At 35.4% G+C, this 56,017-nt stretch carries 68 protein-coding genes, 2 pseudogenes and 2 riboswitches (2 of these 72 only partly in view); of the genes and pseudogenes, 46 read left to right on the top strand and 24 right to left on the bottom strand.

From position 1 onward, the window contains the following. The 4 genes in view from JFU20_RS22040 to JFU20_RS22055 are tightly spaced (at most 12 nt apart) and all read right to left on the bottom strand, a layout consistent with a single transcriptional unit that may run on beyond the window. Positions 1-103: the beginning of an ABC transporter permease subunit gene (locus JFU20_RS22040; RefSeq protein ID WP_201038903.1), read on the bottom strand. 962 nt of this gene lie to the left of the window's left edge; the window shows 103 of its 1,065 coding nt (coding positions 1-103); it begins with the start codon at positions 101-103; its stop codon lies beyond the left edge, outside the window. Between the two features lie 12 nt (positions 104-115). Beyond that, complete coding sequence (locus JFU20_RS22045) at positions 116-1,177, bottom strand: ABC transporter permease (RefSeq protein WP_002165112.1); 1,062 nt, start codon at positions 1,175-1,177, stop codon at positions 116-118. Further along, positions 1,167-2,048: an ABC transporter ATP-binding protein gene (locus JFU20_RS22050; protein WP_002128958.1), complete on the bottom strand. Its 882-nt coding sequence runs from the start codon at positions 2,046-2,048 to the stop codon at positions 1,167-1,169. Before JFU20_RS22050 ends, JFU20_RS22045 begins: the two co-directional genes overlap by 11 nt. Then, the gene (locus JFU20_RS22055; RefSeq protein ID WP_002033900.1) at positions 2,014-2,433 is read right to left on the bottom strand and encodes a GntR family transcriptional regulator; all 420 of its coding nucleotides are present in this window, start codon (positions 2,431-2,433) and stop codon (positions 2,014-2,016) included. Before JFU20_RS22055 ends, JFU20_RS22050 begins: the two co-directional genes overlap by 35 nt. Positions 2,434-2,599: 166 nt before the next feature. Between JFU20_RS22055 and dacF the strand changes: the two genes are divergently transcribed. From dacF to JFU20_RS22125, 14 genes are all read left to right on the top strand, one after another. Beyond that, a complete protein-coding gene (dacF, locus tag JFU20_RS22060) occupies positions 2,600-3,790 on the top strand; it encodes a serine-type D-Ala-D-Ala carboxypeptidase DacF (RefSeq protein ID WP_002165113.1) in 1,191 nt (396 codons plus the stop codon). Positions 3,791-3,955: 165 nt separating this feature from the next. After that, positions 3,956-4,306 carry an anti-sigma F factor antagonist gene (spoIIAA, locus tag JFU20_RS22065; RefSeq protein WP_002128957.1) on the top strand — a complete coding sequence of 117 codons (351 nt, stop codon included), beginning with the start codon at positions 3,956-3,958 and terminating at the stop codon, positions 4,304-4,306. Then, positions 4,307-4,747: an anti-sigma F factor gene (gene spoIIAB / locus JFU20_RS22070; RefSeq protein ID WP_001243400.1), complete on the top strand. Its 441-nt coding sequence runs from the start codon at positions 4,307-4,309 to the stop codon at positions 4,745-4,747. 12 nt (positions 4,748-4,759) lie between these two features. Further along, complete coding sequence (sigF, locus tag JFU20_RS22075) at positions 4,760-5,518, top strand: RNA polymerase sporulation sigma factor SigF (protein ID WP_002014922.1); 759 nt, start codon at positions 4,760-4,762, stop codon at positions 5,516-5,518. Between the two features lie 138 nt (positions 5,519-5,656). Then, on the top strand, positions 5,657-7,183 hold the full coding sequence (locus JFU20_RS22080; RefSeq protein ID WP_002014921.1) for a sodium-dependent transporter: 1,527 nt from the start codon (positions 5,657-5,659) through the stop codon (positions 7,181-7,183). Continuing rightward, the gene (locus JFU20_RS22085) at positions 7,180-7,281 is read left to right on the top strand and encodes a methionine/alanine import family NSS transporter small subunit (protein WP_002094424.1); all 102 of its coding nucleotides are present in this window, start codon (positions 7,180-7,182) and stop codon (positions 7,279-7,281) included. Before JFU20_RS22080 ends, JFU20_RS22085 begins: the two co-directional genes overlap by 4 nt. A gap of 116 nt (positions 7,282-7,397) precedes the next feature. Beyond that, positions 7,398-8,018: a stage V sporulation protein AA gene (locus JFU20_RS22090; protein WP_002014920.1), complete on the top strand. Its 621-nt coding sequence runs from the start codon at positions 7,398-7,400 to the stop codon at positions 8,016-8,018. Then, positions 8,011-8,427 carry a stage V sporulation protein SpoVAB gene (spoVAB, locus tag JFU20_RS22095; protein ID WP_033709411.1) on the top strand — a complete coding sequence of 139 codons (417 nt, stop codon included), beginning with the start codon at positions 8,011-8,013 and terminating at the stop codon, positions 8,425-8,427. The genes JFU20_RS22090 and spoVAB overlap by 8 nt, the downstream gene beginning before the upstream one ends. 12 nt (positions 8,428-8,439) lie before the next feature. Beyond that, entirely contained in the window at positions 8,440-8,898 is a 459-nt protein-coding gene (gene spoVAC / locus JFU20_RS22100; protein ID WP_002014918.1) for a stage V sporulation protein AC, read from the top strand. Between the two features lie 13 nt (positions 8,899-8,911). Beyond that, positions 8,912-9,928, top strand: coding sequence for a stage V sporulation protein AD (gene spoVAD / locus JFU20_RS22105; RefSeq protein ID WP_002165116.1), 1,017 nt, complete (start codon positions 8,912-8,914; stop codon positions 9,926-9,928). Positions 9,929-9,931: 3 nt separating this feature from the next. Beyond that, the gene (spoVAE, locus tag JFU20_RS22110) at positions 9,932-10,282 is read left to right on the top strand and encodes a stage V sporulation protein AE (RefSeq protein ID WP_002014916.1); all 351 of its coding nucleotides are present in this window, start codon (positions 9,932-9,934) and stop codon (positions 10,280-10,282) included. Between the two features lie 5 nt (positions 10,283-10,287). Beyond that, on the top strand, positions 10,288-10,857 hold the full coding sequence (spoVAEA, locus tag JFU20_RS22115; protein WP_002088445.1) for a stage V sporulation protein SpoVABEA: 570 nt from the start codon (positions 10,288-10,290) through the stop codon (positions 10,855-10,857). Then, positions 10,844-12,316, top strand: a complete 1,473-nt coding sequence (gene spoVAF / locus JFU20_RS22120; RefSeq protein WP_002165117.1) for a spore germination protein SpoVAF — start codon at positions 10,844-10,846, stop codon at positions 12,314-12,316. Before spoVAEA ends, spoVAF begins: the two co-directional genes overlap by 14 nt. Before the next feature lie 94 nt (positions 12,317-12,410). After that, complete coding sequence (locus JFU20_RS22125; protein ID WP_002067045.1) at positions 12,411-13,214, top strand: Cof-type HAD-IIB family hydrolase; 804 nt, start codon at positions 12,411-12,413, stop codon at positions 13,212-13,214. A 31-nt stretch (positions 13,215-13,245) separates the two neighbouring features. Here the strand turns inward: JFU20_RS22125 and JFU20_RS22130 are convergent, their stop codons facing one another. After that, a complete protein-coding gene (locus JFU20_RS22130) occupies positions 13,246-14,112 on the bottom strand; it encodes a DUF1002 domain-containing protein (protein ID WP_002014912.1) in 867 nt (288 codons plus the stop codon). A gap of 187 nt (positions 14,113-14,299) precedes the next feature. Here JFU20_RS22130 and JFU20_RS22135 point away from each other — a divergent pair, with 187 nt between their 5' ends. Then, positions 14,300-14,737, top strand: coding sequence for a peptidylprolyl isomerase (locus tag JFU20_RS22135; RefSeq protein WP_000853785.1), 438 nt, complete (start codon positions 14,300-14,302; stop codon positions 14,735-14,737). 485 nt (positions 14,738-15,222) lie between these two features. Beyond that, on the top strand, positions 15,223-15,591 hold the full coding sequence (gene ribT / locus JFU20_RS22140) for a GNAT family N-acetyltransferase RibT (protein ID WP_000908403.1): 369 nt from the start codon (positions 15,223-15,225) through the stop codon (positions 15,589-15,591). 20 nt (positions 15,592-15,611) lie between these two features. Here ribT and JFU20_RS22145 read toward each other — a convergent pair whose 3' ends face one another. Together JFU20_RS22145 and JFU20_RS22150 are read right to left on the bottom strand one after the other, a co-directional pair. Continuing rightward, positions 15,612-16,130 carry a DUF309 domain-containing protein gene (locus tag JFU20_RS22145; RefSeq protein ID WP_002014910.1) on the bottom strand — a complete coding sequence of 173 codons (519 nt, stop codon included), beginning with the start codon at positions 16,128-16,130 and terminating at the stop codon, positions 15,612-15,614. Between the two features lie 99 nt (positions 16,131-16,229). Next, the gene (locus JFU20_RS22150) at positions 16,230-16,325 is read right to left on the bottom strand and encodes a YjcZ family sporulation protein (protein ID WP_000510194.1); all 96 of its coding nucleotides are present in this window, start codon (positions 16,323-16,325) and stop codon (positions 16,230-16,232) included. 169 nt (positions 16,326-16,494) lie between these two features. Between JFU20_RS22150 and JFU20_RS22155 the strand changes: the two genes are divergently transcribed. The 6 genes from JFU20_RS22155 (at position 16,495) to phnF (ending at position 21,752) form a co-directional block, all read left to right on the top strand. Then, positions 16,495-17,238 carry a segregation/condensation protein A gene (locus tag JFU20_RS22155; protein WP_002143025.1) on the top strand — a complete coding sequence of 248 codons (744 nt, stop codon included), beginning with the start codon at positions 16,495-16,497 and terminating at the stop codon, positions 17,236-17,238. Between the two features lie 156 nt (positions 17,239-17,394). Further along, positions 17,395-17,967, top strand: coding sequence for an SMC-Scp complex subunit ScpB (gene scpB / locus JFU20_RS22160; protein ID WP_002014908.1), 573 nt, complete (start codon positions 17,395-17,397; stop codon positions 17,965-17,967). Positions 17,968-18,045: 78 nt separating this feature from the next. Next, positions 18,046-18,948: a ComEC/Rec2 family competence protein gene (locus JFU20_RS22165; protein ID WP_002165118.1), complete on the top strand. Its 903-nt coding sequence runs from the start codon at positions 18,046-18,048 to the stop codon at positions 18,946-18,948. 207 nt (positions 18,949-19,155) lie between these two features. Further along, on the top strand, positions 19,156-20,298 hold the full coding sequence (nagA, locus tag JFU20_RS22170) for an N-acetylglucosamine-6-phosphate deacetylase (protein WP_002165119.1): 1,143 nt from the start codon (positions 19,156-19,158) through the stop codon (positions 20,296-20,298). Positions 20,299-20,302: 4 nt separating this feature from the next. Continuing rightward, complete coding sequence (gene nagB, locus JFU20_RS22175) at positions 20,303-21,091, top strand: glucosamine-6-phosphate deaminase (protein WP_002014905.1); 789 nt, start codon at positions 20,303-20,305, stop codon at positions 21,089-21,091. Continuing rightward, entirely contained in the window at positions 21,021-21,752 is a 732-nt protein-coding gene (gene phnF / locus JFU20_RS22180; RefSeq protein WP_078172874.1) for a phosphonate metabolism transcriptional regulator PhnF, read from the top strand. The genes nagB and phnF overlap by 71 nt, the downstream gene beginning before the upstream one ends. A gap of 73 nt (positions 21,753-21,825) precedes the next feature. Here the strand turns inward: phnF and JFU20_RS22185 are convergent, their stop codons facing one another. After that, complete coding sequence (locus tag JFU20_RS22185; RefSeq protein WP_201038904.1) at positions 21,826-22,644, bottom strand: HAD family hydrolase; 819 nt, start codon at positions 22,642-22,644, stop codon at positions 21,826-21,828. Between the two features lie 165 nt (positions 22,645-22,809). Here JFU20_RS22185 and glcT point away from each other — a divergent pair, with 165 nt between their 5' ends. From glcT to ptsP, 4 genes are all read left to right on the top strand, one after another. Further along, on the top strand, positions 22,810-23,658 hold the full coding sequence (gene glcT / locus JFU20_RS22190; RefSeq protein ID WP_002014902.1) for a glucose PTS transporter transcription antiterminator GlcT: 849 nt from the start codon (positions 22,810-22,812) through the stop codon (positions 23,656-23,658). 340 nt (positions 23,659-23,998) lie between these two features. After that, positions 23,999-26,062 carry a PTS glucose transporter subunit IIABC gene (ptsG, locus tag JFU20_RS22195; RefSeq protein WP_002014901.1) on the top strand — a complete coding sequence of 688 codons (2,064 nt, stop codon included), beginning with the start codon at positions 23,999-24,001 and terminating at the stop codon, positions 26,060-26,062. A 135-nt stretch (positions 26,063-26,197) separates the two neighbouring features. Continuing rightward, a complete protein-coding gene (ptsH, locus tag JFU20_RS22200) occupies positions 26,198-26,461 on the top strand; it encodes a phosphocarrier protein HPr (RefSeq protein ID WP_002014900.1) in 264 nt (87 codons plus the stop codon). Further along, positions 26,461-28,173, top strand: a complete 1,713-nt coding sequence (ptsP, locus tag JFU20_RS22205; protein WP_201038905.1) for a phosphoenolpyruvate--protein phosphotransferase — start codon at positions 26,461-26,463, stop codon at positions 28,171-28,173. Before ptsH ends, ptsP begins: the two co-directional genes overlap by 1 nt. Positions 28,174-28,269: 96 nt before the next feature. Here the strand turns inward: ptsP and JFU20_RS22210 are convergent, their stop codons facing one another. The 3 genes from JFU20_RS22210 to JFU20_RS22220 form a co-directional block, all read right to left on the bottom strand. Continuing rightward, positions 28,270-28,650: a DUF3915 domain-containing protein gene (locus tag JFU20_RS22210; protein ID WP_002014898.1), complete on the bottom strand. Its 381-nt coding sequence runs from the start codon at positions 28,648-28,650 to the stop codon at positions 28,270-28,272. Between the two features lie 196 nt (positions 28,651-28,846). Continuing rightward, entirely contained in the window at positions 28,847-29,065 is a 219-nt protein-coding gene (locus tag JFU20_RS22215) for a hypothetical protein (protein ID WP_002088422.1), read from the bottom strand. A 234-nt stretch (positions 29,066-29,299) separates the two neighbouring features. After that, positions 29,300-29,917 (bottom strand): nitroreductase family protein, encoded by a 618-nt coding sequence (locus JFU20_RS22220; protein ID WP_002014896.1) that lies wholly within the window; start codon positions 29,915-29,917, stop codon positions 29,300-29,302. A gap of 330 nt (positions 29,918-30,247) precedes the next feature. On the opposite strand from JFU20_RS22220, the gene JFU20_RS22225 reads away from it, so the two are divergent. The 4 genes from JFU20_RS22225 to JFU20_RS22240 all read left to right on the top strand — a co-directional run bounded on the left by JFU20_RS22225 (position 30,248) and on the right by JFU20_RS22240 (position 34,041). Continuing rightward, a complete protein-coding gene (locus tag JFU20_RS22225) occupies positions 30,248-31,540 on the top strand; it encodes a GGDEF domain-containing protein (protein ID WP_201038906.1) in 1,293 nt (430 codons plus the stop codon). Between the two features lie 149 nt (positions 31,541-31,689). Beyond that, positions 31,690-32,820, top strand: a complete 1,131-nt coding sequence (locus JFU20_RS22230) for a serine hydrolase domain-containing protein (RefSeq protein WP_002165121.1) — start codon at positions 31,690-31,692, stop codon at positions 32,818-32,820. Positions 32,821-32,824: 4 nt separating this feature from the next. Further along, positions 32,825-33,703 carry an NAD(P)-dependent oxidoreductase gene (locus tag JFU20_RS22235; protein WP_002014893.1) on the top strand — a complete coding sequence of 293 codons (879 nt, stop codon included), beginning with the start codon at positions 32,825-32,827 and terminating at the stop codon, positions 33,701-33,703. A gap of 5 nt (positions 33,704-33,708) precedes the next feature. After that, entirely contained in the window at positions 33,709-34,041 is a 333-nt protein-coding gene (locus JFU20_RS22240) for a DUF3909 family protein (protein ID WP_002014892.1), read from the top strand. A 111-nt stretch (positions 34,042-34,152) separates the two neighbouring features. Here the strand turns inward: JFU20_RS22240 and JFU20_RS22245 are convergent, their stop codons facing one another. From JFU20_RS22245 to JFU20_RS22270, 6 genes and pseudogenes are all read right to left on the bottom strand, one after another. Beyond that, entirely contained in the window at positions 34,153-34,428 is a 276-nt protein-coding gene (locus JFU20_RS22245) for a hypothetical protein (RefSeq protein ID WP_002014891.1), read from the bottom strand. A 318-nt stretch (positions 34,429-34,746) separates the two neighbouring features. After that, a complete protein-coding gene (locus JFU20_RS22250) occupies positions 34,747-35,259 on the bottom strand; it encodes a 1,2-dihydroxy-3-keto-5-methylthiopentene dioxygenase (RefSeq protein ID WP_002111583.1) in 513 nt (170 codons plus the stop codon). Then, positions 35,237-35,874: pseudogene (locus tag JFU20_RS22255) on the bottom strand (methylthioribulose 1-phosphate dehydratase). Before JFU20_RS22255 ends, JFU20_RS22250 begins: the two are co-directional and overlap by 23 nt. Continuing rightward, entirely contained in the window at positions 35,871-36,530 is a 660-nt protein-coding gene (locus tag JFU20_RS22260) for a 2-hydroxy-3-keto-5-methylthiopentenyl-1-phosphate phosphatase (RefSeq protein ID WP_033715908.1), read from the bottom strand. The pseudogene JFU20_RS22255 and the gene JFU20_RS22260 overlap by 4 nt, the downstream one beginning before the upstream one ends. Further along, the gene (mtnW, locus tag JFU20_RS22265; protein WP_002014886.1) at positions 36,527-37,771 is read right to left on the bottom strand and encodes a 2,3-diketo-5-methylthiopentyl-1-phosphate enolase; all 1,245 of its coding nucleotides are present in this window, start codon (positions 37,769-37,771) and stop codon (positions 36,527-36,529) included. The genes JFU20_RS22260 and mtnW overlap by 4 nt, the downstream gene beginning before the upstream one ends. A gap of 64 nt (positions 37,772-37,835) precedes the next feature. Then, positions 37,836-37,943, bottom strand: a riboswitch (SAM riboswitch). 52 nt (positions 37,944-37,995) lie between these two features. Next, a complete protein-coding gene (locus JFU20_RS22270) occupies positions 37,996-39,186 on the bottom strand; it encodes a pyridoxal phosphate-dependent aminotransferase (protein WP_002165127.1) in 1,191 nt (396 codons plus the stop codon). A 14-nt stretch (positions 39,187-39,200) separates the two neighbouring features. Between JFU20_RS22270 and JFU20_RS22275 the strand changes: the two genes are divergently transcribed. The 4 genes from JFU20_RS22275 (at position 39,201) to JFU20_RS22290 (ending at position 43,023) form a co-directional block, all read left to right on the top strand. Beyond that, positions 39,201-40,064 (top strand): carbon-nitrogen family hydrolase, encoded by an 864-nt coding sequence (locus tag JFU20_RS22275; RefSeq protein WP_002131202.1) that lies wholly within the window; start codon positions 39,201-39,203, stop codon positions 40,062-40,064. A gap of 71 nt (positions 40,065-40,135) precedes the next feature. Beyond that, positions 40,136-40,276, top strand: a riboswitch (SAM riboswitch). Between the two features lie 88 nt (positions 40,277-40,364). Further along, positions 40,365-41,543, top strand: coding sequence for an S-methyl-5-thioribose kinase (mtnK, locus tag JFU20_RS22280; RefSeq protein WP_002165128.1), 1,179 nt, complete (start codon positions 40,365-40,367; stop codon positions 41,541-41,543). Continuing rightward, positions 41,540-42,595, top strand: coding sequence for an S-methyl-5-thioribose-1-phosphate isomerase (mtnA, locus tag JFU20_RS22285; RefSeq protein WP_002165129.1), 1,056 nt, complete (start codon positions 41,540-41,542; stop codon positions 42,593-42,595). The genes mtnK and mtnA overlap by 4 nt, the downstream gene beginning before the upstream one ends. Positions 42,596-42,885: 290 nt before the next feature. Next, the gene (locus tag JFU20_RS22290) at positions 42,886-43,023 is read left to right on the top strand and encodes a YvrJ family protein (protein WP_002014881.1); all 138 of its coding nucleotides are present in this window, start codon (positions 42,886-42,888) and stop codon (positions 43,021-43,023) included. Between the two features lie 150 nt (positions 43,024-43,173). Here JFU20_RS22290 and JFU20_RS22295 read toward each other — a convergent pair whose 3' ends face one another. Beyond that, on the bottom strand, positions 43,174-43,950 hold the full coding sequence (locus JFU20_RS22295) for a 3-hydroxybutyrate dehydrogenase (protein ID WP_002014880.1): 777 nt from the start codon (positions 43,948-43,950) through the stop codon (positions 43,174-43,176). Positions 43,951-44,114: 164 nt separating this feature from the next. On the opposite strand from JFU20_RS22295, the gene JFU20_RS22300 reads away from it, so the two are divergent. Genes JFU20_RS22300 through JFU20_RS22315 form a run of 4 tightly spaced genes read left to right on the top strand, consistent with a single transcriptional unit; the run spans position 44,115 to position 46,252 of the window. Continuing rightward, the gene (locus tag JFU20_RS22300; RefSeq protein WP_002014879.1) at positions 44,115-44,447 is read left to right on the top strand and encodes a PadR family transcriptional regulator; all 333 of its coding nucleotides are present in this window, start codon (positions 44,115-44,117) and stop codon (positions 44,445-44,447) included. Further along, the gene (locus JFU20_RS22305) at positions 44,447-45,214 is read left to right on the top strand and encodes a DUF1129 domain-containing protein (RefSeq protein WP_002014878.1); all 768 of its coding nucleotides are present in this window, start codon (positions 44,447-44,449) and stop codon (positions 45,212-45,214) included. Before JFU20_RS22300 ends, JFU20_RS22305 begins: the two co-directional genes overlap by 1 nt. 13 nt (positions 45,215-45,227) lie before the next feature. Further along, positions 45,228-45,986, top strand: a complete 759-nt coding sequence (locus tag JFU20_RS22310) for a DUF1129 domain-containing protein (RefSeq protein WP_002014877.1) — start codon at positions 45,228-45,230, stop codon at positions 45,984-45,986. Between the two features lie 20 nt (positions 45,987-46,006). Then, positions 46,007-46,252 carry a DNA-binding protein gene (locus JFU20_RS22315; protein WP_079998972.1) on the top strand — a complete coding sequence of 82 codons (246 nt, stop codon included), beginning with the start codon at positions 46,007-46,009 and terminating at the stop codon, positions 46,250-46,252. Positions 46,253-46,446: 194 nt separating this feature from the next. On the opposite strand, the gene JFU20_RS22320 is transcribed toward JFU20_RS22315, so the two are convergent. Continuing rightward, positions 46,447-47,064, bottom strand: coding sequence for a hypothetical protein (locus tag JFU20_RS22320; RefSeq protein WP_002165130.1), 618 nt, complete (start codon positions 47,062-47,064; stop codon positions 46,447-46,449). A gap of 180 nt (positions 47,065-47,244) precedes the next feature. Between JFU20_RS22320 and JFU20_RS22325 the strand changes: the two genes are divergently transcribed. The 3 genes from JFU20_RS22325 (at position 47,245) to JFU20_RS22335 (ending at position 49,410) form a co-directional block, all read left to right on the top strand. After that, the gene (locus JFU20_RS22325; RefSeq protein ID WP_000288333.1) at positions 47,245-47,538 is read left to right on the top strand and encodes a DUF3928 family protein; all 294 of its coding nucleotides are present in this window, start codon (positions 47,245-47,247) and stop codon (positions 47,536-47,538) included. Positions 47,539-47,645: 107 nt separating this feature from the next. Continuing rightward, positions 47,646-48,095, top strand: a complete 450-nt coding sequence (locus JFU20_RS22330) for an NUDIX hydrolase (RefSeq protein ID WP_002145954.1) — start codon at positions 47,646-47,648, stop codon at positions 48,093-48,095. Between the two features lie 139 nt (positions 48,096-48,234). Continuing rightward, positions 48,235-49,410 carry an acetyl-CoA C-acetyltransferase gene (locus tag JFU20_RS22335; RefSeq protein WP_201038907.1) on the top strand — a complete coding sequence of 392 codons (1,176 nt, stop codon included), beginning with the start codon at positions 48,235-48,237 and terminating at the stop codon, positions 49,408-49,410. Between the two features lie 53 nt (positions 49,411-49,463). Here JFU20_RS22335 and JFU20_RS22340 read toward each other — a convergent pair. From JFU20_RS22340 to JFU20_RS30600, 3 genes and pseudogenes are all read right to left on the bottom strand, one after another. Beyond that, positions 49,464-50,794 (bottom strand): IS3 family transposase gene (locus tag JFU20_RS22340; RefSeq protein WP_201038429.1). Its coding sequence is split into 2 segments (ribosomal slippage): positions 49,464-50,410 and positions 50,410-50,794, totalling 1,332 coding nucleotides; the frame shifts between segments, so codons are not numbered across the junction. Positions 50,795-50,907: 113 nt separating this feature from the next. After that, complete coding sequence (locus JFU20_RS22345; RefSeq protein WP_002165131.1) at positions 50,908-51,633, bottom strand: AAA family ATPase; 726 nt, start codon at positions 51,631-51,633, stop codon at positions 50,908-50,910. A gap of 10 nt (positions 51,634-51,643) precedes the next feature. Next, positions 51,644-51,902: pseudogene (locus JFU20_RS30600) on the bottom strand (hypothetical protein). 148 nt (positions 51,903-52,050) lie between these two features. Between JFU20_RS30600 and JFU20_RS22350 the strand changes: the two are divergent. Next, a complete protein-coding gene (locus JFU20_RS22350; RefSeq protein WP_002014875.1) occupies positions 52,051-52,779 on the top strand; it encodes a DUF4184 family protein in 729 nt (242 codons plus the stop codon). A 188-nt stretch (positions 52,780-52,967) separates the two neighbouring features. Beyond that, positions 52,968-53,726 (top strand): hypothetical protein, encoded by a 759-nt coding sequence (locus JFU20_RS22355; protein ID WP_002014797.1) that lies wholly within the window; start codon positions 52,968-52,970, stop codon positions 53,724-53,726. 45 nt (positions 53,727-53,771) lie between these two features. On the opposite strand, the gene JFU20_RS22360 is transcribed toward JFU20_RS22355, so the two are convergent. Next, positions 53,772-54,203 (bottom strand): DUF3997 domain-containing protein, encoded by a 432-nt coding sequence (locus JFU20_RS22360; RefSeq protein WP_002165132.1) that lies wholly within the window; start codon positions 54,201-54,203, stop codon positions 53,772-53,774. 131 nt (positions 54,204-54,334) lie between these two features. Here JFU20_RS22360 and JFU20_RS22365 point away from each other — a divergent pair, with 131 nt between their 5' ends. From JFU20_RS22365 to JFU20_RS22375, 3 genes are all read left to right on the top strand, one after another. Further along, positions 54,335-54,790 (top strand): RDD family protein, encoded by a 456-nt coding sequence (locus tag JFU20_RS22365; RefSeq protein ID WP_002014800.1) that lies wholly within the window; start codon positions 54,335-54,337, stop codon positions 54,788-54,790. A gap of 260 nt (positions 54,791-55,050) precedes the next feature. Further along, the gene (locus JFU20_RS22370) at positions 55,051-55,149 is read left to right on the top strand and encodes a hypothetical protein (protein WP_002145961.1); all 99 of its coding nucleotides are present in this window, start codon (positions 55,051-55,053) and stop codon (positions 55,147-55,149) included. Between the two features lie 65 nt (positions 55,150-55,214). Continuing rightward, positions 55,215-55,724, top strand: a complete 510-nt coding sequence (locus JFU20_RS22375) for an SDR family NAD(P)-dependent oxidoreductase (protein ID WP_002014801.1) — start codon at positions 55,215-55,217, stop codon at positions 55,722-55,724. 229 nt (positions 55,725-55,953) lie between these two features. Here the strand turns inward: JFU20_RS22375 and JFU20_RS22380 are convergent, their stop codons facing one another. Further along, positions 55,954-56,017: the end of an ABC transporter ATP-binding protein gene (locus tag JFU20_RS22380; protein ID WP_002014802.1), read on the bottom strand. The gene runs 1,037 nt beyond the window's last position; 64 of the gene's 1,101 nt are visible here — the last part of the coding sequence; its start codon lies off the right edge, out of view; its stop codon occupies positions 55,954-55,956.

The following is a 56,017-nucleotide window of genomic DNA, read 5'->3' on the forward strand; positions in this document are numbered from 1 at the left end:
TATAGTATTTATATGATAAAGTATAGAAGCTAACGAACCAAAACAACCACACAACATATTTACTTTGTTGATATGTTCTTAGCCATAGTGCTTTTTGAAACATAGGCCCCCTCCTTTAAAAAACTTTATAATTTGTTAGACGTGATAGTACAACATAAGTAATGATTCCAGCGAGAAGCAAACTGATATAGTAGTTAAGTAAGAAATTAAATTGATTTATTTTATAGCCACCTAGTAATGCAAAATAAATGGTTGTCCCCCATATCCATATTCGTAAATGTTTTTGGAAAATAAATATTTTTTGAGCGTTTTCATTTGGCGATCGTGTATATAAATATGTGCCAAATAGTAAATAGAACATCGTATAGAAAATAGGAACTAGCACTGACTTAGCTGAATAATACGTATGATTTGCCGGATCTCTTAAAGTGGTTGGATCGTTTTCTTTCTTACGTGATTTTGGATCATAGTGGTAACGAATCGTATAATTATATATTGGTGCAACTATATTTGTTTTTTGATTGATTTCATGAAGTTGTTCATATAAGTTGTTATTTCTAGTATCTGTAGCATGTAAATGGTTTATTGTAAAAGTGTACACTAATGGAATAAATGTAAGCCCCATTAGAAGCCACGGAATACAAAAAACGACTTGCGAAACAACGCTTCCAGTAAAAGTACCGATACATAATGCAGCTGTATATACTGCAACATAAGAGACAATTGCATAAAGAAAGTATCGATGAAATGGTCCAAATGATTGATAATCAAAATGAATTGTCGTTCTATAAATAACATACATAAGGATCCAATTTATAAGTAATGAGCCTACAATACAAAATGAACCAAAAGCCCATTTAGATAAAAAAACATCTTTTCTTTTAAATGGCATCGTCATAAGTAAAGTATTAGACTGGTTACTACGTTCCCATCCCATCAATAAACAAGCTAAAGCAATGATAAGAACAGTTAACCAAAAGCTATTACTTTCCCCAAATCCAAAATAATAGAAATAATAGTACGTTCCCTTTTCTTGCAAATCGTGATATTCAGCAAGTTGTCGCTCGGCTGCTCTATAGTATCCGAAAGAGAAAAGATAAAGTGAACTAAAGAAAAAGAGTAAAACAGCATATTTCCCGCGTTTCCAATTCCACATCCACAACGCCTTATGAAACATACCCATCCTCCTCAAGTGTCGTAACAAAGACATCTTCAAGTGACATTGATAATTCTTCAATGAGTATTGGTTGCTCTTTATAAAACTTCTCCAGTGTTGTAGCCACATTTTCCTCAATTAAGATTGTATATACTTTTCCTGTTTGGTTTAATATTTTAATATTGCTTAAGTTTTCTAGTTTTTGAGGTAATGAACGTTCATAAGCAACTTGTATTTTGGCAAATCGTGATTTTGCATCATCTAGTGATGTAATAGAATCTACTGTATGTCCTTTTAAAATAATGATTGTATCGGCAATTTTTTCAACTTCATCTAAATGGTGAGTGGAGATGAAAATTGTAATTTCTTTTTCTGCTACTTCTTCAACGAGAAATTGTAGAATCTGTCTTTTAACGATAGGATCAAGTCCGTTTGTTGGTTCATCTAAAATGACATATTCTGCTTTTGCAGCGAAAGCTAAAATGATCGCAAGCAGTGCTTTCATTCCTTTTGAGTAACTACGAATACGTTTGTTTGGTAAATTAAAACGTTCTAATATTTCATAAAAATATTGTTCATCAAATGCTGTATAAACCGCTTTATAAAACTTTACGATTTCTTTTACTGTATATCCGTTCAGTATGTTAGTAGAGTCTGGAACGTATACAACTTTTTGTTTAATTTCAGGATGCATATGAACATCTGTATTCTCATATGTAACAGTTCCTTCATCGGGGTCTAAAATGCCGACCATCGTTCGTAATAAAGTTGTTTTCCCCGCACCGTTTCTTCCGAGCAATCCGACGATACTACCTTTTTGTAATGTGAAAGAAACATCGTCTAAAATCGTTTGGTTATCAATTGTTTTCTTCAAGTTTGTCACTTTCAACATCTGTATTTCCTCCAATCTCTTTATAGTATGAATCTATCCAATCGTGAATTTTATCTTTCGTAATCCCAAGATAAGAGGCTTCTAGTAATAATTGATGAAATTGCTTTTCAACCATAGCGATTTTCCTTTCGTCTAATGTTGGGGTAATCGATTGGGCTACAAATGTTCCTTTTCCTCGTAATGTTTCAATAATCCCTTGTCGCTCTAATTCTTGATAAGCTTTACTGACTGTATTTGGATTTATAACGAGCAAAGAAGCAAGCTCGCGTACAGAAGGAAGTTTATCACTTGGAGCTAACATATTTTTTAGTACGAGCTCTTTTATATTTTGAACAATTTGTTCCCATATCGGAGTGTTGCTTCTTGGATCAAGTTGAATATGCAAGAGCAATGTCTCCTTCCTAATGAGTATTAAGTGTACTACTGCGTGTAATACACTTAATACAATATAGGCAATGAATTTATTTGTCAACTGAAAATAATAGAAAAATATGGTATTAAAAATGTATAAATTGGAAAAAATAAGTTTGATATAGAATGGAGGGTTAGTCATGAAGCGAGTTTTTGGAATACTTGTTTGTTTCATGTTATTGCTTTCTGGTACTTCAGTTAGTTTCGCACAATCTGAGAAAACGAAGCAGGAAAAAACAGAAGAAACCACGCCGAAGTTAGCGGAACAAGCGTCGTCAGCGATCGTAATTGAGCAAGATACAGGTAAAGTTTTGTTTGATAAAAATCCGAATGAAAAGTTACCACCTGCTAGTATGACAAAGATTATGACAATGCTATTAATTATGGAACAAGTTGAAAAAGGAAAATTAAAACTGACAGATAAAGTGAGAGCGAGTGAACACGCAGCTTCAATGGGCGGATCACAAATTTTTCTAGAACCTGGGGAAGAGATGACTGTAAATGAAATGTTAAAGGGCATTGCAATTGCATCTGGAAATGATGCATCTGTTGCAGTAGCTGAGCATATCGCTGGTTCAGAAGAAGGTTTCGTAAATATGATGAACAAAAAAGCGAAAGATCTAGGATTGAAAAATACACATTTTCAAAATCCGACAGGTCTCCCGGCGAAAGATCATTATTCCACAGCAAATGATATGGCTATAATGGCGAGAGAATTGATGAAGTATCCACTTATTCGCAAATACACAGGTAAATATGAAGACTATTTACGTGAAGATACGGATAAGAAGTTTTGGCTCGTTAATACGAATAAGTTAGTACGTTTTTATCCTGGAGTAGATGGTGTGAAAACGGGCTTCACGACAGAAGCGAAATATTGTTTAACGGCATCGGCTGAGAAAAATGGTATGCGTGTTATTTCAGTTGTAATGGGAGCACCTACATCAAAAGAGCGGAACAATCAAGTAACGAAGCTTCTTGATTATGCATTTGGACAATACATGACAAAGAAATTATATACACGTGGTGAGAAAATTAAGACTGTACAAGTAGGAAAAGGTAAGGAAGAAAAAGTAGATTTAGTTGCGTCAGATAATGTGTCTCTTCTTATGAAGAAGGGCGAAAATATGGACAAAGTTAAACAAGAAGTGATTGCTGAAAAGAAAGTGAAGGCACCGATTAAAAAAGGTGATGCACTTGGTACACTTGTTATTAAAAGAGATAAAGATGTTTTATTAAAACAAACAATTGTAGCGAAAGAAGATGTTGAGGCAGCGAGTTGGTGGGAGTTATTTAAAAGAAGTTTTGGGATGTTTTCAACATCAAAATAGCGGCGGAAATTTTGATGTTTTTCTGTTCGTATTTACTGAAATAATTGCTGAAAGGTTTCACTTTATGACGAAATAGTTCTTCTTTTGTCAGTAGGAAGGATTCTGATTTTATATCACGAAAATCTTATGTTAATGAGTAAAGTTTGAGCATAAGGAGGAAATCGTGTGAGTCTTTCCATGCATTTAGAAGTAAAACGTGACGTCTTATGTGTGAGGCTAGAGGGCGAGTTAGATCATCATACTGCTGAAGAGTTGCGAACGAAAGTCACAGATATGATTGAGACACATGGTGTTCATCATATTATTTTGAGCCTAGAGAACTTAACATTTATGGATAGTTCTGGTTTAGGCGTTATATTAGGCCGATATAAACATGTAAAGGGATTAGGTGGAGAGATGGTTGTCTGTGCAATTTCACCGCCCGTTAAACGTTTATTTGAAATGTCAGGTCTATTCAAAATTGTTCGTTTAGAAGAAAGTGAAGCGCATGCGCTCGCGACGTTGGGGGTGGCGTAGATGAGAAATGAAATGAACCTTCAATTTTCAGCGTTAAGTCAGAATGAATCATTCGCTCGTGTTACGGTAGCTGCTTTTATTGCGCAATTAGACCCGACGATGGAAGAACTAACAGAGATTAAAACAGTTGTGTCAGAAGCGGTTACAAATGCAATTATTCATGGGTATGAAGGAAATGCAGAAGGTGTTGTTTATATTTCAGTGATTTTGGAAGAAGCGATGGTGAAACTCACGATTCGAGATGAAGGGATTGGTATCTTTAACTTAGATGAAGCAAGACAACCCCTTTTTACAACTAAACCTGAATTAGAGCGTTCCGGAATGGGATTTACTATCATGGAAAATTTTATGGATGAAGTAGAAGTTATTTCAAACGAATCTTTCGGGACAACAATCCATTTGACAAAATACTTATCAAATAGTAACGCTCTATGCAATTAAGGAGAATAGCCAATGGACATAGAGGTCAGAAATGAGAAGAAGAAACCTCAGTTAAAGGACCACGAGCTAAAAGCGTTAATTCAAAAAAGTCAAGATGGAGATCAACAAGCGAGAGATACAATCGTTCAAAGTAATATGCGTCTCGTATGGTCGGTTGTACAGCGATTTCTTAATCGAGGATACGAACCAGACGATTTATTTCAAATTGGATGTATTGGGCTCTTAAAATCGGTAGATAAATTTGATTTATCTTTCGACGTGAAATTTTCAACATATGCAGTTCCAATGATTATCGGTGAAATACAACGATTTTTACGTGACGATGGATCAGTGAAAGTAAGTAGATCTTTAAAAGAAACAGGAAACAAAGTCCGAAAGATGAGAGACGAGCTTTCGAAAGAATTTGGAAGGGCTCCAACGATTAATGAGGTAGCACAGGCTCTTGAACTAACGCCGGAAGAAGTTGTTCTGGCGCAAGAAGCGAGTCGTGCTCCTTCGTCGATACATGAAACTGTGTATGAAAACGATGGAGATCCAATTACTATTTTAGATCAAATTGCAGATCAATCGGAAACGAAATGGTTTGATAAAATTGCTTTAAAAGAAGCAATTAGAGAATTGGATGAACGAGAAAGGCTAATTGTGTATTTGCGCTATTATAAAGACCAAACCCAATCAGAAGTAGCGGAGCGCATAGGCATTTCGCAAGTACAAGTTTCAAGACTTGAAAAGAAAATATTAAAACAGATGAAAGATCGAATAGATGAATAGCTATCTATTCGATTTTTTTTATTGTCACGAAAAGGAGAAGATTATAACTATCGCTAAAAAATTTACAGAATTTATTGATAATTTAGTTAATTTAAACTATAATCCAAGTATGAACTTGTCACAAAGGGGGAAGGAAACATGGAAACGAGGCAACAATGGGGAACTAGGGCTGGATTTATTTTTGCAGCAATCGGTTCCGCTGTTGGACTAGGGAATATATGGCGTTTTCCTTATACAGCGTATGAAAACGGGGGAGGCGCATTCTTTTTACCGTACTTATTTGCATTATTAACGACTGGTATTTCATTGTTAGCTTTCGAGTTTGCTCTTGGGCATCGTCATCGTGGTTCGGCGCCACTTACATTCTTCCGTATTCATCGACGTGCTGAATTTATTGGATGGTGGCAAATGTGTGTGACATTTATTGTTTCAACATATTACGCTGTAATCATTGCTTGGTCTATTTCGTATACGTACTTTGCAATTACTGGAGCATGGGGGAAAGACACGCAATCATTTTTATTTAAAGAATATTTACATGTTGCAGATAAGCCAGGACAATTCGGGGGGCTCGTACCAGAAGTATTAATTCCGTTAGCTCTCGTTTGGATTATTGTGCTTGGTGTTGCGTTTAAAGGAGTTAAAAAAGGAATCGAAGTTGTTAACCGTATTTTTATTCCTTTACTAGTTGTTATGTTCCTTATTATCGTTGTTCGTGCAGTGACGATGGAAGGTGCGATGCAGGGGCTAGATGCATTTTTTAAACCAGATTGGAGTCGTATTTTTGATGGGAAAGTATGGCTTGCTGCTTACGGTCAAATTTTCTTTAGTTTATCTTTAGCATTCGGAATTATGATTACGTATTCTAGTTATTTACCGAAAAACTCAGATACAACAAATAATGCTTTTATTACAGGATTTGCAAATTCAGGATTTGAATTATTGGCAGGTATTGGTGTCTTTGCAGCTCTTGGATTTATGGCGAATAACATGGGGGTACCGGTTGATAAAGTAGCTAGTGCTGGTGTAGGACTTGCATTTGTAGTATTCCCGCAAATTATTAATGAGTTACCGATGTCGCCGTTATTTGGTGTATTATTCTTCTTATCTCTAACTGTTGCTGGAATTACATCACTCATTTCACTTGCAGAAGTATGCTTTGCCGCTGTATCTGAAAAATTCAGCTTGAGTCGTCAAAAGACGATTGGAATTATGGGAACGCTATTAGTATTAGTTTCTCTTGTTTTTGCAACACGTGGTGGACTTATGTTCCTAGATGTTGTTGATTACTTCGCTAACAATTTTGGATTGATTACAATTGCACTCGTTGAAGTAGTTACAATAGGACTAATCTTGCGCCGTTTACCAGTTTATCAAAATCATGCAAACTTTGTATCTGATATAAAGTTAGGAACGTTTTGGAGAGTGAGTTTACTCGTTATTACTCCACTTATGTTAGGGTATATGTTAATTGATGGTACAATCCAAAACATTAAAAAGAACTACGGAGGTTATCCAACAGAGTTTGTTGTAACGTATGGTTGGTCGATAGCGGCAGCGTTTCTTATAGTTGCACTAGTCATTAGTCTGAAGAAATGGAATGCACAAATACATTCAGACTCTGTCCAGCTTGAAAAAGAATGGAAGGACCGAGGTGTTTCATGATGAGTGGATCAGCGATTATGATGATGGTTATAGGTATGGTAGTCATTTGGGGAGGACTTGCATTAAGTATTGCAAATTTATTTAAGAAAAAGGCATAAGCTAAAAAACATCTGTACCGAAACGGTACAGATGTTTTTTTATGAAAAAATTGTATTAGAAAAAAATTCAATAACCATACTACAACTACGAGGAAGAGTGAAGGGGTGAATGGAAATTGGAAGGAACAATTTATATTAAAATGCGCAATCGCTTAAAAGTGTCTCCTACGTATGAAGTAAAGCTGAGCGATGTTGCTCAACTTGCCGGAGATTCTTTTGTAGTTGAGTCGTTACAAAATGAAATAGTCTACAACATAACAGCACATGATAAGACGCATGTTGTAATTGATGTTATGAAAGTAATTGAGATTATTCAACAAAAAGCGGCTCACATACAAATTAATTTACTTGGTTCTGGACAAACTCTTGTTGAAATTATATACGAAAAAAAGAAAGTGCATCCGGTTTTCTTCGGACTTGTATGGTTGTTGCTTTTCATTGGAGCGGCCCTTGCGATCATTTATTTCCATGAGGATGTAAGTATGCAACAAGTACATCAACGGTTATATTACATGATTACTGGAGAGTTTAAGGAGCAACCACTATTATTTCAAGTTCCATATTCAGTAGGTCTTGGATTAGGTATGGTTTTATTTTTTAATCATGTATTTCAAAAGCGAATTAATGAAGAGCCTAGTCCGTTAGAAGTTGAGATGTTTCAATATCAGCAGTCGCTTGATCAATATGTAATTGTTAATGAAAACAAGGATAACACGAAACAGCTTGCCGATGATTGAATGTGGGTTTGTTGTATTAATTGGTTTAGCTGGCGGGATTGCAGTAGGTAGCGGATATGTTGCCTTTTTAGCTGTTCTCGGTATTATCCCGCGCTTAGCTCAATTAACGAGAAGTGGAAAGCATATTCAATATTTTGAGTGGGCTGTCATTGCGGGTACTTTAACTGGGGCTTGGTGTAGTTTGAAAAACATTACATTTCAAACATCGCAATATTGGCTTGTAATATTAGGGTTATTTTGTGGCACATTCATTGGAATGCTTGCTGCGGCATTAACAGAAGTATTAAATGTTTTACCTATTTTAGCGAAACGAGTCGGGGTAGAGGGGAAAATTGTTGTTTTACTCGTTGCTCTTGTACTTGGAAAAGTAATAGGCTCATTGTTTCACTGGATTTATTTCGTAAAGTAGGAGGCAATATATATGACAAGGCGAAAACTGAAAGATGATTACATAAATAAAGTGAAGGAGTACCATCCAAAGCCAAACTATTTGCTAAATTGTGTGAAGGCATTTCTTGTAGGTGGGCTCATTTGTACAGTCGGAGAAATATTGATGAAATTTTATATACATTATTTTCACTTTAGTGAACAAGAGGCAGGAAATCCGACAGTTGCAACGCTTGTTTTATTGTCGGCGATTTTAACAGGGTGTGGTGTATATGATAAAATCGGGCAGTTTTCTGGAGCGGGATCAGCAGTACCAGTTACTGGATTTGCGAATTCTATGGCGAGTGCCGCACTAGAGCATAGGAGTGAAGGGATTGTTCTAGGAATCGCTACTAACATGTTTAAGCTTGCAGGAAGTGTCATTGTATTTGGAGTCGTCGGTGCATACATTATCGGGTTAATAAGATATACATTTCAAATTTTAATGTCTTAAAGGAGGGGTGGGTATGAGATTGACAGGAAAACAAACGTGGGTATTTCAAAATGATATCTTCGTGAATGCAACTGGTACTGCTGTCGGTCCGAAAGAAGCTGAAGGCCCTCTTGGAAAGGATTTTGATATTTCATATTCTGACTTACATTGCGGAGAGGAAAACTGGGAACTTGCTGAACGAAGGTTAATGTCAGACTCAATTCAACAAGCGATGCAAAAAGGGAATATAAAAAAATCGCAAATTGATTTCTTTTTAGCGGGAGATTTATTAAACCAAACAGTGACAGCAAATTATGTTGCTCGTGAGTATGGTATTCCTTTTTTAGGGATGTTCAGCGCTTGTGCGACGTCAATGGAAACTTTGGCGATTGGATCAGCTTTTATAGATGGTGGATTTGCGAATCGTATTTTAGCTACAGTAAGTAGTCATAATGCGACGGCTGAAAGACAATTTCGTTCCCCAACAGAATACGGAGGACAAAAGCCAGGGACAGCAAACTCAACTGTTACCGGAGCAGGGTCAATATTAATTAGCAATGAGGAGAGTGCAATTAAAATAACAGCAGCAACAATTGGTAAAGTGCAAGATTTAGGAATTGCTAATCCTTTAGATATGGGATCAGCGATGGCACCAGCTGCTGCTCATACAATTCAACAACATTTTGAAGATTTGAGAAGAAGTGCAGCTGATTATGATCTTATTGTTACTGGTGATTTATCGGCTGTTGGGACACCAATTGCGAAACAACTTTTACTTGAGGAAGGGTATGATTTGGGGAATGTATACAACGATTGTGGATTAATGATTTACAATTCAAATCAAGAAGAAGTGTTTGCAGGGGGCAGTGGTTGTGCTTGTTCAGCTGTTGTAACATACGGCCATTTACTGCGTGAAATGCAAAAAGGGAATTTACAAAGAATTTTTGTCGTTGCAACTGGAGCTCTATTAAGCCCCATGATGATACAACAGAAGGAAACGATTCCAACGATTGCGCATGGTGTTGTGTTTGAAAGCGTTAAAGGAGAGTGAATTGTGGATTTTATATATGCATTTCTTGTAGGAGGAGCTATTTGTGTAATTGGACAAGTGTTGCTAGATTTCGCAAAGTTAACACCGGCACATTTAATGGCAACTTTTGTAGTCGCCGGAGCTATTTTAGACGGATTCGGATTGTACGATAAGCTTATAAAATTTGCAGGTGCTGGGGCAACAGTCCCTATTACAAGTTTTGGACACTCACTATTGCACGGGGCAATGCATGCGGCAGAAAAACATGGATATTTAGGAATTGGAATCGGTATGTTTAGCTTAACGTCTGCGGGGATTTCAGCAGCGATATTATTTTCATTTTTTGTTGCACTTATATGTAAACCGAAAGGATAAATCAAATGAGACGAAGGGTTGTTTTGGTCACAGATGGAGATGAATATGCAAAGCGGACAATTGAGCTGTTAACAAAGGAATTTGGGGGGAGGTGTATTTCAGCATCGCAAAGTAATCCGACCAAATTGACAGGGAAGAAAGTTGTTGAGCTTATTATGCAAACGCCATATGACCCTGTATTTGTCATGTTTGATGACAGCGGATTTATAGGAGAAGGATCTGGTGAAAAGGCGTTAAAGTATGTCGCAACACATAAACAAGTTGATGTACTCGGTATTTTAGCAGTAGCATCTAATACACATCATTGGGAATGGGCACGTGTAGATGTAAGTGTAGATCGGAATGGGAATTTGACAGAATACGGCGTTGATAAATTTGGACTCCCAGATGGTGAAATTGGCAGGATTAGTGGAGATACGATTTATTGTTTAGATGGTCTGAATGTTCCTGTCATAGTGGGGGTCGGTGATATTGGCAAGATGTGCGGAAATGATGAATGGGAGAGAGGATCACCTATTACTAGAAAAGCGATTCAATTAATTTTGGAAAGGAGTGGCTTTTATGACGAAGCCTAAAAAAGTGAATATCCCGATTTCATCTTTTTTAAGTGATAATGAAAATTATTTAAAGCAAACAGTTGGACTGGGTGTTACATACGATGTTGGTATTCGTAAATTTCAAATTTTAAATAAAGAAATTGGTGTGTTATTTGTAAATGGACTTTGTGATACGAATTATATTATCCCTATTTTAGAAGAAGCGGTGGATACAAATGAAATAAGGGATGTAGAAGAAGATACAGTAAAGCTTTTAGAGAATCGTTTAATTCATCAACAAGTAAGTAAAGTAAAAACGATGGATGATGTAATGCTCCAAGTATTATCGGGACTCATTGTTATATTTGTGGAAGGTGAAACAGAAGCGTTTGCAATAGATGTTCGTAGTTATCCGGGACGGACACCAACAGAACCAGATACAGAAAAGGTAGTGCGTGGTGCAAGGGATGGCTTTGTTGAAAATATCGTTGTAAATACAGCGTTAATTCGTAGAAGAATACGCGATCCACGTCTTCGAAATGAAATGATTCGAGTAGGGGATAGATCGCAAACGGATATTTGTATTACATACGTACAAGATGTTGCAAATCCAGATTTAGTGAAGATTATAAAACAAGAATTAAATAATATTGATGTAGACGGGATTACGATGGCGGATAAAACGGTAGAAGAATTTGTAGTGAAACAAGGTTATAATCCATTCCCGCTTATCCGATACACAGAGAGACCAGATGTAGCAGCAAATCATCTATTAGAAGGACATGTGTTAGTACTCGTTGATACATCACCAAGTGCTATGATCACTCCAACAACATATTTTCACCATTTACAGCATGCAGAAGAGTTTAGACAAAATCCAGCTGTAGGTACATTTTTACGTTGGGTACGTTTTTTAGGTGTTATATTTTCGCTATTCTTACTGCCATTTTGGCTAGTTTTTGTTTTTGATCCGACTCTTTTACCGGAAAGTCTTGCTTTCATTGGACCAAATAAGATGACGCATTTACCGATTTTATTACAAATTTTGATGGCGGAAGTCGGACTCGAATTTTTAAGAATGGCCGCCATTCATACACCGACATCATTGTCGTCGGCAGCAGGATTAATTTCTGCCATATTAATTGGTCAAATTGCAATTGATGTAGGTTTGTTTGTACCAGAAGTTATTTTGTACGTAGCAGTTTCTATGATTGGAGCATACGCAACGCCAAGTTATGAGTTAGGGCTTGGGAATAAGATTGGAAAATTGTTTGTCATTATTTTAACAGGCATATTTCATGAAATGGGATTTGTCATTGGAATGACGATATTGATTCTATTTTTAACATCTATAAAAAGCTTGCAAACACCGTATTTATGGCCGTTTTTACCGTTTGATTGGGGCGCGTTAACGAAAATTTTACTTCGTCCAACTATGTCTAGTTTAAAGGTTCGTCCAAGTATTGTAAGACCTCAAAATGTGCGAAGACAAAAATAAGCGGGATTATGCTCCGCTTATTTTTTATTGAAAATTTATTGTTTTTTTAACAAAAATCAAACATTTTTTTGTACAATTAGAGTAGATATTGTGTATGGAAGGGGAAGAGGACATGATTAAACTATTTGTAAGTGATTTAGATGATACACTCGTTTACAATATGAATGATATGCAAAAAGAAGATGAACGAGCGCTTTGTTGGCTAGCTGAAAACGGGACAAATATTTGTTTTGCCTCTGGCCGTTTTACTCACCGAATTGATGAGGCGGTAAAAAGGTTTTCGTTCCCGTATTACACAACTAGTTTAAATGGAGCGACAATGATACTACCGGATGGAAAAGTATTTCATGAATCGAGTTTTGAAGATGGGGTTGCCCAGGAAATATATCGATATATACATAAAAAGGGACTAGCAGATATTGTTTGTGCAAATGAGCAGCGATATACAAAAAGGAAGAATGAACATCACCATACTTTTGAAGAGTATATGGGAGTGCATATTGCTGAAATCGAAGAGTTAGAAGAGGAATTTGGGAAGACTGTACATCCTGCGAAATTATTTGTTTTTGGCGAAGAAGAAAAAATTGTAGCATTAGATCAAGAGTTGAGAGATACATTTCATAGCGAAGCGGAAGTCTTTATATCGGGTAAGCGATATGTTGACATTATGCCAAGAGGTGTAAGTAAAGGAAGCGCCCTGAAGCGATTAATGGAACATTTACAAATTGAAGCAAATGAAGTTGCATGTATTGGAGATTCTTTCAATGATATTTCTATGTTTGAAGTAACCCCGCACTCCTTCACCCTCCATCATGCTCATCCGTATGTAAAGGAGAAAGCAAATCATGTTGTCCGTTCGGTTGAAGAAGCTATTATGAAATTACCGTTACTTGTATAAAAAAGAAGCCCGCCAGCGGCGAGCTTCTTTTTTACTTGAATAAAGATTTAACGAAATCAATGATACTAGAGAAGAAATCTTTTACTTTATCTAGGAAACTTTGCCCTTCTTCAGATCCTAAGAAGGCAGACACATGGTCTTTTGCTTTCTCTAATTGGCTACCAACTTGGTTCCAATCGATATTAAGATTTTTCATTTTATCAAATAACGCTACTAGGCTATCCAGCTGTTCATCTGTTAATGTAATACCGAGTTGATCAGCAATTTTTTTAATTAATGTACGTAAATCTTCAGTTGTTTTTGGCTGTTCTTTTGCAATTTCTTCTTTAATTTTTGCAACAAGTTGAACTGCTTTTTCTTCGCCGATTTTATCACCAAGCTGGGCTGTTTGTACCATTTCTTCATTGGCTACTTTTTTTACTTCTTCAGGAATGGCTTTGTTTGATGTTGTTTCATAGGCCTTCATTAAACCTGTTAAAGCAGCAGTTCCTGAAACTTTAAATGGTGCAGTAATTTGAATCTCTGCATCTTTCACACCTGCTGTAATAAGTGCATTTGTGTACATTGCATCTGTTATCGAATTAATGTTTTTTGAGCGTACAATGAGACCTGACCCTGGTTTTGTGTATGTAATCATAGAAGAGGAAATAGCTCTCGTACCAATTTGCGCTTTTGGAACGATGCCCTCTAGAAATTTATGTTCTTCCGCATTAGATACAGTAATAATTTGTGCATCTTTTGGTGCTTTCATTTCTTTCAAAAGATCTTGTTTCTGTTGTTCAGATAAGTTTTCTCCTAGTGTAACAATTGATTCTCCCTCAATGATGTCTGCAAATGAAGCTGTTGGCATAATAAATACGGCTACAGCTAATAGCAGAGCTAGTAATTTCGTTTTCACGAAAAATCGCTCCCTTTCTCTTTCTTAAATTTTCGGGCAACACAGTTATTATAGTATATTTTTCTTATTTGTCACCTAGCTTCTTCCACATTTCAAAAAAGAAGTATGCAGATTGTCGGATTCTTTTTGTTTCTCGTCATGAATATGGTAATATAGTGCTGAGATAGTTGAAAGGAGACATATACATATGAAAACTTTAGGATACATATTAATGGAAAATGGCGAAAAAATCGATTTAGAATTTTTCCCAGAAGAGGCACCAAAAACAGTAGAAAACTTTAAAAAATTAGCAGAGCAAGGATTTTATGATGGTGTGACATTCCACCGCGTTATTCCTGGCTTCGTAAGCCAAGGTGGAGACCCAACAGGCACAGGAGCAGGTGGCCCAGGTTACTCTATCCCATGTGAAACTGATGGAAATCCTCATAGACATCTTGTTGGCTCACTTTCTATGGCACATGCTGGCCGTAATACAGGTGGTAGCCAATTCTTTGTTGTTCATGAGCCACAACCGCATTTAGATGGCGTACATACTGTATTCGGTAAAGCAACAAGCGGTATTGAAACGGTATTAAACATGCGTCAAGGCGATGTAATGAAAGAAGTTAAAGTTTGGGAAGAATAAGTTATGAGAAAAAGAGAGCGATTTTGCTCTCTTTTTTTATTTCCTATAAACAGGAATTGGTATATATTTTAAAGTATATGACACAAATAGGACGGCTACTAACGTTAAATTATATTGTTCATGAGAACACACTTTTAACAAAATACATAGGATAGAGTACGAATTATATGCTTCAATAAATGTATTTCTCTTAACATATTGCTTTTGGTAGAACTACTTTGTTCAAAAGTGGTTAATAAGTGAAATGTGATGAGAAAGGGATTTTCCTTTTAGTTCCTATATAGTATTGTCTCTTTTTTGAGCGGTGTAATAGAAAGAAATAGCGTGGAAACATATATTTGACTTTCTTCTTAACGCTTTGTATGATTATCAAGTTGTTTCAGCCCCTTCTCACTCTGGTAAAAATATTGTAGAATGAATGTGATATGAAAAGAGTGATTGAGGGGATAAATAGTTTGTAACTTTTGTAAGAAGGGATAAGGGTTATGTTAATTCGTTTTAAAAAAAGTTATGAAAAAATTGCAATGGGGCTTCTTTCATTTATGCCAACTGAAAAAGATGTAAAAACATTACAATTGACAATGAAAGAATATGAAGCGAAAGAGGATTGGCAATTGTATTTGTGGAAACAAAATGAAGATTTTGTTGGGATAATGGGGATTATAAAAAAAGAAGATCAGGTATTGGAAATTCAGCATTTGAGCGTGAATCCGTCTCACCGTCATATGGGGATTGGGACGAAGATGGTTCAAGAGCTTAAGAGTAAATTTCTTGAGTTTACAATTTGCGGAAATGAGCAAACAGCAAGTTTTTGCAAAAAGTGTAAAGAGCTTGAACAAAATATACATTCATGAAAGCAGGGATAAGTAGTTTATTATCTCTGCTTTCTTTTTTGTAGTTGCTCGTGTCGCTCAGAAATGACTTCTGTTCGATCACGCAATGTGTGCTTACTTATGATGTATTCACCAGGAATGACGTTCAGATCTTTCCAAGAGAGGTTTTGTTTCTTACATAACTGTATGCATTGTTTTTCTAACGATACGTCTAATAAGGGTAAAAATAACGGCGCAAAAATTTCCTTTTTGTGGATAGAGTTTAATCTTTCATTTAATAAGAACATAAGTTGTTTATGATCTATTCCTAATTGATGTAAAGATGTACTGTTCTTTTCTAAAAGTGCTATTGCGCTTTTTATCATCTTCTCTGCACCATTCCAGTTGGATCGTCTGTGATGGTATAAGGAAACAGCAATTTGAATGAGACCGACTAAGTAATTGTCGCGTTCTCCTCTAGGTTTTAATTTCCAATACTCTTCTAATATTTCATGACATTCAAAATAATCATAGTCTCCGTGAAAATGAATTAAAAATTGTATGTACTCGGTAGGATACATTTTATTCGCTCCTGTCTAACGGTTATATGTACAGTTTATCATAGAAATATTAACAATAAGCGACTAGGGAAATATCCCTAGTCGCTTTATTGCGTCCTATTAGCAGAAGCAAGCTGCTCCTACAATGATTAGTAAAATGAACAGTACAACAAGTAATGCGAACCCACCGCTAAAACCGCAATCAACGTGACCCATAGTTTTTTGACCTCCTACATTGTTCTTACTACATTGTTATCATATGAAGCGGTGGGCATTATGACATGGGCATAGGTCTATTTTTAATTAAATTTCTTAAAAAGGTTGGATAGAACATGAGTATGCTCTATACTTATGGTGTTATAGAAAAAATGTGGTGGGATGCTTTGTGCAGTATAATTTTAAAGTAGAGGCTTTTGAAGGGCCTTTAGATCTATTGTTACACTTAATAAATCGTTACGAAATTGATATATATAATATTCCTGTAGCGAAAATTACAGAGCAATATCTATCTTATGTCCATACGATGAAAGAATTACAATTAGATGTTGCCAGTGAGTATTTAGTAATGGCTGCAACGTTATTACAAATTAAAAGTAAAATGTTGTTACCGAAACAAGAAGAAGATGTACCTGATAACGGTGAAGACTTTATAGATGATCCTCGTCAAGAATTGATGGAGAGGTTAATTGAATATAAGAAATATAAGCAAGTTGCTACTGAGTTAAAAGAAAGAGAACAAGAAAGAGCACAGCTATATACACGTCCGCCAATTGATTTTACATCATTTCAACAAGAAGAGGAGACAAGCTTACCTCTTGATGTTACGTTATATGATATGTTAGCGGCATTTCAAAAGCTAATGCGTCGTAAAAAAGCAAAAACCCCCGTAACAACGCGAATTACTCGCCAAGAAATACCAATTGCACAGCGAATGACTGATATTCTACAACAGTTAGAAGTAAGAGGCGGTCGTCAAAGCTTTTATGATTTGTTTGCTGATGAAGAACGTGAAATAATGGTTGTAACATTTTTAGCGGTTCTTGAGCTAATGAAAAATCAACAAATCATAATTGAGCAGGAACATAATTTTGATGAAATTTTCGTATCAAGCTCTAATAAATCCGTATAGAGTTGATGTGAAGAGGGGATAGAAATATTTTATCTCATGTTAGGTTTTAATGTATCGTTTGGAACGAGAGAAGAAATATTGAACCGAACGCATTTACTGTGATTCGGTTTTTTTATGTGTGTTTTTTATGGGAAATAGGAGGAAGGAGTTCGTAAAATGGATAGAAAAGAACAAAAAGCGATTATTGAAGGGCTTTTATTTGTTGCAGGTGACGAAGGGATTTATCCGGAACAGATAGCTAAAGTTCTGGAAGTTGAAGTGGAAGAAGTAATAAACAGTATAGAGGAAATGCAAAAAGAATGCGAAGGATCGAATCGCGGTTTGCAAATTGTACAATATGCAAAAGTGTATCGTTTTGCAACAAAGAAAGAACATGCTTCGTACTATCAAAAATTAATAGATACTCCAACCGCGGCTTCACTTTCTCAAGCAGCTCTTGAAACGTTGGCAATCGTTGCGTACCGTCAACCGATTACAAGGACAGAAATGGAAGAGATTAGAGGTGTGAAAACGGACAAGGCATTACAAACGTTAGTTTCACACTTACTTATAAAAGAAACGGGAAGAGCGGAAGGACCAGGGCGCCCTATTTTATACGGAACGACGAAAGAATTTTTAGATACGTTTGGATTGAAAACGTTAGATGATTTACCACCTCTTTCGGAAGAAAATGAACAAATGAATGAAGCAGATTTATTCTTTGGTTCTTTACAGGAATTATCAAAATAAAAGCTTAGCATTTTGCTAAGCTTTTTTTGTATATCAATTACAGAGCGTGCCATACTAAATGAAAAAAGGAGACGAGTTATGAGAGGTGTACGGAATATTCTATTGTTGGTTTCTGTTTTATTATGCTTTTCGTTAAACAGCGCATCGGCTAAAAGATATATGATGTCTATTCATACTGCGTCTTCTATACATATGCAGCGGCAACATTTTGGTAAAATGAAAGTGAGTTTTTTAAAAGTTGGACAAGGTGATGCGACACTTATTACATTGCCAAATGGTCAAACGATGTTAATAGATGGGGGTCCTTATGAAGCGGGAGAGGTCATTATTCAAAAACTAATTGAAAAAAGAATTAATCATTTAGATGTGATTGTAAGTACTCATCCTGATATGGACCATATAGGAGGACTTATTCCAATTGTAGAGCAAATGCCAGTTTCCCTCGTATTAGATAGCGGGAAAACATATAGTTCATTTACTTATCATACGTATCGAAATAACATTAAAAAAAGGGGCATTCCTTTCATTTCAGTGAAGGAAGGACAATACATACCGCTAGATCCACATGTTTCTATACAAGTATTGAACAATGGGAAATCGAAAGACGAGAATAACGAGTCTTCAATTGTATTAAAGATTCGATATGGTAAAGCGGACTTTTTATTAATGGGTGATGCTGATATACGGACAGAAAATGAAATATTAAAGCAATTTGATGTACATGCAGATGTATTAAAAGTAGGGCATCACGGCTCGTATACTTCAACGAGTGAAACATTCTTAAAAAAAGTAGACCCACAATTCGCTATTCTTTCGTACGGGAGTAGAAATCCATATGGACATCCTCATCAAAGTGTTGTAAGACGATTAAAACAGCGTGGTATAATGATATACGGAACAAACAAGCGTACAGTAGAAATAGAAACAGACGGTGAACATATTACTATGGGGTCGAGTGGTCTTATGCCACTACTTAAGTAATTAATTATATAAGAGGGTATTTTCCATTTTGGAAAAAATGAATAACATATATTATAATGAAAAAGAAATAAATTTCCTTTTTTCTGCTGAATGAAGAGGAAATTTCATTAGAATGTATAGACAACTACTCGTGTGTATATTAAGATGGAATTAGGCGAATAAGGTAATAATAACAAGTAGGTATTTCATGGGAAAGGATCGATGAAAATGAAAACGCAAGTTGTCATCAATGCCAAAATTTATACAGGTAAAGAAGTAGTGGAAAACGGATTTATTCGTTACACAGAAACAATTAAAGAAATTGGTTTGATGGCTCAATATGTATCACAAGAAAATGAAACTGTGTTAGATGCGGCAGGAAAGATTGTGATTCCAGGTATGATTGATGTTCATATTCATGGTGGATACGATATTGATGCGATGGATGCAAATAGCGATGGATTAGTAACTCTTGGTAAAGAAATGTTAAAAGAAGGAGTTACAACTTACTTCCCAACAACAATGACACAAGCTCCAGAAGCGATTGAAGCGGCGCTAAGTGCTGCGAAGGAAGCGAAAGATAAGGGAGCACATTTCGAATATATTCACTTAGAAGGACCATATGTTTCAAAAAAACGTGCGGGTGCACAACCACTTGAACATATTGTTCCTGCGAGTATCGAGCAATTTAAACAATGGCAGGAAGCAAGCGGTAATCTAATTAAATTAGTAACATATGCACCGGAAGAAGAAGGTGCGTTAGAGTTTGAACAGTATCTTGCTGAAACAGGTGTTGTTGGCACAATGGGGCATACAGATGCAATTGATGCACAACTGAAAAATAGAAAAATTACACATGCAACACATTTATACAATCAAATGCGTGGATTACATCATCGTGAACCAGGAGTTGTTGGTCATGTGTTATTAAATCCAGATGTAATGGTTGAAGTAATTACAGATGGTATTCACATTCACCCTGATATGGTGAAATTAGCATATAAATTAAAAGGACCGAAAAAAGTAAGTGTCATTACAGATGCAATGCGTGCAAAAGGTCTTGAAGAAGGATTATATGAGCTTGGCGGACAGCCAGTACATGTAAAAGATGGCAGTGCCCGATTAGAAGATGGAACGTTAGCTGGTAGTATTTTAAAAATGGATCAAGCTTTCCGAAATGTAATTGAATTTACAGGATGTTCAATCGAGGAGGCAGTGTTAATGACATCAGTTAACCAAGCAGAAGAATTTGGATTAAATAATAAAGGTGCGTTAGCGGTAGGTAAAGATGCAGACTTTGTTGTTATGACTGAAGAATTACATGTATATGATACGGTTCGTTTAGGAATTCATATGAAGGAAGGGAAGTAATTAGATGAATATTCTTGTTGTAAAAACTCCAGAAGAATTAGCAGAAGCAGGTTATAAGTTAATTAAAGAGGTTGTAAAATCAAAAGAAAATCCAACTTTAGGAATGGCTACAGGAAGCTCTCCATTAGGTATTTATGCAGAAATGCGAAAAAATAAACTTGATACAAGTCATGCAATCACTGTAAACTTAGATGAGTACGTAAATTTACCACACGAAGATAAAAACAGCTATCACTATTTCATGCAAGAACAGTTGTTTGATCATCTTCCATTTAAACAAACTTATGTACCGAATGGGATGGCAAGTGATTTAGAGGAAGAGTGCAAGCGTTATGAAGGCATTCTAGTAGCTAACCCAGTTGACTTACAGATTCTTGGAATCGGTGAAAACGGTCACATCGGATTTAATGAGCCAGGAACACCATTTAATTCTCCAACTAACATTGTAGAATTAACAGAATCTACACGCCAAGCAAACCTTCGCTTCTTTGAAAATGAAGAAGATGTGCCGACTCATGCGATTACAATGGGAATTGGAAGTATTATGAAAGCGAAACAAATTCTACTTGTTGCTATGGGATCTAAAAAGGCAGAAGCTATTAAAGAATTATTGCAAGGTGAATATAGTGAGGCGTGTCCTGCTACAGTTTTACAACGTCATCCGAATGTAACCGTAATCGCAGATCCAGAAGCTCTATCTTTATGCAGTGAGGCGATTGCTGATGAACATCGACAAGTATTCACCATTTCCGATTTATTATCAGATTCAAGAGTGGGTGAAACAGCTAATTGAGGAAGGCGAATGGAAGCCGGGAGATAAAATTCCATCTGAGAATGAACTTTGTGATAAGTTCGAAGTGAGTCGTATGACAATCAGACAGGCGATTAATAACTTAGTGGAACAAGGTTATTTATACCGGAAACGTGGGATTGGAACGTTCGTCCAACTTCCGAAAGTGGAGCAAAAGTTGCAAGGAATGACGGGATTCACAGAAGATATGATATCTCGTGGTATGAAACCGAGCAGCCAGTTATTAAGTTTCCGCCTAGTTCCAGCTACTGCTAAAATAGCAGACCGGCTGAGAATACAAGAGGGAGAATCGGTTTATGAAGTGAGGCGTACGCGCTTAGCTGATGACGAACCGATTGCATTTGAGACGACATATTTGTCGCCAACTCTTGTGAAAGATATTAACGAAGAAATATTACAACAATCTTTATATGAACATTTAGAGAAAAAACTGGGCTTTAAGCTTGTTCGCGCTACTCAATCAATTGAAGCTTCAATTGCAACGGATAATGAAGCTGAACATCTGCATATTCCTAAAAAGGCGCCTGTACTTGTAATGCGTCAATGGTCATATTCAGAAGGTGAGTTACCGTTAGAGTATGTGAAATGTATTTATCGTGGGGATCGTTACAAGTTTATTACGAACATCGCACGTAACAAGTAATATATTTCAGTTTGTGAAGTACAGTGAACTTTGATGTTTTCAACATGTAAAGAAATAAAAATACGACTCATCCTTATAAGGATCGAGTCGTATTTTTATTTGCTTCTTCATTATAAACAAGTACTTGGTTAACGGCATCTTTGACAGCATCTACTACATAGTGAGCGTGCTCTTTTACCGCATCATCAGCTTGAGACATAGCAAAACTATGGGGAGTTAAGGAAAACATTGGAATATCATTGTAAGAATCCCCTATGCACGCAACCTCCTCTGGTTGTATTTGAAACTCTTGTAATAAAACAGAAATAGCAGAACCTTTACTAATATTTGGTGGCATTACATCTAAACATTGTTCAGCTGAAATGAAAGTACTAACTTTTCCATGGAATTTTTCATCGATCTTTTTTTGAAGGAGTTGTAAGTTTTCCTTTGTTCCACCGATAGAAATTTTATTTGGAAAAATTGTATCATCGATTTTCTGTAATAAATTTGGTTCTTCAACAGAAGTCATTGCTACTTGTTTTTCGAGTTCATGAATAAAAGGTGTCTTTTCTTCAATATAGTAATTATGCTCATCACTTACATAACGGAAATAAGGGTCTTGATTTGTCATAGCTAGTAAATCAGGAAGAATGGTGGAATCAAAATTTGCGGATAATAGTTGCTTATTTTCATTAGTATATACAAACACACCATTTACACTAATACGATGGAAATTTGTATTTACAGCTTTCATTAAGTCTGCGATTTCATTATCAAGTCGTCCAGAAGCGAAGCAAAGAATAACATTTTGCTCAGCAAGACTGCGAAGTGCCGCAACATCCTGTTCATCAATCAGACCTCCATGCTGCATCATTGTACCGTCAATATCACTTACAAACATTTTAATCATGTTGCTATCTCCTTTCTATGTACAGTTGCCCTTACATTATACGCATCATATACAAACATGTCTAAAAAATGAATTTTTATTAAATGGTAGATGTTTTATATTGACGAAAAAGAAGAATGTTCTGTAACATAAAAGTAGGCTATTTAAGTACGAGGGTGGTGTTATATGAGTAATTATCTAGAAATTAAAAAAGTTTTAAATAATAATGTCATCATTGCTAGCCATCCTGAACACGAGGAAGTAGTAGTGATTGGTAAAGGAATCGGATTTGGGAAAAAGGCTGAAGATGTGTTGGAGCAAGAACAAATTGAGAAAATGTTTGTTTTAAAAAATGAACGTGATCGAGAACAATACAAACTTTTAGTACCACATGTGAGTGAAAAGCTAATTGAATTGATGAATGATATTATGTTATATATTCAAGAAAAAGCGGAGTCTCCATTAAATGAACATATTCATATCGCTTTAACAGATCATATTTCTTTTGCAATTAAAAGGCTGAAACAAGGACTTACAATAGATAATCCTTTTTTAGTTGAAACGAAAATGCTATATCCAGAGGAATATAAAATTGCTGAAGGCGTTGTGCAACTTTTAAATTCTCGTTTGCAAATTACATTGCCAGAAGGGGAAGTTGGCTTTATCGCACTTCACATTTACAGCTCGCTTACAAACTCTGATTTATCTTCTGTTAATCAAAATTCTCGTCTTATTGCACAACTTGTGTCTTTAATTGAGACAAACCTACAAATTACATTAGACCAAGAAAGCATTCATTATTTACGCCTTATTCGCCATTTACAATATGCTATTGAGCGGGTGAAAAAAGGAGAAAAAGTAGAAGAAGCACAGAGTTTTGCTGATTTATTAAAGTTGGAATATCCAGTTTGTTATAATTTGGCGTGGAAACTAGTCAAAGTAATGCAGAAAGAATTACAACTTCCTGTATATGAAGCGGAGAGTATTTATTTAACGATGCATTTACAACGATTAGTGAAAGCAGAACATGTGTAAAAAGACATATATTTTTGTCTAAAATGAAAACGTTAAAAAAAATGATTGAATCGCTTACAATAGTTATGTATAATAACTATTGCAAAGTTATACAAAATTCGACAAACACATTAAGGTAAATAACGAAAACGTTTGCTTTAATTATAGTGAACTTATACGTAATCCTATTTTTGACACGTGTTACTGATTCGATCAGGCATGAGTGGAGAAAAGTTGGGAATGTAAGCTAAAGAAAGGGACATACTACCCTTTGTATAGCTATCGTTCTATCTTTTTTTTCCTCATGCCTTTTTGGCGTTTGTCGAAAAGTATCAATATAGATAAGAGAGGAAGGGTTTCCATGTTTAAGAAGATCTTTGGTGTTCTTCAAAAAGTCGGAAAAGCGCTTATGCTTCCAGTAGCGATTTTACCGGCAGCAGGTATTTTACTTGGATTTGGTAATGCATTTCAAAATCCACAACTAACAAATGTTATCCCTGCTTTAAAAGCAGATTGGTTCGTAATGGTTGCAAAAATTATGGAACAATCTGGCGATATTATTTTCGCTAACCTTGCGCTATTATTCGCAGTTGGGGTAGCGATCGGTTTAGCTGGTGGAGACGGAGTAGCTGGTTTAGCAGCGTTCGTCGGATACTTAATTATGAACAAAACGATGAGTGTGTTCTTAGAAGTAGATAAACTAGTGAAAGTAACAAGCACTGGAACAGATCCAGTAAAAATTGGATTTTCAGATCCAGCATATGCAAACGTATTAGGAATTCCAACGCTGCAAACAGGAGTGTTTGGTGGTATTATCGTCGGGATAGTAGCGGCATATTGTTATAATAAATACTTCAACATTGAATTACCATCATACTTAGGTTTCTTTGCAGGTAAGCGTTTCGTACCAATCGCAACTGCAACATTCTCTTTAGTGGTAGGTATTATCATGTGCTTCATTTGGCCATACATTCAGGGTGGCTTAAATACGTTCTCACATCAAATGATTGATGCAAATAGAACGATAGCAGCATTTATATTCGGTTTAATCGAACGTTCATTAATTCCATTTGGATTACATCATATTTTCTATTCACCGTTCTGGTTCGAATTCGGTCAGTATACAAATGCAGCTGGCGAATTAATCCGTGGTGACCAAAAAATCTTTATGGCACAGTTAAAAGACGGCGTAGAATTAACAGCAGGTACATTTACAACTGGTAAGTATCCGTTCATGATGTTCGGTCTTCCAGCAGCAGCTTTAGCAATGTACCATGAAGCACGTCCGGAAAATAAAAAATTAGCAGCTGGTATTTTAGGATCTGCTGCATTAACATCTTTCTTAACAGGTATTACAGAACCGCTTGAATTTTCATTCTTATTCGTAGCACCAGTATTATTCGGAATTCATGCAGTATTCGCTGGTCTATCATTTATGACAATGCAAATTTTAGGTGTTAAAATTGGTATGACATTCTCTGGTGGTTTAATTGACTTCATATTATTCGGTGTACTACCAGGTCGTACGGCATGGTGGTGGGTAATTATTGTTGGTCTTGTACTAGCAGTTATTTACTACTTCGGATTCCGTTTCGCAATCCGTAAATGGAACTTAAAAACACCTGGTCGTGAAGTAGCGAATGCTAATGAAGGCGCAGGGAAAACAGAAGCAGGAGAACTTCCACGTGAAGTATTAGTAGCACTTGGTGGTAAAGAAAACATTGCTTCGTTAGATGCTTGTATTACTCGTTTACGCGTTCAAGTTAACGAACAAAAAAATGTAAATAAAGACCGCTTAAAAGAGCTTGGAGCAGCCGGTGTACTTGAAGTTGGAAATAACATTCAAGCTATTTTCGGACCGAAATCTGACACATTAAAATCACAAATTCATGATATTATGTCAGGTCGCACACCTCATGTTGAAAAAGAAGCGCCTGTAAAAGTGGAAGAAGCTCCTCAACAGGTTGATGAAAATGAAACAATCGTTTCACCAATTGAAGGGAAAATCTTACCGATTACAGAAGTACCTGACCAAGTATTCTCAGGGAAAATGATGGGAGATGGATTTGCGATTGAGCCAACAGAAGGAACAGTAGTTTCTCCGGTTAATGGTGAGATTGTAAATGTATTCCCTACAAAACATGCGATTGGTATTCAGTCTGAAGGCGGAAAAGAAATTTTAATCCACTTCGGTATTGATACTGTAAAATTAAATGGTGAAGGCTTTGAAGCGCTTGTAGCACAAGGTGATAAAGTGAAACAAGGACAACCATTATTAAAAGTAGATCTTGCATTTGTAAAAGAAAATGCACCATCTATTATTACACCAATCGTCTTTACGAATTTACAACAAGGGCAACAAGTCGAATTGAAAAAAGATGGAAATGTTAAGAAGGGCGAAAACGCTATTATTGACATTCAGTAGGAATTTGACGCAAAATGTTTATAATTATAATAGGCGATGTGGTTGACCGAACATCGCCTATTATATACAATAGATGATGTAGTACTCACGTCTATACAACTAAAAAAATACTGTATTTGAAGGAGATAAATTATCATGGAAAAAATCTTTAAAGTAACTAGCGACTCAGGAATTCATGCGCGTCCAGCAACTCTACTTGTAAACACTGCAAGCAAATTCGGTGCTGACATTAACTTAGAGTATAACGGAAAAAACGTTAACTTAAAATCAATCATGGGTGTTATGTCTTTAGGAATTCAACAAGGCGCGGAAATTAAGGTCACTGCAAATGGTGATGATGCAGCTCAAGCACTAGCAGCTATCGAAGAAACTATGAAAAACGAAGGATTAGGAGAATAATGACTCTTAATATCCAAGGGATCGCTGCATCAAGTGGGATTGCTATTGCAAAGGCTTTCAGACTTGAGAATCCTGAATTTAACATTGAAAAGAAATCAATTACAAACGAAGCTGCTGAAATTGCACGCTTAGACGCTGCGCTTGAGAAAGCAAAATCTGAACTAGAAGCTATTAAGGACCACGCTTTTGCTGAGCTAGGTGCTGATAAAGCTGCTATCTTTGAAGCACATTTATTAGTATTAAATGATCCGGAATTAGTAAATCCAGTAAAAGATAAAGTAAATAGCGAAAAAGTAAATGCTGAATTTGCAATGGATGAAGTTGCATCAATGTTTATTTCTATGTTTGAAAACATGGATAACGAATACATGAAAGAACGTGCTGCGGATATTCGCGACGTAACAAAACGTGTTCTTGCACATTTACTAGGAATTAACTTCTCAAACCCTGGTACAATTTCTGAAGAAGTAATCATCATTGCTGAAGATTTAACACCATCTGATACAGCTCAGTTAAACCGTAAGTATGCAAAAGGTTTCACAACTGATATCGGTGGACGTACATCTCACTCTGCAATTATGGCTCGTTCTATGGAAATTCCAGCTGTTGTTGGTACGAAGGTTGTTATGGAGAAAATCCAAAACGGCGATATCGTAATCATTGACGGTTTAGATGGAGAAGTAATTGTAAACCCATCTGAAGAAACTCTTCGTGCTTTTGGGGAAAAGAAAGCGAAATTTGAAGAGCAAAAAGCTGTATGGGCAAAATTAAAAGATCAAGCTACTGTAACAAGTGATGGACATCATGTTGAGCTTGTTGCTAATATCGGAACACCAAATGATGTACAAGGTATTATCGATAATGGTGGAGAAGGCGTTGGTTTATACCGTACAGAATTCTTATACATGGGCCGTGACAATCTTCCAACAGAAGAAGAGCAGTTCGGAGCGTATAAAGCAGTTCTTGAAGGTGTAAAAGAAGGTCAACCTGTCGTTGTTCGTACACTTGACATCGGTGGAGATAAAGAGCTTCCATACTTACATTTACCAAAAGAAATGAACCCATTCTTAGGATACCGTGCAATTCGCTTATGTCTTGATGAGCAAGATGTGTTCCGTACACAACTTCGTGCATTACTTCGTGCTAGCGTATACGGTAACTTAAAAATTATGTTCCCAATGATTGCAACTCTTGATGAGTTCCGTCAAGCGAAAGCAATCTTATTAGAAGAGAAAGAAAGACTTGTTCAAGCGGGTACAACTATTTCTGATTCTATTGAAGTTGGTATGATGGTTGAAATTCCAGCTTCAGCGGTATTAGCAGATCAGTTCGCAAAAGAAGTTGATTTCTTCTCTATCGGAACAAATGACTTAATCCAATACACAATGGCTGCAGACCGTATGAACGAACGTGTAGCTTACTTATACCAACCATATAACCCATCTATTTTACGTCTTGTAAAAATGGTTATCGATGCTGCTCATAAAGAAGGCAAATGGGCTGGTATGTGTGGTGAGATGGCGGGAGATTCACTTGCTATCCCATTATTATTAGGCTTAGGTTTAGATGAGTTCAGTATGAGTGCAACATCTATTCTTCCTGCAAGAACACAACTAAGCAAGTTGTCAAAAGCAGAAATGGAAACATTAGCAGAGAAAGCATTAACAATGTCAACTGCTGAAGAAGTTGTTGAATTAGTTAAAAGCATATAATAGTAAAAAAACCTGAGTCGATTCGAAATCGATCTCAGGTTTTTTCTATAAGAAAAGTAAATCTTATTTTGTTACTATAGAGGATAAAGAACAGAATTAGATAGCGACTGCAATAATATCAGTTGGGCATACACGTAAAATGCCAGTAAAAGTATTTTGATTTTGATTGTTCTTATCGTCTTTATTATTATTATTATTATTATTATCTTTGCCGTTATTATTACGAGCTAAAGCAGAGAAAAGAGCAACACCGTTACAGAATCCTTCAAAAATTACATTGCGGAATGATTGATGGCCTCTAATGCTTAAAAGAGAAATTTCTGTTCCAACTGAAATAGTAGCAAGTACGTTACATACAGCAGGTCGGTGTGGTCTAACTTCTTCTCTCTCTTTCTCGCGATGGTCGCGATGGTCACACTCTCTTTCACGATGATGACATTCTCTAAAGTTATCACAGCATCCAAATGATCCAAACATAATCCTCATCACCCCCTTCACACTTATAATCTATGTAAGTTCGGCAGTCGGTGACTGGACAGATAATGGAAATTTTTCTAGGGGATTTTCTCATTTTAAATGACTAGATGGGTATTTAGTATGGAATGATGTTTAAAATAGGGGAAATGTCACAAAAAAATGTAAAGACCACGGAAATGAATGAAATAGGTAGCCTTTACACTTTTTTACTTTTATATAAAACGATGATATATACAGGAAGAGCTAAGAGTAGTGGTGCAATGGATCGTGCAGTATGTTTTTCTGCTTCTAATTGTAACGCTTCTTCTTTAGGGAATTGTAACACTGATATGTTTGCAGCATCGCCAATAAAATATAGCAGTAGTACAGTTACTATGTAACTCAAAAGTGCGATAAAGCTTCCGTATGAACTCAATGAAAATCCCTCTCTTGTTATCTATTTGTTATCATTGTATCACAATTGTAACAAAAATACACGGTTATATTTCAATACTTTAACAAATTTCGACACGAAACGCCATATTTCTTTATGGTGATAGCGTAAAAATTACGATTTTTCTATGTATAGATGTCGAATAATACATTGTAATATTACGGATGTGTGACAGAATATAAAAAAACGAAGGTAATGAAATTACCTTCGTTTTTATTATTTCGCCCATTCACTTACTTGTTCTACGCTCATGCGCGGTGCAGGGTGACCTTTTAAAGTTGATTCACCAATTGTAATAAGCATAATTGGTACGTAACGAGATGAAACATTAAATTCTTCCATTAGTGCTTGTGGGTTGAAACCACCAATTGCGCAAGTATCCCAGCCAGTTGCTTTAGCAGCAAGCATAAGTTGCATTGCTGCTAAAGCAGCATTTGAAAAGGCAGCATCTCGTGGGTATTGCTCACGAGTATATGCAGATTCAATATTTTTAGCTAAGCGCTCTTTTGCGTCTGCTTTCATAAATCCTTGTTCTACAATTGGACCGTAAACAGGTTCAACATTTTTATATGCCTCTAAATCACCTAAAATAGCGACTACGGCAGAAGCATCAAGAATTTGTTGTTGGTTATAAGCAATTGGATGTAATCGTTTTTGTACATCTTCGCCTTGGAAAACAAGGAATTTCCAGTGTTGCAAATTCCAAGCAGAAGGTGCTTGCGCAGCTGCTTTTAAAATTTCATGTAACTCTGTAGATGAAATTTCTTTTTCAGGGTTGAATGCACGTGTAGATGTGCGTTCATATAAAACGTTAAAAAAGTCACTGTTTGTCATTATATATCCTCCAAATTACATATCAGCTTAATTTAAAATACATGTAATATATTCTACTTACATTTTGTAAGTTATTGAATTTAAGAATATAATAACTTTATTTTAATTGTCAAGTTTTAAGTACTAGGGAGGGCATTCATACAAACGATACAATTCCTACAATCATACACTAAAAAAGGAATTTATTGAGTAAAAAGGCGAAGATAACATTCTCAATTAGCTTGTTAATATGTATCCCTCACTAATCGAATTTTTTTGAGAACAATCTTTTATAAAAGGATTGTGAGGAATTCAGTAAAACAAGATATATGAAGTGAGTGAAGACTAGTGATGAACATACTACATTTTTTATTAGAGAATACTGTTTTCCAAAATGTATTACAAGATCTTCAGTTGAATGTCCTTTATATAGAAGATGGATGTACACATCAACAAACGATAGAAAATGTCCATCCAAAGTGTATGTTTATAGCAAATAGTTTTGAAGAAGGAGAAATATTGTTTCATAGAACTAGACCGCATATTGTAATTATGTATGTAACAGATGTTGATCAAATAAAATATATAAAGAATATATATGATTCACGGAGTACATTCATTATCATTTGGGATCAACAGATAAACAGTGAGTTTGCAGATTTACTCATGTTAGGAATACGTAATATTGTTATAGCGCCAGTAACCCCACAAGTAGTACTAGAGGAAGTGAATAAGAGTTTATATCAACTTTCTTTAGTGCGGCAAGTAGGTTTACAACAAGAATTGCTTCAAACGATGTTTGATTTTCAAAATGATTTATTATTTATAGTAGAAGATGATGAGATTGTTGATTGTAATACGAATTTTTTACAATTCTTCGGATATGATAATTTATTTACGTATCGTGAACAACATTTAGTGTTTGCAGAACATCTTATTAGAGAGAACGGATATTATTCGACGACTCACGATATAACATGGCTGGATGATACTTTATCAAATGGAAGAAGAATTAAAATGTACAATTATGAAGGAGAAGCATTTACTTTTCTATTACGTGCGACACCATTACCAGAAGACTTATCGCGATTTATAGTAAAATGCACAGAGATTACAGAATTAGATGAAATCTATCAAGAGCAAGAAAGATTGGCTATGATAGATTCATTGACAGAAATATATAATCGCTTGAAATTCCAACAAATATTGGAGACAGAGTGGGAGAATGTATTACGTAATGATGAAAAAGTTGCACTTATTTTGTTTGATATAGATAATTTTAAATCAGTAAATGACACATATGGTCATGATTTTGGCGATTTAGCATTAGTACAACTTGCAGATCTTATGAAATCTAAAGTTGAAGATCAACATGTATTTGCAAGATGGGGAGGAGAGGAATTTATAATATTAGTGACAAATACGGTAGAAAAAGAAGCGTTTCAAGTTGCGGAATCATTGCGATTTTTCATTGAAACAAAGCATTTCTCTGGAATTTCGAAATTAACAGCGAGTTTTGGAGTTGCGTTATATGAGCAAGGGATTACAAGAGAAGAGTTAATGCAAAGAGCGGATATTGCGTTATATGAAGCGAAAAAAAATGGGAAAAATCAAGTATGTATATATAGAAAAGAAAAAATGTGATTTTTCGCAACAAATTGTTGCGATTTTTTTTTATTACTTGATAATAGAATATGGGGGACCATTTTAACCGAGAAGCTCCCACTTTAAGTAAGCTCGCAAGAGAGACTAAGTGGTGGGTAGTTCACATGAAGTAATTACGGAGGAACAATATGATAAAAAAAATAATGGTTATGGCTTCACTGTCTGCTGTAGTTTGCGGCGGAGTATACTATTTTCTCTATAGTCCCGATCCAAAGGAACAAGCAGTATTAACAACAAAGGTAACTCCTGCTATTGAGTCAGAGGTACAGGATAATATAGAAGAAGTACAAAAGATTGATTATGCTAGTATATCTCAAAAGTTAAATCAGTATTTAGTAGGAAAGCAATTTAATGGGACAGTTTTGGTGACAGATAAAGAGCATGTTATATTGAATAAAGGATATGGATATGCTGATGTTCAAAATAAAATAGAAAATACGCCTCAAACAAAATATCGTATCGGTTCTATTACGAAAACAGTTGTTGCTACATCCATTCTACAGTTACAAGAACAAGGGAAGTTAAATATCCAAGATAATGTAAATAAATACATTCCTTCATTTCCAGCAGATAAACACATCACGTTATATCACTTATTAACGCATACATCTGGTTTACCGGAAAATGGGGAAGGGAAGGTTAATGTAGCTTCACGTATAAATTTAGTAACTTGGATTGGAAGTCAAAAATTAGAGTTTCCACCAGGAACAGGTTGGAAGTATACGGATTATAATTATATGGTGCTCGCTTATATTATAGAAAATATAACGAAAAAGCCTTTAGGAGACTATGTAAAAGAAAATATATTTACAAAGGCCGAGATGCATGAATCAGGTATGGGAAATATGGTGCCTGGAGATAAAAACTTCACGAAGGGGTATGTGAAGAAAGATCAAGAGCTTGTACTAGCACAAAAATTAGGGATGGACTGGTTATATGGATCGGGTGAGATGTATACGACAGTAGGGGATATGAAAAAATTAGATGAAGCGATTATAAATGGAAAGCTTCTTTCTGAACAAAGTATACAAGCGATGTTTACACCTTCAAAAGAAAGAAAATATGCATTTAGCTTTTACATATATCCAGATTATTTCCATAACCATGGTGTACTATCTGGTTGGAACACTTTCAATAATTTTAATAAAGAAAAAGGAACTTTTGTTATTTTATTTTCAAATGTGAAAAATAGTATGGATGATGATTTTAATAAAGAGTTCCGAAAGATGGTAAATGATTTATTAGAACAAAGGGGATGAGAAGATGGAAAATAAAAATTTATCAATAGGTTTCATTGGTATTGGTGTAATGGGAAAAAGTATGGTCAACCATTTAATGCAAAGTGGTTATAAAGTATATGTATATAATAGAACGAAGGAAAAAGCGGATTCTTTAGTGCAAGAGGGTGCGACTTGGTGTGATACACCGAAAGCGTTAGTAAAGCAAGTTGATGTTGTTATGACGATGGTTGGTTATCCTCATGATGTAGAAGAAGTGTACTTTGGGATTGATGGAATTTTAGAACATGCAAATGAAGGTACGATAGCAATTGACTTTACAACATCTACACCAACATTGGCAAAACGTATTAATGAAGTTGCGAAAAGCAAGAAAATATATACATTAGATGCACCAGTATCTGGTGGGGACATTGGGGCTAAAGAAGCAAGACTAGCAATTATGGTCGGTGGAGAGAACAGAATATATGATATTTGCTTACCTCTATTTGAAAAACTAGGAACAAATATTCAGTTGCAAGGCCCTGCTGGGAGTGGACAACATACAAAAATGTGCAATCAAATAGCAATTGCTTCTAACATGATAGGAGTATGTGAAGCGGTAGCATATGCGAAAAAGGCTGGACTTAATGCAGATAAAGTATTAGAGAGTATTTCGACAGGAGCAGCAGGTAGCTGGTCATTAAGTAATTTAGCTCCTCGAATGTTAAAAGGAGATTTTGAACCTGGCTTTTATGTAAAGCATTTTATGAAAGATATGAAGATTGCTTTAGATGAAGCTGAAAAATTACAATTACCAGTACCGGGTTTAACCCTAGCGAAGGAATTGTATGAAGAGCTAATCGCAGATGGAAAAGAGAATAGCGGAACACAAGTATTATACAAAAAGTATATAAGGGGGTAAATGGAATGGATCTCCAAAAGTTTGACGAGATGATTGATGCTGTGCAGCGAGCAACTTGTGTACAGATTAATGATAAGCAAAAAGAAGCTTTTAAACAAAAATACGATTTTGGACCAGATTTTGAATATGGAAGAGATGAGAAAGGGCATTATGTTATCCGAAGCTCGAAAAAGATGTTAGAGGAAATGGAGTTTTATTTGGCATTGAAATATGATCGGGATGGAATTGTCCTTTATATGCATGCTGAGATTGAAGGGACATGTCATGTATCCGTTAGCTACAGTGAAGATGCACTTCATTTGCAAGAATTGTTTCAATTTCTAGAAGAAAATAAATAAAAAGTCCTCATTTGAGGACTTTTTATTTATTTAGGCAGGCATAATATTTAAGTTGGATAATTCATCCCGCTATTTGTGGGCAGTAAAACTCCCACTGATTAAAGTTTCACTTTATAGGCTGGAAGCGCGGCGGCATCGTTCAATTGGGAATGGAATAACTTGGGCAATGTGATTAGGGCCGAGCTGTTTCGCGCGAGCATGGCGTAGTATATAAAATGCGCACAGAATAGAAACAGGAATAGCACCATATAAACCGAAAAATAAAGCGCTTACACATGATGCAACAAAACCTAAAACACCAACTTCTAATTCTTCCATAATAGCTCCTAAAATGACAGGAATAGCTCCGCATGTAACTCCTAGTATAAGTGCGATAAGTAAACTCATGATTATCCCCCTCTGTTTGCAATATTCTTTTCCTTCTTATTAGTTGTAGTATATCATACGTAAAACAGAATTTTCAGAAAAATTTCAAAAAAAGTTCAATAAATGTTCAAAAAAATTCTGAAATATACTTGATAAAGTGGAATTGTGATTCGAGATATTTGATTTAAACAAACGAAAGGGAAAAATCATTTTAGTAAATAAAAAATCAGGCTTACTTCAATGTTATGAAATAAGCCTGGTCCATAGGAGGATGTATATATGTAGAGTGAATAAAAGGTTGGAAAAGGGGTTCCAAGTTCTTTTATTCAACTAGCTACCTTAATAAATTGGAACCCAACCTTCTGTTGTAACAAAAATACGAATAGCTACAACTTGGCGATCATCTTGTAAGGTGAAATAGTGTCTTGCATTTTCAGGCACAGATATAAGATCACCAGGCTCGAGTTCAACGTCAAAGAATCGACCATCTTTTCCTTCAATAGCGAAGATGCCATGACCGCTGACAATAAAGCGAACTTCATCGTCAGTATGATGGTGTTCTTTTTGGAAATTAATTAATAACTCGTCAAGGTTAGGTGTGCTATTTGAAAGTGAAATCACATCATATGCTTTATAACCTCTGCGCTCTGAAACATCAGCAATTTCTTTTGAAAACAACGTTAATATTTCAGCTTTGTTTTCATCTGTTAAGGAGTAATTTTCTTTTAAATGAGTAGGCAGTTTAGAAATATTCCATTTCTCATATAAAACATCTTCTCCTTGTAGAAAGTTTGATACTTCTACTTCATTTTCAATACGAGTATTTTCCTCATGAATACGAATTTGCGCCATTAGAAACGCCTCCTTGAATTGATAATAATTTTATATGAAATTGGAATAAAAACTCATAAGCTTCTAATCTTTTTTTGCATCAAAGCTATCACGGCCCCATACGGTAATGCCATGGTTTCGAATTAATACTGCTCCTGAATCTCCTTGTATATGCTTTCGGAATTTCTCTCCAAGCGTCGGGATATGAGCATCATTTTCGATAATAGGAATGTTAATCGTTGCACCTTCTTCCCAAATATCAAGAGCTTTAATAATCTCTTGATTTTGAAGGGTGACTGCATCACTATACAAATTTGTGATGACATTGTTATCAGTTGTATGAACATGAAGTACGCACCCAGCGTTCGTATTGTTATAAATATGTGTATGCAATATTGTTTCTGCCGAAGGGCGTAACTCAGTTTCTAAAACGGGAACTCCTTGATGATTTACTAATAAAAAATCATCTGGAGTGGTTTTGGTTTTATCTTTGCCACTTGCTGTAATAAGAAAAGTAAGGGGATCATGACTGACTTTTATAGAAATATTTCCACTCGTTGCTGGAAACCAATTCCGAGTTGTTAATTCTTTTTTAATTTCACTTAAGTCATACCATTGACGAAAAAGTTGTTTCATAATTTCACCTCCAACAAATGTTTTAGTTCAGCTAGAACATCGTGAAATGTTTCAAACGGTGTATAAGCAATACGATTTTCTTCACACTTTGTAATAAGGAAGTCACGGGCGAATACTTTATCTGCTTGTTTTGTTGCTTGTAAATCAGTAATAGAATCTCCAATCACAATATGAAAATCATCTTTAGAGCTTAGTTTACGAATTAATGATGATTTACAGAGACCACAACTATGCTGACATTGCTTGTCACAAGGGTGCGGCCATTTCACTTCAACAAATTCTCCTGAAAAGTCAGTTGCATTACAGTAAATTTGCTCTTTTGGAATGATTCCTTGTAAGAGTGGATAGACGAAGAAATCCATTCCACCTGATATAACGTAAAAGGAAATGTTATTTTCATTAATAAATTGTATGAATTCATGAAAACCTGTACGGATTTCAGCAGTTTCTTGTAAAAACTGAATAATATCATCGTGTAGATTAATAGGTATTAATCGAAATAATTGAGAAACACCTTCTTGAATAGAAAGTTCTTGCGATAAAATTTTTTGCTTTATTTCCTCTGCTTCTGGTGGTGCGAATTTTTCCATAATGGACATGATATTATCGTTATTTGTAATCGTACCATCGAAATCACAAAATACTTGAATACTCATAATTTCACCTCATGAGAAGGATTTCCCCATATTTGTAGTGCGCTATGTAAATTCACTTCATCTACCTCATGGAGTGGTTTACCTTGTAAAGTAGCTTCAATTGCAGCACGGAAAGCTTTGCCACCACCTTGAGCTCCATTTGGATGCCCATGAATCCCGCCGCCGGCATTAATAACAACATCCTTACCAAAATCTCGTAAAATAAAGGGAACGAAACCAGGATGAATTCCAGCAGATGGAACAGAAAAACTTTTCTTGAAATAGTGGTCTTCCTCAGTTAATGCTTCTGTAATGAGAAGAGCTTCCTCTTTTTCTGATGCAACGTTGCCGTATGGTGATGGGAATAAAGAGAAATCAGCACCAACGTAACGTAGTAATTTTCCAAGTAGTAATGGAGAAGAGAAACCGTATAGTTTCGATGATGAATATGCGCCACTTACAGCAGGGTGTGCCATAATAGGAATTGGAATTTCATCGTCTTCTACAAGTGCTTGCAGTACATCTAATCCATAAGAAAATACATTAAATAAAAGAATGTCTGCTCCAGCTACCACCGCACGTTTCGCGTTTTCTTTTAAATCATAAGTTCGACCTGTTAAATTTACTGCGTATAAAGTTTTATGCCCGTAAGTTTCGTATACAGATTGTAAAACTTCTTTCCCAGATTCAATTCTTTTTATAAGTGGTGTTAATGAGTTTTCGAATAAAATTTCATCATCTTTTACAATATCTACGCCTCCAATTGCCTGATCGCGTAGTTGAGTTTTTAAATATCCAATATTCCGTCCTATCATCCCTTTGAAAATACTCATTAGAAGAGGTCGATCTTGAACTTGTAAAAGGTTTCGGATGCCTTCAATTCCAAATTTTGGTCCAGGGAACTGTTTCTTTAATTCGTCTGAGAATGTTAAATCAATTAGTTTAATTTCTCCATCTAACGAAAGTTTTCCAAATGTTGTTGTCAAAATGGCTGGTAAGTCAGGGCTAAAGTTCAGCGATGGATAATGAATTTTAATGAGTCCACGTGATACTTTTTTGCCAAGGTAAGAGTTAATATGTTCTTGTTCGTCTAACGCTTCAATATGAATGACATTGCCTTTATGTTGTTTTAATTGTTCTTGTAATAAGTGTGGTAAATGAGTCCATGAACCAATTGTTAAACCGATTGCAATTTGTTCTGCTTTCTTTTCTAAGTTGTGTGAATCATCATGGATTAAATACGTCGCTATAATTCCGCTCATTGTTATACCCTCCTAGTTAAATAAAAAAACCTCTCAGCTAAGGAGAGGTTTTTTTACAACCAGCTCCTTATCTGTCAGCGTAATGCTGCGAGAATTAGCACCGTGTCTACAATTATGTAGATCGGTTGCCGGGCTTCGTCGGGCTCGTCCCTCCACCTGCTCTTGATAAGAAGTATTTAGAAATGTTTAAATTTTTAAGATAACTGAATTTTGTCAGATATTTTTCATGTTGTCAATGACTTTTTGAAAATTTTTAATTTATCAATTCGATTAATTGCTTCACGTAATCGTTCTTCTGTATGTAAGAGGCCAACACGGACATAGCCTTCACCGTGCTCACCAAATCCAACGCCAGGAGCAACTGCAACGTGTGCTTTTTCTAGTAAAATATTAGAAAATTGCTCAGATGTATAGCCTTCAGGTACAGGGAGCCAAGCAAAGAATGATCCTTTTGGAATATCAACATTCCAACCGATTGCATGACAAGCTTCTATAAGAGCATTTCTGCGAGATTCATAACTATTAACAAGTTCTACTACACAAGACTGCGAGCCTAATAGTGCTTCGCGTGCTGCGTCTTGAACTGCACCGAAAATACTAACATACATATGATCTTGCAATAAGTTAATTGTCTCGATGACACTTTCATTCCCTACTGCAAAAGCAATACGCCATCCAGCCATATTGAAAGTTTTTGATAATGTATAAATTTCAATTCCTGCATCTTTGGCGCCATCTGCTTGCAAGAAACTAACAGGTTTTTGACTATCAAATCCAATAGCACCGTAAGCAAAATCGTGAACGACTAATATATTATGTTTATTAGCGAAATGAATAGTCTTATCAAAAAATTCTTTTGATGCAGTAGCACCAGTAGGATTATTTGGGTAATTTAAAAACATTAACTTTGCACGCTCAGCGATAGTGTCATCAATTTTCGTGTAATCCGGTAAAAAATTATTTTCTGCAATTAGCGGCATTGTTTCAAATTGTGCTTTTGCTAAAGCAACTCCGGATAAATAATCTGGATAACCTGGATCTGGAACGAGAATGGTATCGCCAGGGTTTGTAAAACAAAGTGGTAATTCTACTAATCCAGCTTTTCCGCCAAACAAAATAGCAACTTCAGTTTTTGGATTTAATTCTACGCCGTATTCACGTTTATAGAATGTTGCGACAGCTTCTTTTAAGCTTTCATGTCCGCGAAATGGCGGATATTTATGATGAATGGTCTTTTCGGCAGCATCTTGTAAAGCTTTTACGATATGCTGCGGTGTTGGTTGATCTGGATTACCTTGTCCTAGATTAATAACATCGTGACCAGCTGCAACGACTTTGTTAACTTTTGCAACAAGTGAAGCGAAAAATTGTGTTGGCAATGATGTTACTATCTCAGAAGGTTTAAATAATTTCATACTTTCCACCTCTTTTGAAAGTTGTTACAATTCTAGTGACAAATGATATAATCTTTCCAGTATTTTGTAAAGAAAAAAATGAGAATGGGGCTGAAAAAATGAAAGTCGCATGTATTCAAATGGATATTGTCTTTGGAGATGTAGAAAAAAATATTGAGAACGCTAAAAAAAAAATAAGTGAAGCGATGAAAGAAAGACCAGATGTTATCGTCTTACCAGAACTATGGACAACAGGATATGATTTAACGAGACTTTCTGAAATTGCAGATACGGATGGATTAGAAACGAAAGAAAAGTTGAAAGAATGGTCGAAGCAATATGGTGTACATATTGTTGGTGGTTCCATAGCAAAGCAAACAGAGCAAGGGGTTACAAATACAATGTATGTTGTAAACAATGAAGGAAATCTAGTCAATGAATATAGTAAAGTACATTTATTTCAGCTGATGGATGAACATAAATATTTAGTTGCTGGTAATGAGACAGGTGAATTTAAGTTAGATGATGTAGAGTGTGCTGGTACAATTTGTTATGATATTCGTTTTCCAGAGTGGATGCGCGTTCATACTGCTAAAGGTGCAAAAGTTTTATTTGTTGTAGCAGAATGGCCATTAGTACGTTTAGCACATTGGCGTTTGCTTTTACAGGCGAGAGCAGTTGAAAATCAGTGTTATGTTGTTGCGTGCAATAGAGCAGGAAAGGATCCGAATAATGAGTTTGCAGGTCATTCTCTAATTGTGGATCCTTGGGGTGAAGTTGTGGTAGAAGCAAATGAAGAGGAATCAATTTTATTTGGAGAACTTAAATTCGAGAAAATTAAAGAGGTACGTAAAGGAATTCCAGTTTTTGCAGATCGTCGTCCAGAATTATACAAATAAAATGTTGACAAGTGATTTTTATTCTTGGTATAGTCTTCATCATAAAGTTAAAAATTCTAAAAATTATAAAACTCTTATCAAGAGCAGGTGGAGGGATTTGGCCCGATGAAGCCCAGCAACCGACCGTAATACCATTGTGAAATGGGGCGTTTATGACGCCAAAAGGCACGGTGCTAATTCCAGCAGAAAGTAAACTTTCTGGCAGATAAGAGGGGAGAAGATAAACTTCAAACCTCTTTCTTTGTGGAAAGGGGTTTTTCTATTTTAGAAAAACCTCTGAATGAAAAGGAGGAGAAGACGATGGGATATTATTCATTAACTGAAACAACAGCTATACAATATGCGAAAGAACACGGTTATTTTGAAAAGAAAGCAAATGTAGTTTGTCATGAAATTGGAGATGGAAATTTAAATTACGTGTTCAAATTAGATGATGGAGAGAAGTCTATTATAATAAAACAAGCACTGCCATATGCGAAAGTAGTTGGTGAGAGCTGGCCACTGTCTATAAAAAGAGCGACGATTGAAAGTAAAGCATTACAAATTTTTGCGAAGTATGTGCCAGATTATGTTCCGGTAGTGTACAGTCATGATGAAGAGTTAGCAGTTACAGTAATAGAAGACTTATCAAGACTAACAATTGCAAGAAAAGGATTAATAGATGGAGAAGGATATCCACTTTTATCCCAGCATATCGGTCGTTTTCTAGCACATGTTTTGTTTTATACTTCAGATTTCGGTTTACAGTCAGAAGAGAAAAGGGTACTAGAAGGTACATTTGTAAATCCAGACCTTAGTAAAATTACAGAAGATTTAGTTTTTACGGATCCGTTTGGACATTATGATACGAATGATTATGAGTCAGATTTACAGTCAGTGATTGATGAACTTTGGAGTGACAAAACTTTAAAACTAAAAGTAGCACAATATAAATATAAGTTTTTAACGAGAAAAGAAGCGCTTATTCATGGTGATTTACATACTGGTAGTATTTTTTCATCACCTTCTGAAACGAAAGTGATTGATCCAGAATTTGCAACGTACGGTCCATTTGGATTTGATATCGGTCAATTTATTGCAAATCTATTATTAAATGCTTTATCTAGAGAAGAAGAAAAGAGAAGTGTACTATTTTTCCATATAGAAAAGACATGGAGTTATTTTGTAGAAAACTTTACGAAGTTATGGATTGGAGAAGGTGTAGAAGCATATACGAAAGAAAAACAATGGTTACCAATTATTTTGCAAAATATCTTTACTGATGCCGTCGGATTTGCCGGATGTGAACTGATTCGTAGAACAATTGGCTTAGCTCATGTAGCGGATTTAGATGGGATAGCAAATAAAGAAAATAGAATTCAAGCTAAAAAACAAGCGTTATCCTTAGGTAGAGAACTAATAAAATATGAAGCCAAGTGTGCTGATATTCAACTGTTTCGAACATTATTTCAACAGACAGTTGGAGGCGTAAAAGCATGAGTACAATTATTACTATTCCGAGATCTGTAAGTTGGAAAGGCGATGCAATTGCAGTATTAAATCAAACAAAGTTGCCGCATGTCACTGAATACAAAACATTAACGAATATTGAAGATGTATGGAAAAGTATCGTTATGTTAGAAGTACGAGGAGCGCCTGCAATTGGAATTGTAGCTGCGTTTGGTTTGGCGCTTGCGGCAAAGAAATACGATGCTATAAATATCTATGAGTTTCAGAAGAAGTTTAATAGAGATTGTAACTATTTAGGAACATCACGCCCGACAGCAGTCAATTTATTTTGGGCAATCGATCGTATGAGAGAATCTATTCGAGAGATTACTACAATAAAAGAAGCTCAAAAAATATTAGAAGAAGAAGCGCTTCATATTCAGCAAGAGGATGAAATGGTGTGCCGAAGTATTGGAGAACATGCTTTAACATGTTTTAAAGACGGTGATAAAATTTTAACAATTTGTAACGCTGGAAGTATTGCAACTGCTAGATATGGAACAGCATTAGCCCCATTTTATATTGGGAAAGAGAAGGGTGTGCGTTTACATGCGTATGCGTGTGAAACGAGGCCTGTTTTACAAGGTGGTCGTTTAACGACATGGGAATTGAAACAAGCAGACATTGATGTAACGCTTATTACGGATAATACTGCAGCACATGCAATTCGAACGAAAGAAATTAATGCGATTATCGTAGGGGCAGATCGAATCGTTGAAAACGGTGATACTGCTAATAAAATAGGAACATTAAATTTAGCTATATTAGCAAAGTATTTCGTTATCCCATTTTACGTTGCAGCACCGTTATCTACATTTGATACTACGAAACAAACAGGTGCTGAAATTGTCATTGAAGAAAGAGATGAAACAGAAGTTACGAAAATTTTTGGGAAACAAGTGGCGCCACTTGGAACGCCTGTATTTAACCCTGCATTTGATGTAACACCGCATGAATTAATTACGGGGATTATTACTGAGAAAGGTATTTTACGTGGAGATTATAAGCAAGAAATTACATCATTATTTGAAAAAATAAGCTAACTGCTCAGTCGCTATATAAAAAAACGGTAGAAAAGCATGTTTTTAAATGGTCGAGAGGGACTGGCTATGTATAGGAGCGGTAAGTGCCTGTTCCTACCACGCGCAACGTTTTAAAACAAAGAAAGGTAGCAAGGTGTAGGACCATTTGTACCTTCATGGTAGCAATCTATATGCTGAAAAATGAAATGTATGGCTGAGTAGTTAAAAAACAAGCTAATAAAAAATAGCTTGTTTTTTATGCCTTAAGTCTTCGTTTCCTCTTATTTATGTAATGAAGGGAGGAGAGAAAGATGGAAGAGTGGATCGGGATGATAGGTAATGTGGGCTTTCCAATTGTTGTAACGCTATATTTACTCCATCGGATTGAAAGTAAATTAGACGGAGTGATTGTTGCAATTGAGAAACTCCCTAAACAATTACTAAAGTAGAAAGATCCTCGCGATAGAAAGTAAGATAAAGTTTGCTCGCGAAGAGCAAACTTTATTTTTTATCCCGCATTAACTGCCCGTAAAAGCCCGATTGGTGAAGGCTAATAATTAGTGGGGATGAACAAAACCCCCACTGATTAAAGTTTCACTTTATTGAGCAGTATAACCACCATCGATAACGACGGCTTGACCAGTTATACCTTTTGCTTTTTCACTCGCTAAAAACATAGCATAATCAGCAATTTCTTGTACTTGTAGCAAACGTTTCTGTGGTATAAGAGGATAAATGACATCTTCTAAAACATTTTCAAGTGGTACATTTCGCGTAGTTGCTAAGTCTTGTAGTTGATTTCGTACAAGAGGGGTATCAACATATCCGGGACAAAGAGCATTTACAGTAATTCCATGAGTTGCTCCCTCTAAAGCAGCAACTTTTGTTAATCCAATTACACCATGTTTCGCACTATTATAGGCAGCTTTTCCAGCGAATCCAACAAGTCCGTTAATCGAAGCAACATTAATAATACGACCATATTTTTGCTTTTTCATAATCGGAAAGGCATGTTTGATGGCGATAAATGGAGCGATTTGCATAATTTTAATAAGAAGCTCGAATTTATCAGTTGGAAAATCTTCAATCGGTGAAACATGTTGCATTCCTGCGTTGTTAATTAATACATCTAATGAGCCGAAGTGAGTAACTGTTTGAGAAATTGCTGCTGTAATTTCTTCTTCAGATGTAACGTCACATTTTAAACCAATGGCTTGATAGCCTTCTTTTTGCAATTGTTCAGCAGCTTCTTTCGCACGTTCTTCAAGACGATCACTAATCACAACTTTAGCACCCTCTTTGGCAAAAGCACTTCCCATTTCATAACCAATACCGCTCGCAGCACCTGTTAAAAAGACAACTCGATTTGTAACCATGATGAAAATCACTCCTTCATAATAAAAGTTCTCTTATTGCTCTATTTAGAGAGGTGATAATAAAATTCCTGCAAACATTTGGAAAAATATTGCTAGCTATCTTGTTTTACAAGATACTTACGCTTATCTATCTTGTAAAACAAGATAGTGGGAGGATTTGAAATATGTCGACAAGTCAAATGCTGAAAGGGATTTTAGAAGGATGCTTACTTGCTATTATTTCTGAAGGTGAAATATACGGTTATGAAATGAGTGAAAGATTAGCGAAGTATGGTTTCACAATGGCGAGTGAGGGAAGTATTTATCCGTTATTAATACGAATGCAAAAGGAAGGATTAATAACAAGTGTAATGAAGGAATCTCCATCTGGTCCAAAGCGAAAATATTATACATTAACAGAAAAAGGCGAGGAAGCACTGGATGAATTTATGGATCGCTGGGAAGCGATGCAAAGTAGTGTAGAGCGTCTACTTGAAGGGAAGGGGAGAAAAAAATAATGTTATCAAATGAAGCGCGAAATTTTTTATTAGATATGAGATTATTTTTAACTGCAAAGAGTGTGAAAGAAAGCGATATTGAAAGCTTTTTAGAAGATGCAGAGTTGCATTTAATAGAAGGTGAGGGTGAAGGAAAAAGTGTAGAAGATATTTTCGGAAGCTCACCGAAAGAATATGCAAATGAACTTGTAAAAGTGATGGAGAGAGATAGACAGGAAACGTGGAAGCAAATTGGGTTTACGGTAATGAATATCGTTTCGTTTTGGATTATTGCTTCTATTTTAATAGTTAATAATGGGATTTTACAGATTTCGCTTATTCAGTGTATTGGCTATAGCTTTACATTGATCGTAGCTGTAATGGGTCCTAATTTTCTGCTTCGTAAAATGACCTTTGTAACAAGTTTTACAAAAACGTGGTTTTCCATGTGGTCTTTAGTCATGATCGCGCCAATGTTTTTATTAGGAGCTGTTACGATTTTAGATGTGATATATCCTACAACGATGTTTACGTTGACTCTAGTCCAAAGTTATATATTAGCTGGAGGGATCTTTATCCTCACGGTAGCTATAAATATATATTTTGAAGGATGGTTTAAAAACTTATATTTAATTATTCCACTTTCGATTATGTTAGTGTTTAAAACATTTACATCGGAAGATCTTATGCCGATGTTATTTCAAATTATATGTTTATACGGAAGTTTGTTTATTTTAATTTTCCTTGAAATTATGATGAAGACGAATAGAAGAGAAACGGTTAATTAAGGGAGGGATAAAAGTGTTATCGAATGAAGCACAAAAATTTTTAGATGATACCCAAGGGTATTTACGTACGAAGGGCATTAGAGAAGCTGATATTATTTCTTTTATAGAAGATGCGGAAGTTCATTTAATAGAAGGAGAAAAGAGAGGGAAGAGTGTAAGTGATATATTTGGTCATGCTCCAAAAGAGTATGCAAATCAACTTGCGAAAGAGATGGAAGTTGATAAAAAAGGGAATTATAAATTATTGCTTTACTTTATTATAAATTTATTAGCATTCACGATGATGAAGAGTGTATTCTTTAGTGAAGCCGATCATCGCTTGTCTTATTCTTTAATTGAATTAATTGGATATCCAATTATGATTTTTGTAGGGATTGGTGTATTAATATGGGGGATGAGAACAGCAGTCTTTAAACATAAAAGAATTGAATTTTTAATTATGTATATAAGTGGTGCGATATGGTTTTTATCAATTTTCAGTATTGCATTATTAAATAATTTTTATGGTACAACATTTATTAAATTTACTGCTACAGAAAGCTTCATTCTTGTTGGAATAGTAGTTCTTTTTGCAGCTATTGCAAATATTAAATTTGGTGGTTGGTTTACTTTGTCGTATTTACTAGTTCCAATTGCATTAGAATATATATTTGTAATGATAGATTTATCGAGCATTAGTGGAATGTATGTGCAACAAATAATTCTTTTCATTGTTATTTATATGCTTTTAAAAATTCATATAAAATTAGAAAAAAGGGAAGTATACGAATAAAAAGAGAGAAAGAGTTATTTATATGTATATCGAGTAGTAGTTTTTTTAAGGTTAACTATATTGCTTTCACAAAAAGAATATATGATGACTATTTTGATACTGTATTAGATGACACATCAGCATATATGTTGTTCTTCGGGTTAATAGGAAAAGGGCTGCTTTGGATATGCAAAAAAGTATTTCCAAAGAAATATTATATTGGGATTTTTAGAGGGATTACATTTACTTTTAGTTGTATGTTTTTATCCCGCATTAACGGGCAGTAAAACTCCCATCTCAAAATTCGGATGGAGCAAAGAAGTTAGGTGGGAGATCAACTGCCCGTAAACGCCCGATTGGTTCAACTAATAATCAGTGGGGGATGAACAAAACCCCCACTGATTATAGTTTCACTTTATTTCTAGCAGCCGATATTTGGTTTGTTGATTGGAATATATTGTTTTAAACAGTAACAAGATCGTTACTGTTTTTTTCTTTGTAATAAGAGACTTTGTAAAGAGAGCGCTTTTTGTTCATTTGTTAATAATGAATTGATGTGAACCTGATCAGGACGAGGGACTATAGGGTACATAAGGTTTGAGGGAGAAGGGTGGTGTTCAGAACCAGTTGGAGAATGGGGATCTGCGTGCGTAAGTTTTCCATGAATTCGTCTTGTAAATAAAATGTGCCCAACTTCGTGAGCGAGGGTATATATGTTTTTCATTGGAGCGGCTGAGTTTGTTAGAACGATGTAACCAGTAAGTTGTTGTTGTTTCGCTAGAGAGTAAGCGCAAGCGATTACTGCGGTTTCTTTGAAATAATCACTGCCAATATAACAAATATAAAGGTCACATTCAGGAGCTTCGTTAACACAAGTTTGAAAAAAGGATGATAATTTTTCCTGACTTTGAATGGAGTTTTTATAACTAATTTCCCGATTAGAAAAACGGAAAAGTTCGTTTAGTACAATTACTTCTTTAATTTGAAATGTAATGGGATGCCAAATTGATTCTGCAACTGCTAAATCTTTTGCAATACGGTCGTCAGAAATATCGGCGCCTGGAGTAATGCAAACACATATATTAACGTATGAATCCATAAGGAACACCTCAAATGAAAAAATTCTTTCTATAATATATGTGGGGAAAGATTCTATGTATGGATAAACGCCTTGTTTATCGCACGAATATATATATATAATACAAGTCGAAAAAATTTCATAGTTCTATAACGTAGTATGGTCATCTTTTTGATATAGTAAAGAAAAGGGGGAGAATATATGTATACATTAAAAATCGTTTCAGACAGAGAAGCTCTTTATCAATTTGCGAGCTATGTAAGAGTTGTGCAAGGGGTTGAAGATGTATATGTAGAGGTGGGAGAACCTTTATATGAACATCCATTAATGAAGTTTTATGTACATATTACAATTGAAGAAACATATGATCAGCATAAAGCGTTACAAGAAATAGCTAGATTAGTAGAATTAGGGCGTTTTACGTATGTCCATTATAGCAATGAAGAAATTGAAGAAGCTTTTGAAGCTGTAAAATACGAAAGCTTTAAGAAATAACGGTAAAAAAAGGAAGCGAAAGCTTCCTTTTTTATTGAAAATTACAGCAACAAAAGGAAGAGAATTTTGTTATGATAAGGAAGGGTGAGGAAAGGAGAGTTTACATATTGGGGTATATTGAAGAGTTACGAAAAGTAGTTGGTACGAGACCACTTATTTTAGTAGGATCAGCAATTATTATATTAAATGATAATCAAGAAGTATTGCTTCAATATCGTTCAGATACATATGATTGGGGTGTGCCTGGCGGGGCAATGGAACTGGGAGAAACGACAGAAGAAACTGCTCGTAGAGAATTATTCGAGGAGACAGGGCTAAGTGCAAAAATAATGCAATTTCTTGGTGTTCTTTCAGGAAAGGAAGTTTATTTCCGTTATCCAAATGGAGATGAAATTTTTAATGTGATTCATCTGTATCAGGCACATCATGTAAGCGGAGAATTAAAGCTCGATCATGAAGGGTTACAACTTCAATATTTTCCAGTAGACAAGTTACCGAAATTGAATGAAACGACAGAGAAGATATTACAAAAATTCTTATACGCATTGACAGAATAGAAGGTTAATTCCTTCTATTTTTATTATATTAAATATTTTGATTTTTTGGTATGTTTATAGTATGATAATTTTAGACATACAACTTATGGGATTTCACCTAAAAACTTACTAGGGTACATAAGAGAGGGGCAAGTACAAAATGCATAATGTTGTCATTACAGCTGCAGTTCGTTCACCTATTGGAACTTTCGGAGGAGCACTAAAAAATATAACACCAGTAGAATTAGCTGTTCCTGTACTTCAGGAAGCTGTAAAAAGAGGCGGAGTAGAGCCACATGAAGTTGATGAAGTAATTTTAGGTCATTGTATTCAAAGAACTGATGAAGCAAATACAGCAAGAACAGCTGCATTAGCGGCAGGATTTCCTGACACAGTTACTGGTTATACAATTCAACGTCAATGTTCTTCAGGTATGCAAGCAATTATGTCTGCTGCAATGCAAATCCAATTAGGTGTAAGTGATATTGTTGTTGCAGGTGGAGTAGAAGCGATGAGTTCGAGCCCTTATGCATTGAAACAACACCGCTGGGGACAACGTCTACAGCACGGAGAAATTCGTGATACGGTGTGGGAAGTTTTAGAAGATCCGATTCACCATATTATGATGGGTGAAACAGCGGAAAATTTAGTTGAACAATATGAAATTACAAGAGAGGAACAAGATGAAGTTGCGCTTCGTAGTCATACATTAGCGCTGCAAGCGATGGAGTCTGGATACTTTGACGATCAAATTGTTCCTATTACAATAAAAGAACGTAGAAAAGAAGTTGTATTTGCGAAGGATGAACATCCACGTGCAGATATTACAGCTGAAAAATTAGCAGGATTAAAACCAGCTTTCCGTAAAGACGGGTCAGTAACTGCAGGGAATTCATCTGGTCTTAATGACGGAAGTGCAGTTCTAGTATTAATGAGCGAAGAAAAAGCAAAAGAAAAAGGCTTACAACCGTTAGCTCGAATTGTTGGATATTCAGTAGCAGGTGTAGATCCGAAAATTATGGGTATTGGACCAGCACCAGCAATTCGCAAAGGATTAGAAAAAGTAGAGTGGTCATTAGAAGATGCAGACTTACTTGAAATTAATGAAGCTTTCGCTGCACAATATTTAGCTGTAGAGAAAGGGTTAGGGTTAGACCGTGAGAAAGTGAATGTAAACGGTAGTGGTGTAGGACTTGGACATCCAATTGGTTGTACAGGAGCTCGTATTACGGTAAGTTTAATTCACGAATTAAAAAGACGTGGATTAGAGAAAGGTATTGCCTCTCTATGCGTTGGAGGCGGTATTGGAGTAGCTTTATTTATAGAAGCATTATAAAAAAGAGGCAGCGATTTAATCTGTACCCTTTGTAAAGGACATTTTGAAAAAAGTTAGGCAACATCAAGAAGATGATTTCTGTATCCAACAGGAGTCATCTTTTTTAAATTCCATTGATATCTATAGTGATTATAGTACGTCATATATTTCTTAATCTCTTGTTTCAACTCAGTAAAAGACTCGCAAGGTTTTATATGTGCTTCATCTTTCAGATGACCAAAAAATGATTCTTGTGGAGCGTTATCCCAACAGTTCCCTCTTCTTGACATAGATTGTCCGAGCTTTAGCTTTTTGACTAATTTTTGGTAGGTAGGGCTTGTGTAGTGGGCTCCTTGATCTGAATGAATATATGCACCTTCAGTCAATCGAATCCTCTTATTCCGTTTTAGTTTATGAAGAGTTGTTATTACGAGGTCTAATGTCATCTGTTCTGAAACATGGTAAGCTAAAATTTCATTGGTTGAGCCGTCTAAAATTGTAGATAAATAAGCTCTTTTATTCTTACCGTAAACTAAATAAGTGATATCTGTAAGAAGCGTTTTTCCTGGGGTGTTTTGTTTAAATTCTCGATTTAATTGATTCGGCACTACTCGATGTTCTTTTGAAGCTTTCAGCATTCTTTTATAAGGATTTGCTTTCCGAATCGGACAGACAATCTCATATTTTTTCATGATTCTACGGATACGCTTTAAATTGTAGACAACTTGAAAATGACCCACCAATGTCATTTTTATTTGACGAGCCCCTTTCTTTCGATTTCTAAATCGAAGTGCTTTTAATATGATTTCTTTCACGATTTCATCTTGATTGTTCTTTTGTTTCCGTTGTTCTTGAGATGAAATGGAAAAATAATTATAGTATCCCGAACGGGATACACCAGCTACTTTACACAAATAACTCACCATATTTCTTAAGTTATATTTTATGATGACAGAACGAATCAGGATATATTTCTGACTAGGTGATAAAGTTATTTCCTTCTCATCCTCCCTTCCATAAGTTTGATCTTTTTTAACAATTCATTTTCTGCCTTTAGTAAGTTCCGTTCGGCTTCTAAACGAGCATACTTCTCTTCTAACGTAAGCTCTCTCTCAAGAGTTCTTCCCGCGTTTTGGCGTGTATCTCGCAAACCAAATACACCATTTTTTCTGTAAGCAGCACGCCATCTACTTCCTGATGACATAATTCGTTTCATTCCAATCATATCTATATCAAAACCACATTCTTCAAAAATATTTCGAGGTAGTTTTCCTTTCTCATTTTCCTCAATAAAAATACGCTTAAATTCATCTGTATAAGTGATACCTTTCTGACTTACAGATTTTATGTAGGGGTTATTTGATAGAATTTGAATGTCTCTTTCTGTAAATAGCTTTTTTGTCATTTTGAACTTTCTCCGATCCCAATTTTCTCTCATTATACAAGAAATACCCTATAGAATAGACTTTTTTTTCAGTGTCTATTCTATAGGGTACATTTTAATTGCTGCCTCTTTTTTTATGACTCAAATAAGTGATGAAATAATCGATCGCGATTTTCAAAGAAAAGTTTCGTCGTTTGGTAATGCTCAGTTTCTTCTAATGTAGATTCGTGAATCCCTTCTTGAGTTAAAGAGTATATAGTAGATTCAGGATAAGCCATTAAAATGGGAGAATGCGTTGCGATAACAAATTGTGAACCTTGTTCCGCTAGTTCGTGCATTCGAATAAGCATAGAAAGTTGCCTCATTGGTGATAGAGCGGCCTCAGGCTCATCTAAAATGTATAAACCTTGTCCTGAAAAACGATTCATAAATAATGAGAAGAAGGATTCGCCGTGTGATTGTTCGTGAAGTGAAACGCCGCCATAAGATTTTATAGCATCTATTTCATCGATATAAGAAGCAACGTTATAAAATGATTCAGCGCGAAGAAAGAAACCGTCGTTTGGTGTATTGAAACTTTTTGAAATTCGAAGATATTCATGTAAAGATGAATGGGAATCGTTTGTGCTAAAACGGAAATTCTTCGTTCCACCTTCTGCATTAAAACCTAAAGCAATTGCAATTGCTTCCAGTAATGTTGATTTACCTGTCCCATTCTCTCCAATAATGAATGTTACATTTGGGTGGAAAGCTAGTGATTGCAAAGTTCGAATAGCGGGTAGACAGTAAGGATATGCGGAAAAGCTAGGGATATTTTCTTTTTTTAATGTGACATTTTTTAAAAAGGGTACGTCAATCAATATATAAACCTCAATTCATAACGGATTTTGATTCTAAAAAAGCGGCAAATACTAATGTAAGACAACTTGCTAGTAATATTGTATATTGAAGTGCGCCAAAACCGAGCCCTTCCCAGCTGAAAGCCATTCTCTTTCCTATAAAAATGATAAGAACGCTCATAAATCCATATATATTTTATAATTTTGTAGTGCTTCCATATAAAGAATCCGATGTATGTACTTAAAAACAATATAAACAAAACAAGAAAAAAGACAAGTGTTAATGACACGTGAACACCTCCTTATTTTCTGAATATTTTATGTGGATTATAACACGTAAACTATCATATTCCAATGTGAAAATAAACATTGCATCAAGATTAATTCTCTCGTTATGATAGATGGTATTCTATTAGAAATATGAAGAGGAGTATTAATATGCCGTTTACATTTGCACATCCAGCAGCTGTTCTCCCTTTTGCTAAGAAACATTCTAGTTATATTTCGGTGACGGCTCTTATATTGGGTAGTATGGCACCTGATTTTGAATATTTTTTATATTTTAGGCCATACGGTATTATTGGCCATACATGGGCTGGTTTCTTCTATTTGAATTTACCACTCGTTTTTTTATTAGCATATGCATATCATCGTATTTTAAAAGGACCGTTTATAACACATTTACCTAAGCCTTTTGCTAGTTACTATAAATATGTAGTAGATGCGAAGTGGGGGCTATATACTTGGAAGAATTTTTTTGTATTTTGCTATTCAGCTTTATTCGGTATGGTGACGCATGTCGTTTGGGATGCTTTTACTCATAAGACAGGCTATTTTGTTATGAAGATGCCGCTGTTACAGAAAGAAGTATATAGTATTCCAATTTATAAATTTTCACAGCATGGGAGTACGTGTTTTGGTCTACTATTACTAATGTATGTACTATGGAAATATAGGAGGGAAACTGATCAAGATACTAGTTTAACTTCGGAAAAAAAGAAATATTGGGCTGCATCTATCGTTGTGGCGGCCATTATATTTATCGTTCACGCGTTATTAGACCCCTATTTTCATATTTTCCAAATAGGAGGTATAATAGTATCTGGACTGACAAGTTCGTTTTGTGGACTTCTTATTGTTTCTATAGTTTACAAATCAAGGGACTAATTTACCCCGCATTAACGGGCAGTAGGACTCCCACCTCAAAATTCGGCAGGAGCAAAGAAGTTAGGTGGGAGATCAACTGCCCGTAAAAGCCCGATTGGTTCAACTAATAATCAGTGGGGGATGGACAAAACCCCCACTGATTAAAGTTTCACTTTATATTAATGAATGATAGTGTTAGGAGAAATTAAATGATGAAAGCATGGAAAAGTATTTTTGTTTTATGCAGTTTTCTTCTTATGTTAAGTGGTTGCTTCCAGCAAGAAGAAAAGAAGGCAGAACCTAAAAAGAAAGAATCTATTCCTGAAACAAAAGAGTATGGTGGGCGTGAGCTTAAAAAAGTAGGGCAAAAGGTGAAAGAAAAAGGATGGGGGACTTTTGAATTAGAACAGATTCATTCTGTGAATCAGACATTTGAAGTAGCCCCAATGAAAATTCACGTACAAGACGTTAAAGTTATCTCATTATCACAAATGAGCAAAGATGCAAAAAATACATTGAAAGTGTATACTGCATTAACTCCTGAAGAAGTAAAGCGTAGATTGGGAGATAAAGTGAGTCAAGAAGATGCTGAATTATATGCATCGTTAAGTGGAACAGAGATTAGCGATACGATTCGGTATGTTGAAATTACATATAAGGTAGAAAATAGTGGGAATAAGAACATGCAATTTTTCTCTATGAATGATGTTACTATAAATGACAAACAACATTTTAATGTAGCGACTCAAAACTTTTTATATGATGAAGATACGCTCGTTGGTACGAAGAGTGTTTCAAGAGAAGATTATAAGCCTGGTGAGACACGAGAAGGAATTATCGGTTTAATACTTGATGATGGAAAAGAAAAAGTAAAGGATATTAAGTTTACGACAGATGATTTAGCAACAGGAGACACAAATGAAGCTGTTAAAGAACCGCAAACTTTTAATATTTCACTCTCTAAATAAAGTGTCTTTATAATAATTTAAGAAAAAACAGTCAGCATAAAAAAGTTATGCTGACTGTTTTTTTAGCTCTTTCACATATGAATCTACACTTTGAAAAGGTACTGTAATTTTAAAAGCATCTTTTTGCTCGTTAAATTGTTTTTCATTATAAGGACCGAATCGTTTATTATGCTTTACATCGATAATCCAATAATGTTCACTTTTTTTATTTGTAATTGCTGCGTCAGGATTATTTGGATCTGATTTTTCCTCAATTTGTTTTGTGATAATGTATTTATCGTCCCAAGCAATTTCTGTAATTTTTGCAGGGATGTATTGTGTAGCATATACAGCATCCTGCGAGGGGAAAAGTTCAAATGCATCTCCAGAAGTATGTATGAGTTCATATTCATCGTTAATTGTATAAGCTAAATGGTTTGTATTGCCTGTACAACCTGTTAACAAGAGTGCGGCAAATAGGATTATCCATCTTTTCAATATGGGAACCTCCTTTACAATGCTGTTGTAACACATTGTACAAGAAAAGTAAGCGAAACGCCAGTTTACAATGTTTTTTAGAAGTGGTACGATGAAACGGGTAAAGAAGGATATGAAGGAGTCGACACAAAATGAAGTTAAAGATGCATCGTCCAGCGCTTGTAATGAATCGCATAGGTGCTTCCCTTATTGACATGTTTTTAATCTCAGTTACATACGGTGCAGTAGTAGCTATTATTACCGGAAACTATAGTGCTATTTTCAATCGTTTTAATATAAGTTTAGGTGACTATAGATACGACCTTACACTTGTTTTCGTATTAATGGCTATAAATTTTATTGTGTTACCTTTTCTTTGGAACGGTTCTACACTTGGTAAAAAGGTAACAAGAACAAAAATAATCTCGTTAACAAGTGAAAAACTAACGTTACAAACATTGATAATACGATTTTTGGTATTATTATTACCAAGCATATTATTACTTGGAGTTCCATTAATATGCAATGTATATATGATGTTATTCCGCAAAGATAATTGTGGCTTCCATGATTTAATTGCAAAGACGAAAGTGATGAGTCTTGTATAATTAATATTTAAATTATAGGTGCTACTAATGAAATAAGACTTTTTATTGTTTGTATATAAAAAGTCTTATTTTTAATTTCGTAAAAAATTTGATTATATAGGGAGGATATCTCCTATATAGTACCTTCCATATTACTGAAGGATGTTTAAAGAAGCGGTAGCTAATTCAAACACCCTATTTCCGTTTTGAATAGATTGAAAATTAAGAGAATGGTATGATGGATATAAATAATATCGTTATATAACAAAGGGGGATTTGCAATGACTGGAGGTAGCTTAATATTTTGGGGAATTCTTATTTTTATTGGTTTAACCTTCGATCAGTATAATAGTAAGAAAAAAAAAGAAACAAACAAGTAATCGCTTACAAGTTGTCGAGTTAACTTTTCCTGCTTGCAGACTAATCTAATAAAGGAGTATACTGAATGACGGTAAGACTTATAGAAGGGGTAATGAAAATGAAGCTTGCAGGAAAAGTTGCCATTGTAACTGGCGGTGGCATCGGTATTGGACGTAGTACAGCTCTTTTGTTGGCTCAGCAAGGCGCAAAAGTAATTGTGACGGACATTGATCAAGAAAGTGGACAAGCAACAGTAGAGGAAATTACGGATCTAGGCGGAGAGGCACTTTTTGTATCCTATGATATGGGAAAGCAAGGAGATTGGCAACGCGTTATCAGTTTTGCGATGGAAGCATATAGTCGTATTGATATGCTTTTTCAAAATGCTGGTTTATATAAAATAGATTCTATATTTTCTCACCAACAAGAGAACGATTCCAATGCACTTTGTATTAATGACGTTTGGATAGAGATAAAACAATTAACGTCATCTTTTATGAAACAGCAAGAAGAAGTGGTGCTCAGTGACTTACCGATTTTCGGTATTATTAGCACGAGAGGACAATCATTTCATACAATAGAAGCCCTAGTATAATAATGAAAAACCGCCCTCAGTATATATGTGGACGGTTTTTTTGTGTGTATTTTCAGCCATTCTAATTTCTTATCGTATAAGTAGCAACTATACAGAATACAAGTGATTTCGTATCCACTATTTTTTTGTTTTAATTTGGAACGGGGTAGGAAGAGGATTTGACCGTTTCTATGCATGGCTAGGTTCTCTTTTCTACCTAAAAAAGAAGGTGTTGTATTTGCATGTATACTTAGCGAATACGTTGTTCGGTTTGGCTATCAAAGAAATGTGCTTTATTCATATCAAAAGCAAGT

The sequence above is a fragment of the Bacillus sp. TH30 genome (assembly GCF_016650875.1).
Lineage (GTDB): Bacteria > Bacillota > Bacilli > Bacillales > Bacillaceae_G > Bacillus_A > Bacillus_A mycoides.

Excerpts from the sequence above, each read along its gene's own strand:
- JFU20_RS22045 (WP_002165112.1), bottom strand. The coding sequence starts at position 1,177 with ATGTTTCATAAGGCGTTGTGGATGTGGAATTGGAAACGCGGGAAATAT.
- JFU20_RS22050 (WP_002128958.1), bottom strand. The coding sequence starts at position 2,048 with ATGTTGAAAGTGACAAACTTGAAGAAAACAATTGATAACCAAACGATT.
- dacF (WP_002165113.1), top strand. The coding sequence starts at position 2,600 with ATGAAGCGAGTTTTTGGAATACTTGTTTGTTTCATGTTATTGCTTTCT.
- spoIIAB (WP_001243400.1), top strand. The coding sequence starts at position 4,307 with ATGAGAAATGAAATGAACCTTCAATTTTCAGCGTTAAGTCAGAATGAA.
- sigF (WP_002014922.1), top strand. The coding sequence starts at position 4,760 with ATGGACATAGAGGTCAGAAATGAGAAGAAGAAACCTCAGTTAAAGGAC.
- JFU20_RS22080 (WP_002014921.1), top strand. The coding sequence starts at position 5,657 with ATGGAAACGAGGCAACAATGGGGAACTAGGGCTGGATTTATTTTTGCA.
- JFU20_RS22085 (WP_002094424.1), top strand. The coding sequence starts at position 7,180 with ATGATGAGTGGATCAGCGATTATGATGATGGTTATAGGTATGGTAGTC.
- spoVAB (WP_033709411.1), top strand. The coding sequence starts at position 8,011 with ATGATTGAATGTGGGTTTGTTGTATTAATTGGTTTAGCTGGCGGGATT.
- spoVAC (WP_002014918.1), top strand. The coding sequence starts at position 8,440 with ATGACAAGGCGAAAACTGAAAGATGATTACATAAATAAAGTGAAGGAG.
- spoVAD (WP_002165116.1), top strand. The coding sequence starts at position 8,912 with ATGAGATTGACAGGAAAACAAACGTGGGTATTTCAAAATGATATCTTC.
- spoVAEA (WP_002088445.1), top strand. The coding sequence starts at position 10,288 with ATGAGACGAAGGGTTGTTTTGGTCACAGATGGAGATGAATATGCAAAG.
- spoVAF (WP_002165117.1), top strand. The coding sequence starts at position 10,844 with ATGACGAAGCCTAAAAAAGTGAATATCCCGATTTCATCTTTTTTAAGT.
- JFU20_RS22125 (WP_002067045.1), top strand. The coding sequence starts at position 12,411 with ATGGAAGGGGAAGAGGACATGATTAAACTATTTGTAAGTGATTTAGAT.
- JFU20_RS22135 (WP_000853785.1), top strand. The coding sequence starts at position 14,300 with ATGAAAACTTTAGGATACATATTAATGGAAAATGGCGAAAAAATCGAT.
- ribT (WP_000908403.1), top strand. The coding sequence starts at position 15,223 with ATGTTAATTCGTTTTAAAAAAAGTTATGAAAAAATTGCAATGGGGCTT.
- JFU20_RS22145 (WP_002014910.1), bottom strand. The coding sequence starts at position 16,130 with ATGTATCCTACCGAGTACATACAATTTTTAATTCATTTTCACGGAGAC.
- JFU20_RS22150 (WP_000510194.1), bottom strand. The coding sequence starts at position 16,325 with ATGGGTCACGTTGATTGCGGTTTTAGCGGTGGGTTCGCATTACTTGTT.
- scpB (WP_002014908.1), top strand. The coding sequence starts at position 17,395 with ATGGATAGAAAAGAACAAAAAGCGATTATTGAAGGGCTTTTATTTGTT.
- JFU20_RS22165 (WP_002165118.1), top strand. The coding sequence starts at position 18,046 with ATGAGAGGTGTACGGAATATTCTATTGTTGGTTTCTGTTTTATTATGC.
- nagA (WP_002165119.1), top strand. The coding sequence starts at position 19,156 with ATGAAAACGCAAGTTGTCATCAATGCCAAAATTTATACAGGTAAAGAA.
- nagB (WP_002014905.1), top strand. The coding sequence starts at position 20,303 with ATGAATATTCTTGTTGTAAAAACTCCAGAAGAATTAGCAGAAGCAGGT.
- phnF (WP_078172874.1), top strand. The coding sequence starts at position 21,021 with ATGAACATCGACAAGTATTCACCATTTCCGATTTATTATCAGATTCAA.
- JFU20_RS22185 (WP_201038904.1), bottom strand. The coding sequence starts at position 22,644 with ATGATTAAAATGTTTGTAAGTGATATTGACGGTACAATGATGCAGCAT.
- glcT (WP_002014902.1), top strand. The coding sequence starts at position 22,810 with ATGAGTAATTATCTAGAAATTAAAAAAGTTTTAAATAATAATGTCATC.
- ptsG (WP_002014901.1), top strand. The coding sequence starts at position 23,999 with ATGTTTAAGAAGATCTTTGGTGTTCTTCAAAAAGTCGGAAAAGCGCTT.
- ptsH (WP_002014900.1), top strand. The coding sequence starts at position 26,198 with ATGGAAAAAATCTTTAAAGTAACTAGCGACTCAGGAATTCATGCGCGT.
- ptsP (WP_201038905.1), top strand. The coding sequence starts at position 26,461 with ATGACTCTTAATATCCAAGGGATCGCTGCATCAAGTGGGATTGCTATT.
- JFU20_RS22210 (WP_002014898.1), bottom strand. The coding sequence starts at position 28,650 with ATGTTTGGATCATTTGGATGCTGTGATAACTTTAGAGAATGTCATCAT.
- JFU20_RS22220 (WP_002014896.1), bottom strand. The coding sequence starts at position 29,917 with ATGACAAACAGTGACTTTTTTAACGTTTTATATGAACGCACATCTACA.
- JFU20_RS22225 (WP_201038906.1), top strand. The coding sequence starts at position 30,248 with ATGAACATACTACATTTTTTATTAGAGAATACTGTTTTCCAAAATGTA.
- JFU20_RS22230 (WP_002165121.1), top strand. The coding sequence starts at position 31,690 with ATGATAAAAAAAATAATGGTTATGGCTTCACTGTCTGCTGTAGTTTGC.
- JFU20_RS22235 (WP_002014893.1), top strand. The coding sequence starts at position 32,825 with ATGGAAAATAAAAATTTATCAATAGGTTTCATTGGTATTGGTGTAATG.
- JFU20_RS22240 (WP_002014892.1), top strand. The coding sequence starts at position 33,709 with ATGGATCTCCAAAAGTTTGACGAGATGATTGATGCTGTGCAGCGAGCA.
- JFU20_RS22245 (WP_002014891.1), bottom strand. The coding sequence starts at position 34,428 with ATGAGTTTACTTATCGCACTTATACTAGGAGTTACATGCGGAGCTATT.
- JFU20_RS22250 (WP_002111583.1), bottom strand. The coding sequence starts at position 35,259 with ATGGCGCAAATTCGTATTCATGAGGAAAATACTCGTATTGAAAATGAA.
- JFU20_RS22260 (WP_033715908.1), bottom strand. The coding sequence starts at position 36,530 with ATGAGTATTCAAGTATTTTGTGATTTCGATGGTACGATTACAAATAAC.
- mtnW (WP_002014886.1), bottom strand. The coding sequence starts at position 37,771 with ATGAGCGGAATTATAGCGACGTATTTAATCCATGATGATTCACACAAC.
- JFU20_RS22270 (WP_002165127.1), bottom strand. The coding sequence starts at position 39,186 with ATGAAATTATTTAAACCTTCTGAGATAGTAACATCATTGCCAACACAA.
- mtnK (WP_002165128.1), top strand. The coding sequence starts at position 40,365 with ATGGGATATTATTCATTAACTGAAACAACAGCTATACAATATGCGAAA.
- mtnA (WP_002165129.1), top strand. The coding sequence starts at position 41,540 with ATGAGTACAATTATTACTATTCCGAGATCTGTAAGTTGGAAAGGCGAT.
- JFU20_RS22290 (WP_002014881.1), top strand. The coding sequence starts at position 42,886 with ATGGAAGAGTGGATCGGGATGATAGGTAATGTGGGCTTTCCAATTGTT.
- JFU20_RS22295 (WP_002014880.1), bottom strand. The coding sequence starts at position 43,950 with ATGGTTACAAATCGAGTTGTCTTTTTAACAGGTGCTGCGAGCGGTATT.
- JFU20_RS22300 (WP_002014879.1), top strand. The coding sequence starts at position 44,115 with ATGTCGACAAGTCAAATGCTGAAAGGGATTTTAGAAGGATGCTTACTT.
- JFU20_RS22305 (WP_002014878.1), top strand. The coding sequence starts at position 44,447 with ATGTTATCAAATGAAGCGCGAAATTTTTTATTAGATATGAGATTATTT.
- JFU20_RS22320 (WP_002165130.1), bottom strand. The coding sequence starts at position 47,064 with ATGGATTCATACGTTAATATATGTGTTTGCATTACTCCAGGCGCCGAT.
- JFU20_RS22325 (WP_000288333.1), top strand. The coding sequence starts at position 47,245 with ATGTATACATTAAAAATCGTTTCAGACAGAGAAGCTCTTTATCAATTT.
- JFU20_RS22335 (WP_201038907.1), top strand. The coding sequence starts at position 48,235 with ATGCATAATGTTGTCATTACAGCTGCAGTTCGTTCACCTATTGGAACT.
- JFU20_RS22350 (WP_002014875.1), top strand. The coding sequence starts at position 52,051 with ATGCCGTTTACATTTGCACATCCAGCAGCTGTTCTCCCTTTTGCTAAG.
- JFU20_RS22355 (WP_002014797.1), top strand. The coding sequence starts at position 52,968 with ATGATGAAAGCATGGAAAAGTATTTTTGTTTTATGCAGTTTTCTTCTT.
- JFU20_RS22365 (WP_002014800.1), top strand. The coding sequence starts at position 54,335 with ATGAAGTTAAAGATGCATCGTCCAGCGCTTGTAATGAATCGCATAGGT.
- JFU20_RS22370 (WP_002145961.1), top strand. The coding sequence starts at position 55,051 with ATGACTGGAGGTAGCTTAATATTTTGGGGAATTCTTATTTTTATTGGT.
- JFU20_RS22375 (WP_002014801.1), top strand. The coding sequence starts at position 55,215 with ATGACGGTAAGACTTATAGAAGGGGTAATGAAAATGAAGCTTGCAGGA.